The organism is Pedobacter metabolipauper (genome assembly GCF_004362715.1).
GTDB classification, from domain to species: domain Bacteria; phylum Bacteroidota; class Bacteroidia; order Sphingobacteriales; family Sphingobacteriaceae; genus Pedobacter; species Pedobacter metabolipauper.
The window spans coordinates 97,044-154,714 of record NZ_SNYC01000008.1; the positions used below are offsets into that span (position 1 = coordinate 97,044).

Sequence of the window (57,671 nt, forward strand, 5' to 3'; positions counted from 1 at the left end):
TCTTCCATCAGATGCAAGTGTTACTTATACCGGTAACGACCAAACAGACGCTGGCACTTATACGGTAACCGCTATAGTTACGCAGGCCAATTATGAAGACCTAGAGCTGACCGCCGAACTGAAAATTAACAAGGCGGCAAGCGTGATCACTTCCGATGCTACGCAAACATTTACGTATGATGGAACCGCCAAGTCAGTAAGTGGAACGTTAAATCACAGCGAAACCACCATCAGCTATGACCCTCAGCAAAGCTATATCGATGCAGGCAGTTACAGCATTACACTGAAGGCTGCAGAAACCATCAATTACCTGGAATCAAGTAAGACAGTTACACTAAAGATCAATCCGGCAACGATAATTGGTGTGACCCTTACAGCTCAGACCTATACTTATAATGGTGCAGCCAGGAGCCTTGCGGTAACAGGTCTGCCGGAAGATGCCACCATTACCTACCAGAATAATGATCAAACCAATGCCGGCACTTATACAATAACTGCCACTGTTAAACAACCGAATCATAGCGACCTGGTGTTGACGGCAGAATTGAAGATCAACAAGGCCCTAGGCTTAATCACGGCAGATGCTACACAAACATTTACGTATGATGGAACTGCTAAGTCAGTAAGTGGAACGTTAAACCACAGCGAAACCACCATCAGCTATGACCCTCAGCAAAGCTATACCGATGCAGGCAGTTACAGCATTACGCTCAATGCTGCAGAAACTGCAAACTATCTGGAATCAAGTAAGACCGTTACGCTAAAGATCAACCCGGCAACGATAACAGGTGTTACTTTAGCAGATCAAACCTTTACCTATGATGGCACGGCTAAAAGTCTTGAAGTAACCGGTCTTCCAGCAGATGCAACTGTTGCTTATACCGGTAACGACCAAACGGCTGCCGGCACTTATACGGTAACTGCTACAGTTACGCAGGACAATTATGCAGACCTGGAACTGACCGCAGAGCTGAAAATTAACAAGGCGGCAAGCGTGATTACCGCTGATGCCACGCAAACATTTACGTATGACGGAACCGCCAAATCGGTAACCGGAACGTTAAACCACAGCGAAACGACCCTCAGCTACGATCCTCAGCAAAGTTATACCGATGCAGGCAGTTACAGCATTACGCTGCAGGCTGCAGAAACCACCAACTACCTGGAATCGAGTAAAACCGTTACGCTAAAGATCAACCCGGCAACGATAACAGGTGTTACTTTAACAGATCAAACCTTTACCTATGACGGTACGGCTAAAAGTATCGAAGTAACCGGCCTTCCGGTAGATGCAACCATTGCCTACCTGGGCAATGAGCAAACCAATGCCGGTACTTACACGATAACCGCCACGATTAAACAAACGAACTACAATGATCTGGAACTGACTGCAGAATTGAAGATCAACAAGGCGGCAAGCGTGATCACCGCCAATGCCACGCAAACATTTACGTATGACGGAACAGGCAAATCGGTAACAGGAACCTTAAACCACAGCGAGGCAAACATTAGCTATGACCCTCAGCAAAGCTACACCAATGCAGGAAGTTACAGCATTACGCTGCAGGCTGCAGAAACCACCAACTACCTGGAATCGAGTAAAACCGTTACGCTAAAGATCAACAAGGCAACGATAACAGGTGTTACTTTAACAGATCAGACCTTTACCTATGACGGTACGGCTAAAGGTCTCGCGGTAACAGGCCTGCCAACTGATGCAACCGTTGCTTATAGTGGTAATGGCCAGGTAAATGTTGGAACTTATGTCATTACCGCTACGGTTAAGCAACCAAATTTCAATGATCTTATCCTGACGGGTAGACTGATCCTTACCCCGGCAACGATAACTGGTGTGACTTTAACAGATCAAACCTATATCTATGATGCAACAGCTAAAAGCCTTGCGGTATCAGGTCTGCCAGCTCGCGCAACCGTTACTTATACTGGCAATAGTCAGACTAATGTTGGGACTTATGTCATTACCGCTACGGTTAAACAACCGAATTTCAATGATCTTATCCTGACGGGTAGACTAACCCTTATCCCGGCGACAATTACCGGTGTAGCACTGACGAACCAGAGCTATGTATATGATGCAACGGCTAAAAATATAGAAGTAAGCGGATTGCCACCAGGCGCAAGTGTAATTTACACCGGTAATGCTCAAACAAATGCGGGCAACTATCCGGTAACTGCGGTTGTTAAACTAGCTAATCATAAGGACCTGACATTAAATGCAGAGTTAACTATTCTCCAGGCCGTTCTAACAATTACGGCCAACAACCAGACGAAAGTTTATGGGCAGCCTAATCCGCCGTTAACCCTGAAGTATGATGGCTTTGCTGCCAATGAAAATGAATCGGTATTGTTGGTGCAACCCTCAGTTTCAACTGTAGCGACCCCGGTAAGTCCGATTGGAACTTATCCAATTATTGCTGAAGGAGCATCTGCTGCCAACTACAGCATCAGCTATGTTCCGGGCATATTAAAAATTAACCCTGCCGCCCCCGCAACTATTGCCCTTGCTGCGGTTACTGTATTTGAAAACAGACCTGCCGGTACTTTGGTTGGAACATTAAGCAGTACCTCTGATGATCCTGCCGCTGAATTTAGCTATAGCCTGGTTAGCGGATCCGGCGATACGGACAATAGCCTGTTTGCAGTTTCAGGTACGCGTTTGATAACCAGTGCATCTCTTGACTTTGAAAACAAGGCAGTTTACAGTGTTCGGTTAAGAAGCACCACCCAGCATGGTTTTTACCTGGATCAGGTGTTTAACATTAATATCAGCAATGTAAATGAAATCCCGACAATGGCTGTGATTTCCGATCAGACTATTTGTTATACCCAGACTGCGCAATCGGTTGCCTTAACAGGTATTACTGCTGGTCCGGATGCCGGCCAAAATGTAACGTTAACCTTAAGCAGCACGAACGCAGGTTTATTTGAAAGCCTGACGGTGAACAAAGGCACCGGCAGTGCAGGTACGTTAAACTACCGCATTAAAGCGGGATCTTCAGGTACGGCTGTGGTTACCATCGTGGTAAAAGATGATGGCGGAACAGCGAACGACGGTGCCGACACCTATAGCAGAAGCTTTGTGATTACAGTAAATGCATTGTCTGTAGTTGCAGTAACCAGCAATGTTGGCTTGTCATTAAGCAAAGGAGAAACTGCAGTATTAACCGCAACCGGAGGCGTAAGTTACAGATGGAGTTCGGCAAGCGGCATCATCAGCGGTCAGAATACGGCTGTGCTGACGATCCGCCCGGATGAAACGGCGACCTACCAGGTTACTGCGACCAATGCCAGCGGATGTACCGATGTTCAGACGATCACCATTGAGGTACTTTCTGATTATATGGCGATTAGAACAACGAATATCCTTACACCAAATGGAGACGGGAAGAATGATTATTTCATTGTAGAGAACATTGATAAGTACCCGAACAATGAATTGAAGGTATTTGACAGAGCCGGAAGGGTTCTTTTCGAAAAGAGAAATTATGACAATAGTTTTGATGCAATCATCAGCGGAAGTCCACTAACTGAAGGAACATATTACTATATTCTTGATTTTGGCAATGCACAGCCTAAGAAAAAAGGTTTTATCACCGTTGTTAGAAATTAGCAGGTAGTTTTAGGTGTGCTTCGGCAACTCTTATAAGTTCCCCGGAACTTATAAGAGTTGAAAGCCCTGGGCCCTATAGTTATTTAGCTTTGGATCGCCGCTTGCAAGATCTGTTACAAGCACATCAATGCCGCTAAAATCGCAGACTTTGAAATATTCAATGCTGTCTAACTTTTCTCCATTACTTAATGCGACAGTTTTTAAGGACGATTTGATCATCGCCTGTTTTAACTCGCCTTCTGTTTGTAACGAAGCCGTAATTCCAAACGCATGGTGAATGGCACAGGTGCCCATGAAGTAAAGATCTGCCACATACTTGCCGGCCTCATAAATAGCCTGTGTTCCTGAGCTCGTTGCCGTATCACGGTCATAATTGCCACCCAGAATGATGATCTCAATTTCAGGGATCCTGGATAAGATCTGTACAACGGCCTGGTTATTTGTAATGACCTTTAAAACGGAGTTTAGAGGTAATCTTCCTGCTATCGCACATATGGTAGATCCGCCATCCATAAAGATGGTTTGTCCGTTCTTTATAAGTTGTTGCGCTTTAAGCGCAATCACATCCTTTCCCCCCTGCAAGTAGGTTGTTCGCTCCTGGAAGCTTAATGGGTTTTCAGATCGCAGCATGGCACCGCCCCGTATCTTTGACAAAAGACCGTTATTGTGAAGCGTTTCAATGTCCCTTCTAATGGTGTCTTCTGAAACGCTTAGCTCACCAGCTAACAAATCGTATGTCACCATTTCCCGATTTTGTAACAGCTTCAGGATGTGTTGTAATCGTTTCTCCTTAACCATGTTGCTGTGATTTTTCATTGTTTCTAAAAATATAGGCTGCGGCAACCGTCAGCAACAGAAATGCGATTACACCAAATGCCGTTGAAAGAGAAAAGTGATGGGCAATAAAGCCGAGCAATGCTGGTCCGGCAAGCTGACCGGCATAACCGATTGTTGTGATTGCAGGAATGGCAACCAGGGCAGAAACAGATTTCAGCCGCCCGCCTTCACCTATAAACACCGGGACGATATTTGCAGCACCTAAACCAAGTAAGATAAAACCAGCTAAAGCGCCAATTAAGAACGGAGAAATTATAACTAATATTACCCCAATAGCCGCAAGAATGCTGCCGCCTATAACCACCTTTTTACCGCTAAAACGGGAAACAAGTTTGTCCCCAAGCAGACGCATTGTGGCCATAGCAATCGAGAATGCAGCATAGCCAATCCCTGACAACTCGTTGTCAATGCCCCGGTTTTCCTTTAGGAAAACAGCACTCCAGTCCAGCATAGCACCTTCCGATAAAAAGACGATAAAACACATTGCACCCAGAAACAACACACTGGCATTTAACCAGGACGATGAGGCATGTTTACTGCTGCTGTCACTGTTCGATGAAAACTTTTGAATAGCCTCCATTTCAAGATCCCGGTCTAATAAAGAACGGGATTGGAAGATTACGATGATGATCAGTAAGATTGAAATAGACAAGGCTGCGATGATTGGTTCTAATCCAGCTTTCATCAGCCCACCAAGACCCAGTGATCCTAAAAGCCCGCCTACACTAAATAAACCATGAAAGGAAGACATGACCGACTTACCATACATATTTTGTACCTGGACACCGTGTGCATTCATGGCCACATCAACAGTTCCTACTGCTGCACCAAAGATGAAAATAGCAACACCCATCCATACCACCGATTGGATGATCAATAGTAGCGGCAGCATAACTGCCATCAGAAAAGAAGCATAAATAATTACTTTACGGCTGCCATATTTCTGACCAAATAACCCGCTCAATGGCATCAGGCAGATAGCGCCTGCTCCCAGGCATAATAAAAGGAGACCTAAGTTCGCATCATTTAAACCAAGCCGGTCTTTCGCAAAGGGCACCATGGGTGCCCAGCTGGATATAGCCAACCCACAGACCAGGAAAATAGCCTTAATGCCGAAAGAGGCCTTTTTTACACGATTTAAATCATTCACTTTGCAATATTAAGCAAATTTGCATTAAATTGCAACAAGTGTGATGGGTATATGATAATTAATCGGGAAGCAGGATAAATATGCTGGCTAAATTTCTGGTGTAAGCAGGTGTAAACTAAATGATCACAAAGCATCAGTTGGGTCATTACAACAATCCTGTCGTCTCGGCAACCTTGCAGGCTTCCATGGCATTGGTCACATTTAGCTTCTGGAATATATTCTGACGATGCCGGTTTACTGTATTGATGCTAAGGGACAGCTTGTCAGCAATTTCTTTGCTTCTGCGTCCATGTTTGATTAGTCGCAAAACCTCTTTCTCACGTGCAGATAGCATATCGGTGAAACTATTGTGGTTGTAGTCGATTGTTTTACCAGAGCTGGTATTGATGATTACACTTTGGGGAACTTCATATTCAGGATGGTCATATATCATATTATACAGGCAAAGGGCAAACCTTATGCTTCCATCATCGGAACTGCCAATATATAACAGCCGATGTTTGATCAGCATATACTTACCTTCAACATTCCGGATCCTGAGTTTGGTGATGGCTTGGTAATTGGTCCGCTCTGCCGGCCCGATCGAGTTCAGCAGCTGGAAGAACTGGAGTTCAAGCCTGTATTTCTTTTGCAGGTCCTCAGCATTTACCCGGTTTAGCAGTTCATCTTCCCAGATCGATCCTATCTCCGCCTGCTCAGTAGAAAGCCCAATCTGCTGTGCAATTGCTCCATAGTAGATATAGCTTCTTCTCGATCTCATATCACTCAGTACGCTAATACAGTTTTCCAGTCTGGAATACATTTCTGCAATGAGTTTACCGTTATCCAATTTTAAGTCCGCATCCGGACTTGCCTCGAATGACTGGGACAACAGTTTGATATCAAGTATATCTCGCATGTTTTTTGTGTATTGATATGGTTATTAATTACCATTGGATTTGGCCCCTGCCATCAATAGCTTTGCTAACTTACTAAAGTTGGAGTTGATTTGACTAAATGTTTAGAGAAATTACAAAGAAAATGACGGGAGGTTAAGTTTTCTCACATTGCCTGAATATTTTAAAGTACCATCCAACGATCAGATTGATAAAAAAACATGAAAAAAATCCTTTTCGCAATAGGCCTTATGTTTAGCCTGAACGATCTTAAGGCGCAGAGCCTTGACAAAATGCAGTGGTTCAATGAACCTGCTCAATGGCAGATTAAAAACAATAGCCTGGTGATGCAGGTAACCGGTGGTAGTGATTACTGGCGCATCTCGCATTACGGGTTTACCGTAGATGATGCCCCTTTTTATTATGGAAACTATGGTGGCGAGTTCGAGGCAAAAGTAAAGCTGACAGGTGCCTATAAAGCGCGTTTTGATCAGATGGGACTGATGATACGAACAGATCACAAAAACTATATCAAGACAGGTGTAGAATTTGTTGACGGGAAGTTCAATGTAAGCACGGTGGTTACCCATGGAAAAAGTGACTGGAGTGTATTGACGCTTGATAAGGTGCCACCCTTTATCTGGATTAAGGTAGTGCGCAGGCTTGATGCGATAGAGATTTTTTATTCTCTTGACGACAAAGAATACATCATGACCCGTAATGCTCCGCTGGAGGATAATGCACCCGTTATGGTTGGTCTGATGGCCGCAAGTCCGGATGGAAATGGGTTTGAAGCAAAGTTCGAAAACTTTAAGGTTACGCACTTACCAGATCAGCGCAGACTGGAATGGCTGAAGGCCCATCAGTAGTCTTTTAACGTTATTCGTAAATATTTGACACGACCTAAAAGGCTTCCAAATCATATTGGGAGCCTTTTTTCATACCATTGACTCCTTTCAGGGGATGCCGGATGTTTGTACATCTTTCGTATGTTTGAACAGATTCTAACGATCATATCAGAATGGCAATATATCAATTCATCGCCCCTTTAAATTTGAAGCCGGGTTTTGCAGAATAGTAATTCAAATACGTCATGTACTCAGTGGAGTTATAATGCCAGGTGTATTTTATGCTTTTTTGTTTCAAATCTTAAAATTATGAAACAGAAAAAACTCTTCCACCTGCTGGCGTTGCTGCTGCTCTGCTTCCCGCAGATGCTTTTTGCACAAAAAAGTGATGCCTTTTCAAAAATGAGACCCGGTGATTGGTTTGAAGTCCTGGTATCAGATGCCGATCGTGACCCTAATGATGAAAGCTATCGTTTCAATATCCGTTATACGTTGAAAGAAGTTGATGCAGCGGGTAATAAGACGTATATGCTCAGCTTTGAAAGGATCAGGATCATTATTTCAGCAACCTCAAAAAGTCCCTTGGGTTACGACTCTTATTACCCGCCTTACCAGCAGGGTATTCAGCAGAAGCCGCTTAGACCAGGATTTACTTTGGACGTCGATAAAACAGGCAAGGTGCTTTCTGCAATGCCTGAATATGATTTTCCGTTGGTAAATCTTTATCAGATTGGTCCCGTTAAAACGGACATGATCAGGTCCGTGCAATTGAAGCCTGTTTATGAGGAATCGGCTATTTTGATTTCTCAATTTATCCTGACTGCTATCGCCCATAATGAAAAAGATTGGTACAGCGGGCAGATCTATAAAGATACCGGGTTAAGATTTGTTTTGGCTGATGCTGCATTTCCCATGGCCTCCAATGTACTTATAGAAGGGAATATCAAGAACATCGACGTGCAAATGATGCAGCCACTCACGCTAAATCTACAAGGGGTGAAAAGGGAATTTCATATCGCCAAAGATGGAAGTTTTAGAATGACAGCTTTTGTAACTGAAGGAACAGATGCCAGCCTGAACTATAGCTCATTATCAAAAAGATTAAGTATTCCTTTGATTTTAAGTCCCGGAGATACACTTCGTATTCATGCCGATGCCGGTCGCCTTATTGAAAGTCTGCAGTTCTCAGGCAGACCAGCAAAAATGGCCGAATTTGGATTGGAACTGGCTAAATTTGCCCAGACAAAGAAAAGCGCTGAAATTCCCTATGGGGCGACATCCTTTTCGGCAAAAAATCTTATGGAAGATCAGATTGCCGATGAAAGCACTTTCAGAAGATTGGTTGAAAAATACAATCAACAACTATCTGATGATGTTTTGATATATCACCATCTAAAATTTGCCTTCGAAAGTGCCAAAGAAAGACTCGATTTTTTATCAAAAACCAACTACAAAAGTAGTCCCCAATCACAGAGATTTGGGAACTTTCCCAAGGATTTTTTCAAAGGGATTGATACACTGCCAGTGTTGATGAATAATTACAATACTGCGGCCTGGAATACATCATTCCTCTATAGTTTTCAATTTTATATGACCAGTAAGGATAACCAGTTCAATGGGGGCAGTCAGGGATTTTTTCTCGGCAGTTACGTTTCTTCCCTGAATCACTTGAGACGGTTTCCGCTATACTTTGCACTGACTGGTGCTTTTGAAAATGAATTTATGGTCAATAGCTGGAAGACCGCACAAACATTGAAGCCCTATTACGACGATTTCATCAACAACTGCGGAGATACGGCACTTACCAATCTTGTTCAGCAAAAATGGCAGGCCCTCGCCGCCTGGGCACCTGGAAATCCAATGCCGCTAAAGAACATTAAACTTTCCGACGGCAGCCTGCTGGACCTTAACCAATTTAAAGGCAAGGTGCTGAGCATTACATTCAACTTTCACAATCCGGAGCAAATGGGCAGGCTGTTAAACAGAATTAAAAATCAGGATCCCAAAAAAGTTCATTTTCTCATCGTTCAATTAAAATTAAAGGGGGCAGGGTATCCAGCATCCAGTATTACAGAAGAACTTAAGAAGCTTCCTCAGGTAAGCTATGTAGAAGTCACGAATCTGGATAAAGACCTGGAAAAAGTCATATTGGCTGATGCTTTTGATATTAAAACATTTGTTCTCGATGCTGATCAGCGGATCATTCAGGACAATATTAATGAAAGTCCGAATACATTTTCGCAGGACAAAGTATTCGAAGAAGTCATTCAAAAGGCATTGGCTCCCAAAACAATGAGTAAGGAAGACAAAGCTGAATTGATCAAAATAACAGGATGGAGCATTGGCTCCATCCTGTTTGCAAGCTTGATCTTTTTGTGGATCTATAAAGCAAGGATCTCTGCAATCAGAAGGAAAGAATCCTTAGTGAGGCAGATCAAAGAGCTGGAGATCAAAGCCATTCGTTCTCAGATGAATCCTCATTTTATGTTTAACGCATTGAATTCCATTCAGTCGTTAATCAATAACAAGCAATATAAGGAAGCCAATATTTACCTGGAGAAGTTTTCATTATTGATGCGGAGGGTACTCAACAATTCAGAGAAAACTTTTGTGAGCCTCTCCGATGAAATAGAGGCCGTGTCGCTTTATGCAGAATTGGAAAAGCTGCGGTTTGATTTCATTTTTAGTATTACGATAGACAAAGAAATCAATACTGACCTTACCGAAATCCCTGGCATGATCATTCAGCCACTGGTAGAAAATGCCATCATACATGGAATTGCACAGAAAGGAAGCAAAGGAATTCTCGAGATTCTAATCACTAAAGAGCCGGGTTATCTCAGTATACAAGTGATTGACAATGGTAAAGGTTTGATCGCAAAAGCCGCTGAAAAGCAGGATGGATTTGGTTTGAAGCTGGTTCGGGAACGCCTGAATTTATTAAATGCACAAGGCGCAGAAGGCGCATTGAAGATAAACAGTAATTCAGGTGATGCCGCTGCAGGCGTTACCGCGACCTTAACCATCCCGATCGATTAAGCAACTCAAACTCCTGTCTTTTATGACCAGGGTCCAGGCTTTGCCACAGAATTAGCTTATGTAATACAAAAAGTAAACACAAATATTCCAAATGGCACTGTAAACGGTGATCGTTTAGATGCTATTTTATAATTAAATCTCCCATTTTAAATATTTGTTCAGAATGTCGTTATAGTCTGAATAATAAGAAATGGTGAGATAAACCCCATTTGGGAGCAACAGGAGTTTCGTAGGATAGCCTCTGATCTTGAAATCATTTTCTACTTTTCCGTCAGACATCAGGACCTGATAAGTATATTTCGTTTTTTCCATGAAGTCATCTACATTTTTCTTCTTGTCGAAGCAGGCTATGGTTGTTACGATTAACTTCTCCGGATTTGGGTTTTTTAAATGTATCGCATCAATTTTATCAATCTCTGCAACACAGCTGCCGCACCACGTTCCCCAGAAATCTACAAATACAAATTTGTTCTGCTGATCTTTATTGGCAACAACCATTCCGGAGCGTTCGCTTAGTGAGAATTGGGGTACAAGTGGTAATTTAGCTTTCAATGCCGCACTAAAGAAAGCTTTGAAGTCCCCATCAGGATAAGTCTTAAAGTACTTTTCTTTTAGTATAGGATATCGTTCCGGTTCCATGATCACCATATCAACATATTTTTGCAATTTGGCATCGTCATTCAGACCGGAACTCCCGCCAGAAGCCAGATAAAGATCAGTATAAGCTATAAACGGTGTAAACTTGTACTCTGCTGTTAAACCAAATTGGTTATCGACAATGTCCTGCTGGGTGGGTAAATAATCAGCCGCCATTTGCAGGTAAGCTGCTTCCGTGTCCTTATTGAACTTGCTTTTGCGATAATAGGCATCAGCAAGATTTTTTTTGTAAACTATTTTGTTAGGGCTAATCGAATACTGGAAAGTGAAAGGACTTATGTTTTCAATAGATCCAGAGTTGATCATCTCTATTTTCTTCTTGCTCAAATCAATTGTATAATCAATATAGGCGAGTAAGATCGAATCGGGAACGTTCTTTTTCATCAGCTCATCGTAAATCAGGATCCGATAGCGGCCTGCTTTATCGAATACAGAATTGAAGTGTATATCAGCTATTTTGGTCAACTCATTTTGATCAGTTGCCAGTCTGGCCTGAACATAAGTTTTCATTCCCTTGAAAAGCGCTGTCGCTATAGGTACTTTAAGTTCCTCTATCTGTTCAATGATATTTAGTGCCATTTTAAGGGAATCACGATCTTTCATTCGATAAACCAAACCACCGAATTGGTCATGTATTGAAGTAGAGGCGTTCTCCATATTCATTGGGTAATAATCCTCTCCTTTAAATTTAGTGAAGCAAAGCTCAACTGCTTTTTTAACATTACTTAGGTCACCCCGTTCCAAATCATCAGCCATCTTATTTTCAACATCGTTCTCATCCGGTAAGAATTCATAGGGAACTTTGGCAAGAATCTCCTCATAACCATCACCCACATAAGTTAAAACGCCTAGTTTGGCACCCAGATATTGATAGTCGTCTTTTGCAAATCCTTTGTCCAGCGCACTAAGCCTTTTCATGATCTCTGCTTCTATGGTCTGGCTGCCTTTTTCTTTATTAAAAAGATCTGCGAGATCATGTATGGTACGGATTGCCTTGTTAATCGGTGTGTAATAATCTTTGTAATTTAAGGTGATTTTCGCTTCATACATTAGCGGTAATACCGCGAGTTTAGTTTTGCTGTCTGTTGATACCAGATTAAACCTATTCATGGTATATGAACTGTTGATGGCTGCACCCGTCGCAGATATTGTATTTGTGGCAGAGTCAAGAGTATAGGAGGAGATTAGTCTGCTGGAATTTCCTATCGTGGCTTCCTTTTTTAACTGATGGCTGGTAGTCTGATCTGTGAGGTTGGTACGGAAAGTCGTGTCTAAATTTTTACCCGGATATTTAAAGAATGCGGAAAGCATTTTAAAGCGCTCATCTGTGACTATCATGTCAGCAACTTTCTGGTGCTTTTGATTAGGCTCAGGAGTGCGTAATTCTTTTAATTTTGCCAGAATAGCTTCCTTGATCTTAGCCACTCCGTGTATCGCTGTGATATTTCCATTTTTATCAACCATTAGCTCATAGGAGCTGTTGCTGATCACTTTATTTGCGATGGCTGAAAACTCTTCAGGCTGTTCCGCAAAGGGAACTGTAGAGTCAAGAATTTTGTCGGACCACTGTGTAAGAAATAACTCGGGTGATGCTTTTATCGTATAAATGCCATTATTATGGGCAATTACCTCAAAATTTGTTTTCCAGTACTGGTAATTACTTGAACGATATTTCGGGTTCTTTAGGTTTGATTTATTCAGTCCTTCATAGCTGAACTTTTGTCCGGCTTTCAGTTCTAATGTTTGCGCGCCGGCAATTGAAGAAATAAAGAGAAAGGCGAGTAAGAGTTTGATTTTCATAGCGTTGATCATGAGTTACAAGATAGTGATTAATGGTTGTCTATTCTGATTAGTTTCTTGGCTTCTTCTAAAACCTCGTCTCTGCGTTCTTTAATGCCTTTAACCGTGGGCTTTACAATCCGGTCAATTTTTACCCCAACCCGTTGCGCATTGTAGCCATCCGGATAATATACACCTATTCCGGAAATCCATGTTGTGATTCCACCAGGTAAGTAAATGGGCGTGATGTTGCCATCTGCTCCCGCAGATGTACTGCCTATAACGGTCACATTCGGTGCACTCTGCATGGCCATGGTTACAAATTCTGAATTGCTCTGCGTATTTTCATTGACCAGAACAACTACTTTTCCTTTGTAATAATTGGTTGATATGGTTCCGTTCTTAACAGCAGGTTTAAAGATGAAGGTTCCAGGCTGGCTGATCGACCGTTCACTAAACTTCACAAAGTCACTGGGTCCTGATTTAAAGTAAGCAGCCAGGGTACTCTCGATCACATCAATCGGATAGCCACGCATATCCACTATAATGCCTTTGGTGTTTTTGAATCGTGTTTTTATGCTGTCCAGCTGCGTATTTTGATAGGTTTCGCAGTGGATATAACCGATATCATCGTCAATCAAATGGTAAACAGGCTTTGGAGGTATCAGATATAGGTCGCTCGATCTGGCCTGTGAGCCGGATTGAACAATGGCAAGCGGTAAATGATCCCTAATGATCTGTAAGGTAAATAAACTGTCATTGCCTCTAAGCAAATAAAGACCCCTCATATCCCGCAAGACAGTGCCCCGGTTGGAAGCAGGTGTGAGCGGTGTATATTTATTAACCAGCGATTGCACCTTTTCTCCATTGATTGCCGTAATGATGTCTCCAAGCCGCAGGTTCTTACGGTCGTCTGCTGTTTTTTTTAATGAACTCACTACCACAAACTGATTTTCAACAAAGGCGGCATCAAACGGTAGTTTATATTTTCCAAAGCTGCGCTCACGCACTTCACTTTCAATAAAGGCATGTGAATCGTGTATGGATGCAATTAGCCGGGTTATCGTGTTTACATACTCATATTCATCATGTGCCTTAATGACCTGTGGAATGAACGCGGGAAGGACACTATTCCAGTTTTCTGTAGTTAGATCCCTGTATGGCGAAAAATATTGAATGGTGTTCCAATAGCGGTATAAGGCTAGTAGCCGCTGTCCGGCATCGGGATACTTTTTATCTGCATAACTACTTTCATGCGGAAAGGAAGTGTGAGCGGCATCCTTAAGGCCATCCACGTAATAATGAGTGAGGTTATTGCTGTTCTTTAAAATATAGGCGAGTTTATTGGAGAGCGTGTTACTAAAGATCTTATTTTTAAAGAGGCTGCCATAATCGGGTTTTAACGCGATAAGACCCGGTGCTGTAGGTGTTTTGCAATTCGTGCAGGGTTTAACCTGTCCGAGTTTATCCACCCATCTTTCCATCAGCATGGATGCCTGCATATCATTTGTGCAACGGATGAGATCCGGTAATATTCTGAACAGTTCAGCATCCCAATTGAATTTTCCATTCGCAATTGCGGGATGGTGGTATTTTAAGAAACCCCAAAGTTCGCCGAGTACCGTTAAATATTTCTGGCCTGATGGTGTAAAAAGGATGGTATCAATGCCAGAGCTTTTGTCGAACTGGGTATCATTCAATGCCTCGTACAGGGGTAACTGTATTTCTAATACATCGTCTATTGGTTTTTCATCGATATATAATCGCAGGCTGTCCACCCACATGGTACCTTTGCCAGCCATTACGGCCCCAACATGAATGGTTGCTACTTCGCGACCGTCGTATGGCAGCTGGATCATAAATTCCTTCCAGTCATTTGTGCCGTTAAAAGCAGGCTTTTCTGTGTTGTCAAAAGAGATGCGTTTACCATTTGCCCCATCCGTACGCATCCAAAGTCCGGCGAAGCCGTCAGTCACATCTTTGGTCTTCAGATTGCCGCCCAATACCAAACGTGAACCCCGATATCGCTTATTGATCCTAAAAACGATTGATCCATAATCTGGTCCCGGCCTGTTGGTGATGGAGACTGAATATTTACCTTGCCGCTTTACAGTACTGTCGAGTTTTACCAGGTAGTTGGTCTGGTTTTTTAGCGTGAAATCCCAGCCAAGGGGATTGCCGGTGCGGTCTAATATCTCAAAATTGCCGTTAAATTTATGCTGTCCGTAGAGGACTGAACTAAAACATACGAGTAATGCTGCTAAAATTGGCCAGGTAATCAGTTTCATGCCGCAAAATACAGGATTTCGGTTTTGCATGTTTATAAACCGGGCTGGTTTAACTTTTTTTAACTACTGGTAACTCTTTGCAAACACATCTTTTGTCTAAAATTTAAGTTTTCTTTTAAAGTAATAATTTGCTGGAATCTAATCTTTGTTCAGCGGTCGATCTATGAATTTTCGGTTAATAGCTGTTTCAATAAACGCTGCTTAACGGCATTAAAAGTAATATAACAGCGCTTGAATTCAGGTAGAATTGATATAGCCTTCGGGAGCTATTATTTATTAACTTAAGACTGACTAGGTGCCTGCAATGTGTCCATACGCTTTTGACCCTGTTACCACCCTGTTAGCACCCTGTCACGACCCTGTTAGCACCCTGTAAAAGTACTACCCTTGTGCTGCTCTTTACTGCCGCTTTAACGCGGCAAATTTTAGGAGGTTTTACTGGATGTTAGTCTTCCGGATGCTAAAATAAGAATTATTTTTAGCATGATAAGGACGCTAACCCTCTAAGTTCTGCACCCTTGTGTTTTAAAGAATTAAGCGCCCTAAGCAATTTTATGAAATTATCGTATAACGATAATTTAACTAGATTAATGGTCTCTAAACAAATGCTGAAATGAGAATATAATCTGCTATGCAATAAACCAATCGTTTATGGTTTTTCCCTTTTTTCTTATATTTTTAATGCAAATTAGAGAATCTTCGATGTTGCCCGTCACCACAAATCGTGCTATTGAAGTTACACTTGCCTGAAAAACCCGGCATTTAAAATTAACGTATGAAAGGAATAATAAGATTTATACTGACTGCAGGCTTTGTCTTCTGTAGTGTACTCACTGCAAATTCGGCAGACATCACCATTAAAATTACCAAAAAGTATTTGAATCTGCCCATTTCCCAGCGCCAGGACAGAGGTACCATGCAATTCAGTATTGCCGGTAAACAGGAGCGCTCATTCCGCATCAGACTGGCAGCCAATGAACCTGAGTATTGGGTATTTTGTGATATGTCTGCCTTAAAAGGAAAAACCATCAACATTAGTTACGATGGACATGGGGCAGGACTGAGTAAGATCTATCAGGACGATCAAATCGCAGGGCAGGATTCTCTCTACAACGAAAAGAACCGTCCGCAGTTTCATTTTACCTCGAGAAGAGGTTGGATTAACGATCCGAACGGAATGATCTTTTACGAAGGAGAATACCATCTTTTTTATCAGCACAATCCCTACGAAAGAGAATGGGAAAATATGTCATGGGGACATGCCGTGAGTACGGATATGAACCATTGGAAAGAGCTTCCTGTTGCGTTATCGCCGGATAAGCTTGGAACGATGTTTTCCGGTTCAACCGTGATCGATTACAACAATACCGCGGGTTTTAATAAAGGAAATATACCGGCAATGGTTGCCCTTTACACGGCAGACAATCCAGACCGCGAAATTCAATGTGTTGCCTATAGCCTCGATAAAGGCCGTACCTGGACAAAATATGATAAGAATCCCGTAATAGACTCTAAAGATAAATGGAAAAGCAAGGATACGCGGGATCCGCGGGTGTTTTGGTATAAACCCGGCAATCATTGGGTCATGGTACTCAATGAACGTGATGGTCATTCCATCTATAATTCCAAAAATCTGAAAGACTGGACCTATGAAAGCCATGTTACCGGATTTTGGGAATGCCCCGATCTATTTGAACTGCCTGTTGATGGTGATAAAAATAAAACAAAATGGGTGATGTATGGGGCATCTAATACGTACATGATCGGCTCATTCGACGGAAAAACCTTTACACCTGAGTCTGGCAAACATTATAACGTAACGGGAACGATCTATGCTGCCCAAACCTTTACCAATATGCCTGAAAGTGATCCAAGGAGGATCCAGATTGGTTGGGGTAAGGTGCAACAGCCCGGAATGCCTTTTAACAATATGATGCTTATGCCGACAGAACTTACGCTTCATACTACGAAGAACGGAATCAGGATGTTTAGCATGCCGGTTAAAGAAACTACCCAATTGTTTGAACGTGTGCATCAATGGCCTTCCTTAACGCCTGCTGAAGCGAATCAAAAACTTAAGGAATTCTACAATTCAGACCGCTTCAGGGTTAAAGCTACCATTAAGTTGTCTTATGCAACCAGTGCAGGATTTAACCTGTTCGGCCAGCGTGTGGTAGATTATGACATGAACTTTAACCTGATCAATGGGGTGTTCTATTCGCCGGATGCCATCACCAGCATGGAGCTGGACGTTGACATTTATGTTGACCGCACGTCCATAGAGGTATTTGTAGACAATGGGGCCTATTCTTATTCGATGGAAAGAAGACCCCGTTCAGACAACAAAGAAGGATTGCATTTCTGGGGAAATGAGGTAGAAGTGAAGAACCTCGGGATTTATTCCGTTAAGTCGATCTGGAAGTAATCTCAGCGTTTAAATAACAATGGATTTTGAGATTCATTGATCAAAGGGTCGCCAATCGTTAGCGTATTCAAGTATTCGTCAGGAAGTACATTTGCGATGCCATTGTAGGTGCTTCCGTCTGGCATATACGCACAGGTCATTGCCCTTCGCATACCGGGTGTCATGTTTGCATGTGCACCATGAATGGTAAGGCCGTTGTGAAAAGAGCAGCTTCCTGCTTTCATGGGTGCAGCTACTGATTTGGAAGTTATAAAAGACGGATAATAGCGGAATATGGCATCCATGTTTTTGCCGATACCCGGATTGTCAAAACTGGTCTCCTTATGAGAACCAGGTATGAAGAACAAGCATCCGTTTTCCAGTGTTGCATCATCAAGGGCAACCCATATGGACAATGCATTCCGGTCTGAAAAAGACCAGAATGGGGTATCAAGATGCCATGATGTTGGATTGGCCCAGGGCTTTTTGATCAGGGCCTGATCATGCCAGATCCGGATGCCGTCTACACCTGCAAGTGTTGCTGCCATTTCACCAATCTTTGGATCCAGCATGAGCTCACTTACCTTTTCGCTGGTTTGCCAAAGGTTGATCAGTTGATCAAATACTTTATTGTGATATTCTGCATCATTGTTTATTCCGTCATCTTCACCCGCATGGACGGCTTTACCGGGTATTTTCTGGCCTTTCCGGTCTGCGACCGCTTCTGTAACCGCCAGTCGCCATTTTTCAAGATCATTCGCATTAAGGAAGTCCTCAATTACGACATAACCATTTTTTTGATAGGATTCAATTTGTGCTGGTGTGATCTGGGTATTCATGTTTTTCGTTTGATGTTGTTTGAGCTAAACAAAACTAAACAAAGCACTTGAGCCTCTATTTTACTAAAAACCATTGTATTTGTGTTTTTTGATATTCGTAACAAATACATTCCGGATGAGTATTACCGTTGTATTATCTTTAAATTCAAACCTTATATGAAACCTGGTCTATGGAAAATTACCATAAATATTTAAACATTAGTGATTTCGAAAAAAACTGGGGTTTTTATGTCAATACGGTTGGCTCTGCAAAGGTTGGTCCCAATAAGAATTACCCCAACAACAGGCATCATCCAAGCGATCATTCTTTTACCTGGGACAAGGGAAGGATCCTTGATAGCTATTACCTGGTTTTTGTAACTAAGGGAGAAGGTTTGCTGGAATCTGCCAAAGTAAAAACCCAAAAGATCAAAGCGGGATCCTGCTTTTTTATATATCCGGGTGTATGGCACAGGTATAAGCCTCAACCTTATTCCGGATGGGAAGAATACTGGGTGGGATTTAATGGAGCTTATCCAAATGAACTCATGCAAAAAGGAATATTTACACCGGAAAACCCATTCCTGGAAGTAGGCCTCAATGAAGAATTGCTATCGCTGTTTCATACCCTGATCCAAAAATCAGTTGTTGCAGAAATGGGATATCCCCAGGTTATTGCTGGAATTACGATGCAGATCCTTGGATTACTACATTCCATCTCTAAATACAGAACATCCGATTCCGATCGCAGGTCGAAGCTGATATCGAAAGCCAAATTTCTGCTGCAGGAATCTATTGATACACCTGTTAATCTCGAAGAGATGGTTAAGGAGCTGCCAATGGGTTATTCTAAATTTAGAAAAGCGTTTAAAGAGATAACGGGTGTTTCACCCAATCAATACCATCTTGATTTGAGGCTTGATAAAGCAAAAGAACTCCTGGCATCAACCAATTTGACCATTAATGAAGTGGCTTACAAGACGGGTTTCGGTTCTATATTTTATTTTTCAAGGCTATTCAAGAAAAAGAATGGAATGGCTCCTAAAGAATATAGAGGGGAAAAAGCATAACATCAATTGGGACTACGGTATTGCTGGTATCGCTGAGCCAATAAGTCTTTCATGAAACAGTTGATCTCAAACTGACTGGCAACCGGTAAATTGGTAAAGGGAATTACCGGCATATATGGCGGTGGCCCGAATTCTGTAGTAACGGGCAGCACATCACAATTTCTACTGGCATTGATGTGGATAATTTCATCCCACCAGCTCAGAAATTTATTTAGCGCATATTCCCATTCTGGAGCCCTTGGATCTGGTACCTGTGGTCCTTGCTCAAATCCAATCCGTGCATGGATGTGCCTGCTTCTGCTTAGTGTTTTATCCACAGCAGCCTTAAAATTTTCCAGCATACTTTCTGTTACACAAACCCAATGAGACAGATCTGCAGTGATGGGTATATCTTTACGCAATTGAAAAATGGTTTCCATCATTTGTGGTGAATATCCCAATCTGCCCCGGTGTGTTTCATGAGTGACCAGGATGCCGGTTTTCTCTGTAAATTCTTGTGCAGCATCCAGCAGTTCGATGTTTTGAGATAAAGAAAAATAATCTTTACCGGTATGGGAATTGATCAGTATAGGGCCAGGCTCGGCACAGGCATGAAGGTTTTTGATAAAGGATAACTTGAACGCTTTAAAAGTACTTCCGCAGGCACTGTGCTGGTGCGTAACGATATCGAGGTTATGCTGCTGCAGGTAGTTGAAAAGAATTCGCCGGTCGCTGATGAGTTCGGGTATCCAGGTATCTACCCCATCGTAACCAGCATCTTTGATCTGATCCAGAAACTCCTTCATTGGAAGGTGTTCATGCCCCCAGAGGGGACTAAGTATTTTAACTTTCATATCGGGTTAAATGATCATACTGCCTCCAAATCTATCTTAAGCTTTTTTTATACTGAATTTAGTTGCCGGTTTACAGACCTTTTCAATAGAATAGCTTCCATCAATTTTTGCACGTACACTTTGCACGGTATTGTTGATTTTCAGTAAATAAGCAGCACCAGGCTGTAACCCTTTTATGGAGAATCTGTAGCGGTCAGCAGAGTTGACTATCCAAGAGTATGCTGCTGCATTCCATGAACTGATTTCCATATTGATGCGGCGTTTTGAAGCCGCATTGACCTGGAGTAACATGGTGTCTTTATTCTGTGGATAATAAGTTAACAGATTTCCGGTCTTAACGGCCCCGAATCCTTCTTTACTTCGAATGGAAAAGCCATTGGTGCTCATGGTATACGCGTTGACACTTAATTTTAGGGCATACACCGTGTTGAGATGGGTATATGAAAATGCTGTTCCATCCAGTTCTTTGCTCATATTTGGTTCTATGCCCATTCTGTTCCACTTCGGCCGCAGGCCATAGATATCTCTGTATAATGCAGTTATAGTGGTGCTGATGCCCGCTAAAATATCATCTCCAAGACCCATTTGGGTAACTCTGCTGTATCTCTGTGAGGAGAGGCCATCCTTTTTATATTGTTCCAGTATGTTATTGATATATTTCAGGGCGATGGCTTTATCATATTTAGCATAAGCCCTAATGCCAAGGTATCCCCAGGTAGGGAAGATATCGCCATTTTCATATTTAGGGAACGGCCAGTTTCCACCGCTAACCTCTTCCCGTGTAAACGAATCAAAACACAATGGCCAGTGGAACAGATTCTCAGCTTCGGTACGCTGCTCTACCTGATCGAGGATCAGCGCAATCCGCTGCGGATCATCACATAGTCCGAATGCAATGGCTGCAAAGTTTACCGGAGTTACCAGGTTATTGCCATGAACAGACCCGTCGTTGTCCCGCCAGTATACATATTGTTTTTTGGCGGGCGACCAAAAGCCGCCTTCTTCGATGGGTTTGTTGAATGCTGTTTTAAGGCGTAACGCCACGGCTGAATAATAATCTGCCTTTTCCTTATTCCCGAGCGTCTTTTCGCAGTTAGCCCACAACGTTAGGGCTTCATACATTTGTGCATTGACAAAGGCGTTTTCAAAACTTGCCCAAACAATATCCAGCCAGTCGCTTGCCTTTTGCTCGGACACATTATTATTCATCATTTCAAAGATCCCATTCTTATTGGAATCCCTTCTGATCAGCCAGTCCAATGCCTTTTCACAACTTACCTGATGTGACCGCAGCCAATTGATGTCACCATTTACATCAAACTGCTCACTGGCATTGATGATATAGCCCGTTTGCGAGTCTATCGTATATCCCCACATCGCTTCGTAATATCCTGTTTTGGAATTATAGGTTCCTGGTATTTCATCTCCTGCGGCATTGTGCCAGCGCGATAGCACACGTCCATCATTAAGCATCGCCTGGTCACGTTCCTGATCCAGTGTGGATGACATGTTTTTGGTATAATTTGGGTCATTCAGAGCCATTCCAATCTGGGCGAAGAAAGGTTCATGCAAACATTTCCAATTGGTAAGCCAGCCGTTGGCACCTATAATGTTATTGTCTACCACACCATATCTGCCGGTGGTATTCAGGAGTTCACGAACGGCTGCCGCATCGATGCCTGGAAGAGTTCCCCTGGAATATGCTTTGAAATAATCGATATATTGCAGCTCGAAACTTACTTTGACTATTCCTTTTTTAATTTCGAAAGGTGCAAATACATTGGCCCTTCCGGATACAAACCGGCTTAAATTATAGCGCTGCTGCAATTGAGATTCAGTGACCTGGTGTGTAAGGGTAAATTCATTCTGCGCACTGTGGGAATAGGCGGATGCGATTTGATGATCTTTAACGGGTATAGCCGTAATGCGCAATGCATCACCGGATTCGGCATTCCAGAATGTGACCCCCCCGGTATGCACACCATAAGTGTCATTTACCTGTTTCAGGTATTTACACCAAACCATTCCACCATTATCCATAATTCCGCCTTTCCATACAGACAGGTCGGAGAAATTCCATTTAGGAAAGGCCATTTCTTCCAATGTAGCAGCATTTGAATACTCACGGGTAATGTCCCAGCGGATCTTATCCCTATTAATTTTGAAGTTCCAGGTTTCCCGGACGGCTATATCTTTGTCTCCGTACTTTATGCCGCTTAAGGTTACACCACCTGCATTTTCAACAACCTGGATCGTACCTGCATTATCCTGAGAAGTGTATGCCTGGCTTTTGGTCCGGATCCCTGAATAAATGCCCGACGCAGATAAGGTATTCTTACCTTTTAAGATCAATTGTTTGATGGTGCATCCGTTTGAATAATCAATGGTAATAGCCAGTTTCTTGTCGGGAACGGTGATGGTAATCGTCTTCGCATCTGCATCACGCTGTATCCTGGTATCTGCACTTCCCATTGAAAAGCACATCCCCTGAAAGAGGAAGAAAAAGGTCGAAAATAGTAGGCTGAATTTAATCATCAATAAGTCTATTGGTGTGTCTTTCAAAACTAAAGCAAAAAATACATAAGATCTTATTGCCAATGCTTAATTGTTTGTACTTTCTGATATATTAGAGCCGGTCGGTGTCTCGCAGAATTTGCTTTTGTATATGAACAAGCTATAAGGTCCTTTTACATAAATGTATGGAAATTAGCATTAAGATCGATTGATCCTGTGACCTGCACAAATTCAGATCAACCTGCTGGGTAAAGAATAATTCTGTTAATTTACTAGTATTAGAAGGTAATATCCGAGCCCTGTATTTACTGCCATTGTTTTAATTTTGAATTGGACTAAAGGATTTGAAAGCGGTTATTACATTATGAAACGGAAAACTAGATCATTACTCACTTTTTTAACTGCGTTAAGTTTCGTACTCTGCGCGCTGAATGTGCTCACTTTGCTCACAGCTGCTGCACAACAAAACAGGGATTACCCGATACAACCGGTAGTTTTTACACATGTGCATGTGAATGACAAGTTTTGGGCACCCAAGCTGGAGATTAATGCAAATATTACCATTCCTTATACGCTGCAAAAGTGCGAAGAGAATGGCCGCATGGATAACTTTCATAAAGCGGCACATGAAATGGAGACCGGCAAGCTTACACAGTTTCCATTTGACGATACCGATATCTACAAGGTTATTGAGGGCGCATCGTATGCGATGGAGGTTAAAAAGAATCCGCAGCTTGAGCGGTATATAGATTCATTGATTACCATGATCGGTGCAGCTCAGGAGAAAGATGGTTACCTGTTTACCTTTCGTACGGCGAATGCCAAAACACCACATGAATGGATCGGGACCAAGAGATGGGAAAAGGAAGAAGACCTCAGCCATGAGCTGTATAACTCGGGACATTTATTTGAATCTGCGGCAGCACATTTCCAGTCTACCGGTAAAAGATCCCTGCTGGACATTGCGATCAAAAATGCGGATCTGCTGGTGAAGGACTTCGGTCCCGGTAAGCTTCAGATCTACCCCGGACACCAGGTGGTAGAGATCGGCCTTGTTCGTTTGTACAGGATCACCGGGAATAAGAAATACCTGGACCTTGCTAAGTTCTTTCTGGATGTGAGAGGTCCTAAAGGCACGGCCTACAATCAGGCAAATGCAAAGGTGATCGATCAGAATACTGCCATAGGACATGCGGTACGTGCCACCTATATGTATACTGGAATGGCTGATGTTGCCGCACTGACGGGAGATGAAAAATACCTGGAAGCGATTGACCGGATCTGGGAAGATGTAGTTTACAAAAAGCTTTACCTTACCGGAGGAATTGGCGCAACTGGTGCGGGAGAGGCTTTTGGTGATGCTTATCAATTACCCAATATGTCGGCCTATGCTGAAACCTGTGCCGCCATTGCAAATATCTACTGGAACAGCCGTATGTTTCTGCTCCATGGTGATGCCAAATATATTGACGTGCTGGAAAGGACGCTGTACAATGGCTTATTGTCCGGCGTATCACTCAGCGGAGACCGGTTCTTTTATCCAAACCCGCTCGCCTCCATGCACCAGCATCAGCGCAGCGCATGGTTTAGCTGTGCATGCTGCATTTCTAATATGACCCGTTTCCTGCCCTCTGTGCCCGGATATGTGTATGCACAGAATAATAACGATCTGTATGTAAACCTGTTTATGGGTAATAGTGCCGGTGTGACCCTCAAATCGGGTAAGGTAGCATTGACCCAGGTTACGGAATATCCCTGGAGCGGAAAGGTTGAAATGGCCATTGATCCGGAAAAAACAATGCGCTTTGCATTAAATATCCGGGTACCGGGCTGGGCGGCACAATCTCCCATCCCCGGTGATCTGTATTCTTATATGGGCGGGGTTAAGACCCCCATAACCCTGTTGTTGAATGGAAAACCGGTTGCCTATCAAATGATCAAAGGATATGCTGTTGTAGATCAAACCTGGAAAAAAGGGGATAAACTAACTCTTGATCTTCCAATGGAGGTTCAAAAAGTAATTGCAAATGCCAAAGTAAAAGATGATGCCGGAAGGTTTGCCTTTCAGCGCGGGCCGATCGTTTACTGTTTGGAAGGTCCGGATAACAAAGATGGACTGGTTCAAAACATCATGATTGATCCCAATGCAAAAGCTACTGTTTCATTCAGGAAAGATAAACTCAACGAAATTGCTGAACTGGCGGTTCAGGGAAGCAGTACAAAAAGACAATTGAATACCGATGCGCTTTTAAAGCAGGACCAGACAGTTACGGCAATTCCATATTATACCTGGGCCAACCGGGGCCCAAGTGATATGACGGTTTGGATTCCTTATGAAGCATCTGCAGCCAGGCCACAGCCTGCTCCAACCATTGCTTCTACCAGTAAGGTTAGCTCCTCATTAAACAACCCACGATTGCTTGAGGCCATTAAGGACCAGTACGAGCCTGCTGATTCAAAAGATACCAACTACCCTTATTTACACTGGTGGCCAAAAAAGAATACGGTAGAGTTTGTACGCTATGATTTTGTTAAAGAACAAACGGTGTCAGAATCCAAGGTTTACTGGTATGATGACGGGCCATGGGGCGGATGCCGGATCCCGCTGTCTTACAAGGTGCTTTATTTAAAAGATGGAAACTGGTTTCCCGTATCCGTGTTGAACAATAGCGGAATTGCTAAGGATAAATTTAATGTAATTAAATTTAAGCCGGTGACTACAACAGCTTTGAAGCTTGAATTGCAGCAGCCTGTTGAGCAATCGTCTGGTATCCATGAATGGACCGTACAATAACTCATATCATGAAGCAACCAACCCCTTCTTTTAAGTCATCTCTTGGTCTGATGGATGCGACCATGCTTGTTGCCGGCAGCATGATTGGCTCCGGTATTTTTATTGTTAGTGCAGATATTGTCAGGAATGTGGGTAGCTCCGGCTGGCTCATCTTTGTTTGGCTGATCACCGGTTTTATGACACTTGCTGCAGCCTTGAGTTATGGAGAGTTAAGTGCGATGTTTCCGAAAGCCGGCGGACAGTATGTATATCTTAAAGAAGCTTATAACCCTTTAATGAGTTTTCTGTATGGCTGGAGCTTCTTTGCGGTGATCCAAACGGCAACCATTGCAGCGGTAGGCGTTGCATTTGCGAAGTTTACCGCCTACCTCTTTCCGGTATTTAGTGAAGATCGAATCGTTGCTGATCTTGGATTCATGACGATATCACCAGCACAGCTGTTGTCCATTTGTGTGATTATCCTCCTCACCTATATGAATACCCGTGGTATTCAAAGTGGGAAGCTGATCCAGACTTCATTTACTGTGGTCAAATTGCTGAGCCTTGGCGGCTTGATTATTTTTGGGTTCTGGGCAATAGACCGCGAAATATGGAAAGCCAACTGGAGCAATGTCTGGGATATGCACAAATTACTGCCTTCAGGAGAAAAGGTGTCCTATACATTTGTGCCTGCACTTGGTGCGGTAGCAGCAGCCATGGTTGGTTCTATCTTTAGTAGTGATTCCTGGCATAATGTGACCTTTATTGCCGGGGAGGTTAAAAATCCAAAACGCAATATTGGATTGAGCTTGTTCCTGGGCACATTTATAGTCACCATTATTTACATCGCGGCAAACCTTATGTACACCGGGGTGCTGACGTTACCTGAAATAGCTGGTGCAGAAAAAGACAGGGTGGCAGTAACGGCTTCCCAGGTTATCTTTGGCACTTCCGGAACGCTGATCATTGCGGTGATGATTATGATCTCTACATTTGGCTGTAACAATGGTCTGATCATGGCGGGAGCCCGTGTGTATTACTCCATGGCAAAGGATGGGATGTTCTTTAAAAAAGCAGGTACGCTAAACACCAATTCGGTACCAGGATACGCCCTTTGGATACAATGTATCTTTGCAAGTTTATGGTGCTTAACGGGCAGGTATGGCGATCTTTTAGATATGATCTCTTTTGTAGTGGTCGTGTTCTACATGCTGACCATTGCCGGGATCTTTATACTGAGGAAGAAAAGACCGGATGCAGAACGTCCTTACAGAGCAATTGGTTATCCTGTTTTACCGGTTTTATATATCCTGATGGGCTTAGCCTTTTGTATCCTTCTGATTATCTTTAAACCAAAGTTTACCTGGCCCGGACTTATTATTACGCTTATTGGCATTCCAATTTATTATTGGATCCGTTCAAAGAATTTAAACAAAGAGACAGTATAGTACCTCTTTATATTAACGGCTATTCAAGATTAAATTCTGTTTATTGAATTTGATCTTGAATAGCCGCTAATGATTTGTGATCTTGAATAGCCTCTTCAGGTTTAGTTATAAAATTTCCACTTCGCCTGGAAGTTCTTTTCTAAAGGTTGATTGGTCAGTATAGCCCGTGCCATTTCAACGGGCATACTATTTTCCCGGATAAAGGCATCATTAAATGCTTTGATGGTCATCTTTTTAGTGTCCACCAATTCCTTTTTTAATGACATGATCTGGAGGCCGCCTGTCAGGTATGCAATCTGGTAGAGCGGATCGGTCCATGAGGCTACAGACCGTCTTACTTCGCCTTCGGCATTCGCACGTTCATGACCAACGTGGTCAACCAGGTAATCCACGCACTCCTGGGCAGACCATTTGCCGATCTGGAAATTCAGTGAGAACAGGATTCTTGCACAACGGTGTTTTCTCCAGAACAACATGCCTATTTTCTCTTCTGGTGTTTTTGCAAATCCCATATCATAAAGCAGCAGCTCCCAATAAAGTGCCCATCCTTCCATCCAGAAAGGCGTGTTGTACCGTCGGTGGGTATTATACCGTCTGGCCATAAAATACTGCAGGTTGTGGCCTGGTATCAGTTCGTGCTGTACGGTAGCCCTTGAAAAATAAGGGTTATTTCCCCTCATGCTCATCATTTTATCATCATAGCTCATTTCGCTCGTTGGGTAGGAGATGCTGATCTCATCTCCGCCGGTAAAGAACGGATTTACCAGCTGTCTTTCAGGTGTCATCATGATCATTCCCCAGGTTTCCTCGGCTAAAGGAGGTATCGTCATCAAGTTGTTGGTTTTAATGAAGCCGATCGCATCCTGATAAAGCCTCACAATCAGTTCCGGTTGTTTTCCCGGTGCCACATACGTGTTCTTAACCCTTTCCAGTGCAGCCTTCCAGTCGTCCTTTAATCCCATCTCCCGGGTAGCCTGCAGCATTTCCTGATCGCACCAGGCCATTTCCTTATTGGCCATTTCAATCAATTCTTCCGGGGTATAGGCAATCATCTCATACTTTAGCTTTCTCAGGATTTCAGCTCTGCCTACTGGAATCCCTTCAATTTTTTGTGCATTTGTGCCCGATGCTTTACGGTGTTTTTCTAATGCTGCAGCATATGCCGGCAGCAAATTGTCGGTTTCTTTATATGTAGCAGATACCCACCAGCTAAACATAGGATCATAATTGTTGTAAAAATCGTATACTTTCCGGACTGCACTTCTAATGTCCCTGGCAATCTCCGCGGCAGACCTTGCGGTGCTTTCATCAAACGGAGGGACAGAAGCCAGGCTGCTGTTTAACTTTGCAATCGTTTTGTTAATTTCATTCAGCTGAGCTGCTATTTTCTGGCCTTCCATGGCAGTGCCGCGTCTGCTTTGTTTTTCCAGCTGATAAATTTCATCTGCGAATGGAAAATAAACCTTTAACCGCATAAATTCCTGATCTGATCTTTGCTGCAGCGCCAGACTTTCATTTAAGTCTCTTTTAAATAGAATATAATCGGCCTTACTTCCGTTATTCATCTGGTTGAAATCCAGTTCGTCTATTTTTTTAAGATATTCTTTAAAAAGCGACTGTAATCTTTCGCTGGTTTCAGGCGCGGTTTCTATGGTATAAAATTTTCTGAGCAGCATCCTGTCCGCCTGGTATTCAGACATGAACGGTGCAACGCTGTTGATTTGTGCAATGGATGGCCCGGTAGTAAATACAACTGACATCAGAATGAGTATGAGTTTATTTTGCATGCTTGTATAAATTGATTATGGATTTAGTTCACCAATATTGCGGTTAGGGGGATCAACACCAAGAAGCGTTTTCACAAAGAAATCCCGCTTCTTGTTCTTGCCAAAAGGTCCGCCATCACTATGGCCCATGCCGGGAACCACGATCAGCTCGAATGTTTTTCCGGCTTTGATCAGCGCATCTGCATACCTGTAGGTAGATTCTGGCGGAACGTTGGTGTCGGCCTCGCCAACCAGGAGCATCAGGTTTCCTTTTAGTTTGGCGGCATTGGTAATGTTTGACTGGGCTTCATAGTGCGGTCCTACGGGATAACCCATCCACTGTTCGTTCCACCACTGTTTGTCTACACGGTTATCGTGGCAGCCGCAGGCTGCAACTGCCGAGGTGTAAAATTCCGGATGGAACAATACTGCACCGCCTGCATTTTGTCCGCCTGCGGAGGTTCCGTAAATGCCCACTTTGCTAATGTCAAGATAGCTGTATTTGCCGGCCAGCGCTTTGATCCATAAGATACGGTCTTCAAATCCTGCATCGGCCAGGTTCTTCCAGCATACATCGTGAAAGGCCTTAGACCGGTTGGCTGTACCCATACCATCACATTGAACCACGATAAAGCCAAGTTCTGCAAGACTTTGCATTTCACTGTAAGGCATAAAGGTCTTTGGTACGAACGAGTCTTGCGGACCCGCATAAATGTACTCAATAACGGGATAGGTCCTGGTGCTGTCCAACTGAGAAGGCCGGCACATAATGCCCCAAATGTCTGTAGTTCCATCCCTGCCTTTTGCTACAAACACTTCTGGCAGCCTGATTCCTGAAGCTGAAAAAGCCGAAAGGTCTGCTTTTTCCACATCCATGATTTTTTTGCCGTCTGCAGTTCTGGTCAGCGTGGTTACCGGGGCAACATTGACCTGCGAATAGGTGTCCAGAAAATGTGTCTTGTCTGGCGAATAGCTCAGGTTGTGATTCCCGGTTGCAGGGGTAAGGTCAATCGTCTTTCTGCCATCAAAACCAATGCGGTAATAGTGAATGTTATAGGGGTCTTCTGCAGGATCCATTCCGCTTGCCCTGAACCAGATTTCTCTTTTTATCAGGTCTACACTGTCAATGTTCCTGACTACCCAATTTCCCTTTGTGATGCGCTTTTCTTTTCCAGTCCGTTCATCTACGAGGTATAAATGCCGGTACCCATCTTTCTCTGTGGTCCAGATCAGCTCATGGGTTTCGGGAAGGTATTGGGTAAAAATACGCTGCTCGTAGATAAAGGTATTGGTTTTTTCATCGATGATGTTCTTCGTTTGGGCGGTCTTTGTATTTACTTCGATAACGCGGAACCGCTGATGCCCGCGGTCTCTCCTTTCGAAGGTGAAATAGGTATTGTCATTCTTTCTCCAGTGCAGCTGGGGGGTGCCAAAGAAATCGATCTTATCCGTTTCTACCCTTTTTGAGGTTTTGTTCTCCATATTGAACAGGAACATTTCAAAACTCGTAAAATCCTCTCCGGGCTGCATGTAGGGATTTGATTTTAGTTCTGCCCTGGTGGTTCCTGGCACAGCACTGAGCAGGTAATATACCTTTTCTGTTTCTTTTGGATCTGTTTTATAGCCTACGAGTGTTTTACTGTCGGGCGACCAGCTCATTCGTCCATATGGCTTTGCTATAGTTCCGTCTTTGGTTAATGGTGTTTCTTCCTGACTGGCCTGTGACTGCACATAAATATTTCCTTCTTTTATGAGGGCCGTATATTTTTTATCCGGTGATTCGGCACGGCCCTGGTCGTAATTTCTTCGCGGATAACGATCGTTACTGCGTTGAGCGGGTACCGGAAGTTTGGGTTCTGCGATGATTGCTTTTGTGCGGGCCGCCACATCCACCTGGATATATTCTGCTTTATTGCCAGGTAAATTAACACGGTACCAGAATGTTTTGCCGTCTGCTGCCCAGTTTGCCCGTACAGCGGATCTTGTAATTAATTTAGTTACCGTTGTATCCATTGCTGCAGCACGTTTGTAGGAATTGAGCAATTCCTGGTGCGCTGGCTTATAGTTCTGTTGTGCATACAGTGATGCAGACCAGGTACAAAGAAGGATTAAAAAGAAATGTTTCATCGTTTTTAAAGAAATTTAGGATGTAATATAGAGAACAGATTTGAGGCAGGGATCTTATTTTCTGGTCACATCGGTAAGGTTCACTTCTACTACATAAGTTCCTTCCATTTTTACCCTGAATCCGAATGACGGGTTTACGCTATTGTTGGGTACGCCGTCAATGGTGACAAATGCTTTTGGAATTCTATAATACATTAAATAACCCCAGTCTGTAGTTGTTGTGATGTATTTTACGAGGGGAAAAGGTGCTACTTCAAAGTCACAAACCAAGGCAGTATCTGTAGCAATGACCTTATTAAATTTGGCATGGCTTTCAAATGTTGGCCTGTCACCGCGTTTGATCACTTCTCCATTTTGCGGATTAAATGCTTTCCCCGTTTTATCGGTAATCTTTAAGATGACGCGTGCGCCTTCATTAGAGATCTTTTTGCAGGAAAGTTTTGGAGCTTTGATGGCTGTAAATACTTCTGTGTCGCTTGAGGCATTGTTTGCCTGGTATGTAATTTCAAATACATCCTCTATATTGGGCTCTATGATATGGATCTGTGCAAACTCCGGATAAAATTTAGTTCCCCAGGTATTACTTACTTCCAGATCAAAAACATATTCTCCAATGGGAAGGTTACCCGAACTCCTGTTGAATGCAATTTGTCCGCTTACCGGGTTAAACTCCATGGGTACCTTGATCACAGATTCCCGTTTTGCATTCAGCAGTGCTACGGTTGTATCCGTTTCGGGATTAAAGGTCATGCCGGTCTTAAAGACAAGGATCTCATATTCGGTATTAAATTCTTTGGGTGCCGGGGCGCCGGTAAGCCTGTTCCTTAAGTTGAGCATTTTGAAATTGAATGGGGGCGTAGAACCATCTGCATTGATCCGGTCTGACAGGGAGAGGGCCATTCCCTTTACACAGTAAATGACGTTATTCTTATACCGTATGGTATCACTTAAAAAGCCGTTCTCGATCTTTTTACAGGCGATGGCCCCGATTGCAATAAGGGCAAGGATTATATAGGTGCTGTATTTAGTTTTCATATCATTTATTTTTAAAGTTAATTACCGAGGCTGCCTGCATTGAAAAATAACCGGTGATTGTCTGTCAGAACATGCAGGATCCCATTTGTTGTAATGATCCCCGACGTCTGGCAGTCCAGCGATATGTCCCTTCTGTCTTGCGGCACTGCACCTGGATTTGCCAGCAGATCATCCCGCGTACCGATTACTTTGGTAAAGTTTACGTAGTCTACATAATCTAAATAATCACTATAATCGTAAGTCCTTCTCAGCTTGATCAGCCAGGTAATCCCATTGATGGGTCCAAGCATGCTGTTGAATAACCTTCCTTCCGTGGTTAACTGGTTACGGGTGATCTTACCCTGGAACATGTAGTTTTTCAGGGAGTCTTTTAACTCGTCCGGATCGAGGTTGTCGATATTGAAGAAAATATTCTCGTCTCCAACTTCGGCTATCCGTTCTTGTTTTTTAGCACGTACATAATCTGCAATTCCGTAATTGGTGGTTGCAAAGAAGGTGATGTCACCATTTATTTCATCTTTCATTCCTGCCCTGTCGATGATGCGGATCAGGGAATCAAATTTTGGGTTGGTTTTCAGATAGTCGTAAGTGGTCATGTTTACACGGCCGGTTTTGATGATGCCGCCATCATTGATATAACCGTCTTTCTTGCATGCGCCCAGTGCGATTACTGCAAGCAGCAGAATGAATGCTGTTCTTATATTCTTTGTCATAGCTGTAGTGTTAAATTTTACCCCTCCAATACGTGGTTTGTGTCAATAAGTTGTTGTTGCTGAACAGTGCAGGATATACCGGCCAGTAATAGCCTTCCTGATTAAATCTGGAGCTTGTAAGCCAGGGTACAAAATCTTCATATTTTCGTGTTCTTAGCAGGTCGTAGAAGATATGGCCTTCCAGATAAAGTTCCTTTCCGCGCTCCAATACGTATTCATTCATCACGGCATCTTTGGTTAATCCGCTGGGCAGCTGGTTACTTACATCTGCGCCATTTCTGGTCCTGAACTCGTTGATGATGGTTGTTGCTGTATTGACCTGGTTTTTATACAGTGCAATCTCTGCCTGAAGAAGGCGCATGTCTGACAGGCGAAAAACAATGATGTTGTTGCTGACATAGGCATCCAGTTTTTGACCTGGATTTCTATAGATCACATTGCTGTATTTGATACAGGTTGGCCTGTCGGTATTGATATCCGTAAAATTCTTTCTAAAGCGGATATCCTTTGTGTCTGTTTCCTTAGTGACCACAGACTTCCACTCCCAGGCCCAGGCTACTTCATTCCATACCCATCCTTCGGTAACCTTATTGACAAAAAAGTGTGTGGTAAAATATCTGGGTGTTACGTAAGCTCTTGAATTGTTGTTGTTGTACGCGATATTGGCCGTTCTGAGGAACATGTTTGCTACGCTTGAGTTTGATCCTTCTCTTGAATCCTCACTGGCATTGATCTCAAATATTCCTTCCCGGGAGCGTCCTATAAACGTGCTGTAATAATTTGCGGTATCGGTTAAGGCATATCCGCCATCTTCCATAATTCTGGTTATGGTCGTATCTGCGCTGTTTACGTCTGTCATGTTCGGAGTGGCGGACCTGGCATCGGTCATGGTGGCCCGCCACAAGTATAAATGGGCTAAAAGCGCATATACGGATCCTTTATTTGCAGTAACATTGGCTTCGCCCGCTGTTGTATTTCCCCAGATCAAATTTTTTGCCGCTTCATGACAATCTGCTTCTATCTGCTTCATTACATCTGCTTTAGGGCTTCTTGCAAGGTGTTTTGCGGTGATCGGGTCTTCATCAATGGTGGTTACCAGCGGTACATCTCCCCATACGCGTGTCATCATGAAATACGACAATGCACGGATAAACAGTGCCTGACCAATGATCTTTTGTTTGAATTTAACGGGATTGGATATGTCTTTCAGGTTTTCATCAGGAACGGATGGAATCTTATTTAAAATGAGGTTAGACATCGCAATTGCCTTATAGTATTTGGTCCAGTTGGCCAGTGAATTCAGGTTGTAAGCACCGGTAATGTCTCCGTTCTGGATGTATTCAAGCCCGTCTCCCCAATACTGCAGGGTTAAATAAGAGGTGGATACGGCATCGCCATACATATAATACCGGGGACTGGTGTAAAATGTTCCGCTGGTCATTACATCTCTCAGGAGTGCATAATTTCCGGCAAGGGCACTTTCGCAGTCCTTTGAATTTTGCCAGAATACCTGGTCATATGTTGAATTTCGCGGTTCCTGATCCATTAATTTTTTGCAGGAACTGAAAAGGATTGTGCCCGTAACTAAAGTGCACATGAATATTTTTAGGATGTGTTTGCTTTTCATGATCTTAATTTTAGAATTGAACTTCAAGTCCCAGTGTGAATTTTTTTGGAATGGGATAGCCGGCACCACTGTATTCTCCATACGGGTTTACCGCTTCTGCATCGGGTAATTTTTTAGATTGCTGGAATACGGCTACATTATCTGCTGTAGCCCAGAACCTTAATCTTCCGAGTCCCAGCCGTTTGATTGCCGGTTGGTTGAGGTCATAAGAAAGCGTGATGCTTTTAACACGGAAGTACCCTCCTTTTTCAAGGAAGAAGGTCTGTGAACTGGCATAATAGTATCTATAGCTGCCGATCTCATATTTGGCATAGGTGGCATTATCGCCCGGGTTTCTCCAGATGTTGATCTTGTCCAGATCAGGCGTAGAGAAATTGGCGAAATTGGCTGCATTTCCTGATGCTGAATTGGAGAACTGATCTGATTCAAACAGGTTGAGTACATCGCGGTCAAATGCGAAGGTACAGAACACGTTGAGTCCGAAATTCTTATAAGAGATGTAATTGCTAAAACCGCCCGTCCATTTTGGATTTGGATCTCCAATTGGAACCTTATCGGGGTTTATACCATCATTAAAAGGATCTATATTATAATCGCCGTCTACATCTTCAAAATAGAAATCCCCGGCCCTGAATGCGTTTCCTGCAGCACCGTAACGGTCTCCGGTATAGGGGTTAACCGGAACATCTGCATCGGTAGCAAATACTCCCCTGGTACGGTACAGGTAAAAGGCATTGATCGGCTGTCCAACGCTTAGAATATGCGACTTGTCAAAACGGCCGCCGCTTAGTACCAGGTCACGTCCGCCATTTGGCAGGCTCATGATCTTGTTCTTCACGTAAGAAATGTTCAGTCTTGAATTCCATTTGATGGCACTTTGTCTGGAAAGCGGATTAACCGCTATTGTGGCATCGGCACCAGAGTTACGAACCCCAATGGCATTGGTTAATGCCATGTCATAGCCGGTGGTTACGGGAAGGGTTACACTAAATAGTTTAAATGTATTTTCTTTGTTAAAGACATCAAATGAGAACGAATATTTTCCATCGCTAATTTCGACATCTGTTCCGAAGTTCCATTGCATGGATTTTTCCCAGCTTAAGTTGTCCTGGGCAACCCCGTTGTAAAAGTTTGGGGTGATTGCGGTAACTCCATTGTAGGAAGTGGCATCACCATTACCCGTATATCCGCCTGCATTGACATTGTAAAGACTGTATTGAAGGTAATTCTGACCTGGAAGGGATCCGGTGGTTCCTATACTTCCCCGTATTTTGATCATGGAGATCTTCCCAAAGTTGTCTTTTATAAAGTTTTCTTCAGAAAGGAGCCATCCTGCAGATACTGCCGGGAAGAAACCCCATTTGTTATTTTTGCCAAACCGGGATGATCCGTCTGTACGTGCGCTCATAGACAACAGGTATTTGCTGTTGTAATCATAAGACAGCCTGCCGTAGTAGGACAGGAGCCCCTCTGCATTGTAATCTGAATAGGCACTGATATTGGCTTGCTGAAACCCTTGTATCACCTGGATATAATCTGATGCCCCATGAGCGCCGGAAGCGGTAGTATACCTGGATTGGTTGTATTGGATATCCTGACCTGCAACTATGCTGAGGCTGTGTTTATTGAACTCATCTGAAAAGGTCAGGAAATTTGAAGTGAGCAGACCGATTGAATTGTCTGCATAGGAGTAGGAATAATTACCCTGGTTATTTTCTAATATATTCGTACTGCTCTGGTCCCTTCTTGCCGAGTTACCGATATAGGATGACTGTGAGGTAAACTTAAATTTCTTGCTAAAATCATACCCCAGGTTGAAATTCACAGTAAGCTGGTTGCTGGTATTCTGATCGATGCTCTCATCATACTTGCCCAGGTAATAATCTCTTTTGCTGGAAGACAGGTTCAGTAATGACGACGGCATAGATCCTGCACTTAGTGAAATCGGACTCGCATTGTTTCCATTTCCCCTTGCCCGGTCAGACCTGGAGAAGGAGATGATGGGATTAATGGTCAGCTTTTGGTTCAGCGCTTTAGAGGCCAGGTTTAAGCGCATGCTATACCGTGTAAATCCTGTACCTTTTATAATTCCTTCTTCATCGTAAAAGCCGGAACTGAAGCGGTAGGTCATGCCGCCATTTCCGCCGCCCGACAAACTTACGTCTGCGTTCTTGATGATCCCTTCCCGGTAAAACATATCCTGCCAGTTGGTATTTGCATTAAATGCCGGGTTTAAACTATCTGTTAGTATATAAGGTAAGTTTTTTTGACCGGCATAGTCCAGCTGGTTTAATAATATGGCCATCTTTTGGCGTCTTTCTGTAGATCCGAGGGTTACATCTCTCAATTCTGGTCTTTGCGTTAAACCGCCGTAAAAGGAAACCATCACCTTGGGTTCAGAACTCGTTCCTTTTTTTGTGGTGATCAGGATTACCCCATTGGCAGCCCTTGATCCATAGATTGCTGCTGCCGACGCATCTTTTAGTACATCGATTGATTCAATGTCGTTAGGGTTGATCCCTGCCAGGTAATTGGTTCCTGTACCCGTATTTGGAGATACAAAGGTTTCTGCAGGTTGTGGAACGCCATCTACTACATACAGCGGCGAGCTCAATACATTGTATTCATCGTAGTCGAGGTTTACTGCGGATGTTCCGCGCACGGATACGGTTGGCGATGCTCCGGGCATTCCCGAGAAATTTTGAACATTTACGCCGGATAATCTGCCCTGCAGCAGCTGGTCGAAGCTGGATGATGGGAGATTGGCCAGTTCTTTGGATGAAATACTGGAGATTGCTGAGGTGCTTTTTCTCCGGATTATTTTTTGGTAACCCACAACGAGCACGTCATTAAGATCACTCATTGACTCTTCGAGTGTAATGGTTACTGCATTCCGGCCAGCTAGTTTATACTCCATTTTTGCATAACCGATAGAGCTTACCACCAATATCGCATCTGCCGGGGCAGAGATTGAAAATTTACCATTCTCATTGGTCATGACGGTATTTTTTGTTCCCTTTACCAGGACTGTGGCTGCTGGAACAGGGAGGTTCTTTTCATCCTTTACCGTGCCTGTCACCGTAGTTTGCGCGGACGCTTTTACGGACAACAGCAAGCATAGGAGCAGTGTAATTAAGTATTTTTCTTTCATCATCAAAAAGATTAGATTTAGTTTGTTTAGACCGGTTCAGGTTATTTTACCGATGGCGGAAGTGTGGCCCCGCCATAGATACTATGGATCAGCTCGTAGAATTCGGGATCGTACGTTTTAAAGACATCTCTTGTAGACACATGATTGTGTGTGCCATCTCCGGCTTCGGGGGCTCTTGCGTTGAGGTTGAAATAGCTTTGAATGCCCTCTGCCCAATATTCTTCAGGATTTGTGATGGCGTAGGTGTTTTTCCATAGCCCTTTAACCTTAGCCCTGTTCCAGATGTCTTCTACCTGCTTCTTAAAGGTTGGATATAGCTTTTCTAAGCCAAAGTTCTTTACAGCATGACCAAATTCATGGATCACGATATTCTCATTGGGATACCTGTCGGAAGAGTTATTCAGGATATCCCCTTCATGGAGCCCGCAGCTTGCTCCCGGCATGTTCGGGCCATAACCGCCAGCGTACCTGGTTGCATCCAGATTTGGATCCCATCCCGGAATGACATTTGGATATTCATTGTTTCCGAAGATCACAATAAAGATCCGCTGCTGCCTAAGCATGTTCAGTACGGGGGTGGGCAAGGTATTCGTGATCACCATACATTGAACCTTTGCCTGCTGCAGGGCGTTGTCACTTACACCGGCACCGCTCACAATGGGAATGCTGTTTTCAAGTGTAGTTCCGAGCATTACATATTTCTTGTAATAGCTGGTAGGAATTTTGAAGAGGGAGATTTCAGTTGCCGGTATGTCCAGTGGTTCTCTGGCTTGCGGCTCTTCTCCAAAATCTTCAATGATCACTTCTTCCTGAAATTCCGGACCTGGATCTTTCTTGGTACAAGCCAATGCGATGATCAAAAAAATAGCAGAAAATAGATAAAGATTTTTCATTGTTTTGAGTTTAGTTGCAACTCAAATTTAACCAGGAGTATTGATTAAAATGATCAGGAATTTAGCAGGTATTCGCTGTATTTTAACTGTTTAACAATGATTCTTTGTCTATTTTGGATTTACGGTTGTTAAGTTATGGTTATTTAAATTGAAATTATTTTTCTTTGACTATGCGGATGCCATAAACTGGTCCGGCACTGTTCTTTTCTTTGGGCACGAGCTTAACGGTTACCTGCTGTTTTCCTTTGGTTAAAGTTGCAGGGATTGTATAATTAATATCGTAAAACTTACTGTCCTTGTATTTATTCAGGTCTTCCGCAGCTATTTTTTCTCCGTCTATCCAAATCTCAAAGTTCCGTCCCCGGTTGTCCATTCCCCAATAGGTACCTATCAGTACGTTTTGCAGTTCAGGATCTGTTTTCATTGTAAACTGCATGTAGCCGCCATCATAGGCTGATCTCCATTTTTTAGTGTGATCTTCGCCCATTTGAATTTTTTCTCCGGTAAAGTTGTGATCGCGTTCCGGCTGCATTTCTCCCAGGCGGATAAAATCAACGGTTTTAAGTTCTGTTTCCTTTTCTTTAAGCTTTTTTTCAGCATATAGCTTCTCCTGGCTTACCCATTTCTCTGGTGTAAAAACATCCCAGTATACACTATAATATTGGTTCTTTGTTTCATAAAACGGAATGAAGGATACTTGAGCAGGTTTCCCTGCACTGTTGCTGGCAAATGTTAAGGATTGTGCATTTGTTTTGGTGATCCAGGTTTTAGGATCATTGTTGCTGGTTACAAAAACGGGTACGCCCTGTACCGGATCGGGTTCTGTATTGCCTAAAACACCGGCAAGCAATAAAGGTCCATAGAATACTGCCCTTCGTTCCGGATTATCGGGCATTGCTTCTGTATACAGGGCCTGTGGAAGTACATAGACGATCTTATCGTTATTTTTCCAATTCCTTTTAATGCTGAAATAGCCTTGTGCATTTGGGATAACCTTTTGTGTCTGCCCATTTACTGTGATTACTGCATTTTCTGCCCATTTTGGTTTACGGAGCAACAACGTAAAGCTGCTGGCTTTGGCCGTGTTTATCGTTAAAGTGGTCTGATCTGAATTTGGTATGGCAGAGTTCTGGGTTATCTTAACTCCTTTTTCCTTCCAGTTTAATACGGAGGATACAAAAAGATTTACATACAGACTTCCATCATCTGCTCTAAAATAAATGCTTTCGTTATATTTTACATGGTTTTCCATTCCTGTGCCTACACAGCAGGTGAAGTCATGGAACTCAGAACTGTAATGTTTTTTGCCGCCCATTCTTAGCGGAACAAAATAGCACATCATGCCTGTTTCATGATTCTGTGAGGCCAGGATGTGGTTGTATAGTCCGCGCTCATAATAATCAAACAGGGCAGATGAAGGTGCTAAAGCAAACAGGTGATTGGTGAGCTTAAGCATATTATAGGTGTTGCACGTTTCGGTTGTATTGTCGGTCAGCTTGTCACTCAGTTTATTGGGTTCACTTAAATATTCATAGTTGCTGTTGCCGCCGGTTGCATAGGAATGATCTTCCACTACGGTTTTCCAAAAGAAATTAGCAATGTCGAGGTCTTTTTTATCCCCGGTTAACTCATGACGGCGTGCACTGGCAATGATCTTCGGAATTTGTGTATTGGAATGCTTTCCGGGTAAAATATCTTTTTGCTCAGAAAGGGGATCGAGGATTCTTTTGTCATAAAATTTATAGGAAAGATCCAGGTACTTTTTATTCGCAGTAATGGCATATAGGTTGCTGAGTGTTTCGGCCATGCCGCCATATTCGCAAAACAGCATTTTCTGTAACAACTCATCATTCAAACCTCCAATGGTATTTCCGGTCCAGTCGGCCATGCCTATACAGGTTTCCAATGCTTTATTACTGCCGGTATATAGATAGGCATCCAGCAGGCCAGCCATAACCTTATGGACGGTATACCATGGCGCCCAGCCACCATTGAGGTCAAAGCCGCCCGTTTTAATATTGCCTTTTGCTACTTCCGCCCATATGGCATCTTCTTTTGGGATGGCCCCGATGTATCCGGATTTACGGGCTTGCTGACAAAGCATCAGCTCATTTACCATATAGTTTATTCTTTTTAGCAGCTCAGGGTCTTTTGTGGACGCATAATGAAAGGAAATTGCTGACAGGTAGTGACCGAGGCTGTGTCCGGCCAATCCATCTGATTCCCAGCCTCCATATTTTTTAGCTTTAGGGGTTAGTCCGGCATTTTCCCTAAAACCGGATAGCAACCGGTCTGGCTCAATTTTAAAAAGAAAGGCTTCATCTGCTTTCATTGCGGTCTTAAACGTGCTTTCCAGCAATTGTACCTCTTTAAGGTCAAATGAATATGCTTTTATCGGTACGGCCGATTTTACTTTTAGCCGTGCATCGTTATATTGAGGAACGTAAGATTGTGCATAAGCCGCGGAGTAAAGAAGTCCTGCAATGAGCAGATTTTTTAAATGTATTGCCTTCATTGGTAACTGGGATTAGAAAAATATAAACCTAGTCATGAAATCATATTAATGCTACTTTATAATTCACAGCAATTACCCGGATTTTACCTCTGTTATTTGGGTTTACCCATTATTTGTCCAATGCTCTTCGTATTTTAACCATTCGGGGTATTGTCCCGGTTTTTGGTTATATTTCTTTTAAAATTTGTGAATCAGTTAAGATCTATGTTTGATAAAAAAGAATACAGGAATAGAAGGGCCAGGCTTAGTGAAGCGGTTGGTTCTGGTATTTTACTTTTTTTAGGGAATGAAGAAAGCCCGATGAATTACCTGGATAACACCTATCATTTTAGGCAGGACAGCACCTTCTTATATTACTTTGGGATTCAATCTCCGGGGTTGTCAGCAATTATAGACATTGATATGGGGACATGCACTGTCTTTGGCGACGAGATGACTATGGATGATGTGGTATGGATGGGAAGGCAAAAAACATTGCGGGAGAAAGCAGATGATTCTGGTGTGGTGCATGTCGTTCCGCGCAGCGGCATTTATGATTACCTTCTGAAGGCAAGAACAAAGCAGCGTAACGTACATTTTCTGCCGCCGTACCGTTCGGAAAATAAGATCCTCCTTGCGCAGCTTTTTAGATTTAGTCCCGCTGATGCGCCGAACCATGCATCTGCCGCATTTATAAAAGCTGTAGTTAAACAGCGCTCGGTCAAATCTGACCTGGAACTTGTAGAGCTTAATGCGGCGGCAGCTATCTCTGCAGATATGCACCTGGTCGCGATGCAGATGGCCCGGCCTGGAATGAAAGAAAGTGAAATTGCTGCGGCAATCCATCAGAAAGCTTTGAGTACAGGTGGTAACCTTGCTTACCCGATCATATTAACTGTGAATGGGCAGATCCTGCACAATCATTATCACGGTAATGTATTAAAGGAAGGAGATCTTGTGCTGAATGATTCGGGTGCGGAAACGGCCATGGGGTATGCGGGCGACCTTACCCGTACGTTTCCGGCAGGGAAGCATTTCAGTTCGCAGCAAAAGGAACTCTATAACGTGGTACTGGATGCCTATCGCACAGCTGTAGCGGCTTTGAAGCCTGGAATTCGGTATCTGGATATTCATCTGACATCCTGCCTGCAATTGGCCAAAGGGCTTAAAGATCTGGGGTTCATGAAAGGTGATCCGGAGGCGGCTGTTGCTGCAGGTGCCCACGCCCTGTTTTTCCAGTGCGGCACCGGACACATGATGGGGCTTGACGTGCACGATATGGAAGACCTTGGAGAACAATATGTAGGATACTCGGATCAGCTGCAAAAAAACACCACCCAATTTGGGTTAAAATCCCTTCGGCTCGGTAAGGAACTGGAGGCCGGCTATGTGCTTACTGTAGAGCCTGGTGTTTACTTTATTCCTGAACTGATCGATCTGTGGCGGTCTGAAAACCGTTTCTCTGATTTTATCAATTATGAACAAGCGGACCGATATCGTTCGTTTGGAGGAGTTCGCGTAGAGGATGATTTTGTGATTACTAAAAATGGTTCAGACATGTTGGGTAAGCCACTTGCGCTTTCTGTTGATGAAGTAGAGCAGTTGAGGGCATCTGCGTATTAATTATTTGTTATTCATCCTTAAAAAACACAATCCCGCTATATGAGATTAAATTATAAACTTGTTGTTATTGCTTTGCTGGCCTGCTTTCTTTCCACGGTTTCAATAGCACAGATCAGCAAAATAAATGCGAAGTACAGCCATGCCGATACCCTAAGGGGAAGCCTGACCCCTGAACGTACCTGGTGGGATGTTCAGCGTTATGAACTGGCTGTTACTCCTGACTTTAATGCAAAAAGTATTTCCGGATCAAATGCGATTGTCTATAAAGTGGTTGCCCGCAATAATGGAAGTATCCGGATGCAGATCGATCTTAAAGATCCATTGATCATAGACAGTGTGCTGTATAATAAAAAGACGCCGTTAAAATTTACCAGGGAAGGAAGTGTATGGTATGTACAAGTGCCTCCGCAAAAAGCGGCGCAGACCAATCAGGTTATGATCTATTATCATGGGAAAGTGCACCAGGCGATACGGGCACCCTGGGACGGTGGATTTATATTTGGCCTTGATTCACTATCACGTCCATGGATGACTGTAGCTTGTCAGGGTCTGGGAGCCTCTGTCTGGTATCCGAATAAGGATCATCAAAGCGATGAGCCTGATCTGGGAGCTTCTTTAACCATGACCGTTCCTGATACCTTAACTGCTATTGCTAATGGAAGGCTCCAGTACAAAAAGAACAATAACGATGGTACAACCACGTACAAGTATAATGTGGTAAGCCCGATCAGTACCTATTGTCTCATTCCTTACATTGGGAAATATGTGAACTTTAATGAGGTTTATAACGGGGAGGGCGGCCCGCTGGATGTGAACTATTGGGTGCTTGACTATAACCTTGCAAAGGCCACGGCGTATATGCCAGATCAGGTCCGTAAAATGTTTAAGAGTATGGAATACTGGTTTGGTCCTTATCCCTTTTACAAGGATGGCTACCAGCTTATTGATGCACCTCATACCGGAATGGAACACCAGTCTGCCGTATCTTATGGTAACAAATATAAGTTCGGCTATCTTGGCCGTGATGCTTCCGGATATGGCTGGGGCATGAAATGGGATTTTATCATTATCCATGAAAGCGGACATGAATGGTTTGGCAATAACATCACCAGCAATGACCTTGCTGATATGTGGGTTCATGAAGGTTTTACGAATTATAGTGAAAGTCTGTTTGTGGATTATCACTTTGGAAAAACTGCCGGAGATGAGTACAATTACGGAATACGGAAAGGCATCAGGAACGATAAGCCGATCCTTGCGGATTACCAGGTGAATGCACAGGGAAGTGGTGATATGTATCCTAAAGGAGGGAACCTGCTGCACAGCATCAGACATGGTATGAATGACGATGAGTCGTTCCGGCAGATCTTACGGGGTCTTAACCAGGTGTTTTACCATCAAACGGTTAATTCTGCTGATGTAGAAGCGTACATTTCTAAGAAAGCCAAATTTGATTACAGTAAGGTATTTGATCAGTACCTGCGTACGGTACAGGTTCCGGTACTGGAGTATCAGATTGAAGGCAGCAAGCTCAGCTACCGGTACACCAACTGTATCAATGGTTTTAACCTGCCTTTGGCACTTCATGGTGACAATGGGGCGTTACGGATTGTGCCTGCACAAAACTGGCAGACTGCTGATCTAAAGCCCGGTCAGGATACGTTGTTTAGTCCGGGGGTTATTGAGAAAATGTATTATGTGAAACAGGTGCGGGTAGCTTATAGCAGTCCGCGCTGATTTATAAAAATAATTCTTCCTGAGAATGGGCAGATCTTATCTGCATTTTAACCGTCTTTACATTTGGTATATTTATGGTTTGAATGGGTTAATTTAAGAGTATTCTTTAGCAGTGATTAGGTCTATTTTTGTATTGTTTTAAGCTGTCATCACAATAAATAACTATTAACACTATAAAACTATGAGTATAAAATGGTCAGGCGTATTCCCCGCTGTAACAACTAAATTCACAGACGAAGATCAATTAGATTTTAATGCTTTTGATAAGAACATTGCCGCCCAGCTGGAGGCGGGTGCTGAAGGGTTGATCCTTGGCGGATCACTTGGAGAAGCAAGTGTGCTTACTAACGAGGAGAAATTTGAGTTATTGGCGCACACCGTTAAGCTGGTTGCCGGTAAAGTTCCGGTATTGCTGAACATTGCAGAGGCTACCACTAAAGCTGCTATAGAAACGGCAAAGAAGGCGAAGGAACTTGGTGCCGGCGGACTGATGCTTTTGCCCCCTATGCGATACTATGCAGATATTGAAGAAACGCTGACCTTTTTTATAGCGGTTGCAGAAAGCACCACATTACCGATCATGATTTACAATAACCCGGTGGATTATAAAATAGCTGTTACCCTTGATATGTTTGAGGAACTAGCTAAATACAGTAACATCCAGGCGGTAAAGGAATCTACGCGGGATGTTTCTAATGTTACGCGGATGATCAACCGCTTTGGTGACAGGTTTAAGATTTTTACCGGTGTAGATCCATTGGCGATGGAGAGCCTGGTGATGGGTGCTGATGGCTGGGTTGCGGGTTTGGTGGATGCATTTCCTAAAGAAACGGTGGCTATATACCGCCTGGTCAAAGAAAACCGGATTGCGGAAGCCTTAAAGATCTACCGTTGGTTTTTGCCTGTTCTTGAGCTTGATATTCATCCCAAACTTGTACAATATATCAAACTGGCAGAGACGGCTACCGGTATTGGTACTGAAAATGTACGGGCGCCGAGGTTGAAGCTCAAAGGCGAAGAGCGTGAACGCGTAATAAAGATCATCAGCGATGCGCTTGCCGATCGTCCGGTTTTACCGGAAAATAGCTGGGGCATATTAGAAACCCATACCGTATGAGTGAAACCAGCACGAGCTTTAAAGCAATAGACCCTGCAACAGGTGAAAGCCTTGCAGGCGATTTTTTGAATGCCACCTATCCCGATGTTGAAGCTGCTGTCGCTGCCGCGCTGGCAGCACATCAAAGTTATAAGCAGGTTTCTGCGGCTGCGAAAGCGGTCTTTTTAAGAAACATTGCAGAAGAAATAGAATGGATCAAAGATGATCTTGTTATCCGGGCAGCAGCAGAAAGTGGTTTGCCTGTTGGCCGTTTACAGGGGGAGGTAGGCCGTACTACCGGTCAGCTCAGGATGTTTGCCAGCCAGGCAGAAGAAGGATCATGGGTCCATGCCATCATTGATCGGGCACAGCCAGACCGGCAACCGTTACCCAGGTCTGATATCCGAAGGATGCTGGTTCCTGTTGGCCCGGTGGTTGTATTCGGTGCAAGTAATTTTCCTCTGGCATTTTCTGTTGCCGGTGGTGATACGGCGTCTGCATTGGCTGCGGGCTGCCCTGTTATTGTAAAAGCACATCCGGCACATCCCGGAACAAGTGCCTTAGTGGGTCAGGCTATCGGGCGTGCGGTTAAAAGAACGGGCCTGCATGAAGGTGTTTTCTCTATTCTTTTTGATTCCGGTTACCAGATTGGTGCTGCACTGGTGGCGCATCCAGCTATCAAAGCAGTGACTTTTACCGGTTCGTTTAAAGGAGGTATGGCGCTGGTACAGATTGCACAGCAGCGCAAAGAGCCAATTCCTGTATTTGCAGAAATGGGCAGCATTAACCCGGTATTCCTGCTGCCGGCAGCATTGGAAAGCAGGGCTGTTAAAATGGCTGATATGTATGCCGGTTCTATCACCCTTGGTGCGGGACAGTTTTGTACCAATCCCGGTCTGCTGCTGGCAATACAGTCTCCTGCACTGGATGTTTTTGTCAAACAATTGAAAACGGCTATTGCTGAGGTCCTATCAGCAACGATGCTTACGCCCGGTATTTGTGCGAATTTCAATACACGTTCTGATGAGGCCCTGGTTGAAAAAGGGGTGCTGCTGTTAGGCAGCTCTGTAAAATTAAGGCCTGATGTTTCAAACCAGGCACTAGCCAGGGTTGCTGTCGTACATGCCTTAGATTTTATAAACAATCCCAGGCTGCGGGAAGAGGTCTTCGGACCATACTCCTTATTGGTTGTGGCTGACGATACTAAGCAGCTTGATGCTGTGGCGGCCGTTTTAGATGGTCAGCTGACCATTACGGTGATGGCGGAAAAGACCGAGCTGAAAGACCATGCAGATCTGATCCGGACCCTGAGCGATAAAGCCGGACGCCTGATCTTAAACGGGGTACCTACAGGCGTAGAAGTTTGTGCTGCGATGCAGCATGGAGGGCCATTTCCGGCAACCAATGATTCCAGGTTTACTTCGGTGGGTGCTACAGCAGTGTTGCGTTTTGTACGGCCTATGGCCTGGCAGGACTGGGACAATGCGCTGCTTCCCGATGCATTAAAAGATGGAAATCCCCTCAATATATTCAGACTGGTAGATAACAACTGGACCAAAGACTAATGGATAGTAAATCTTTCTTTTGTGTAGATGCACATACTTGTGGAAATCCGGTACGTCTGGTAGCAGGAGGAGGTCCCATCCTTAAAGGGGAAAATATGAGTGAGAAACGTCAGCATTTTCTTCGGGAGTATGACTGGATCCGAACTGGTTTGATGTTTGAACCGAGGGGGCATGATATGATGTCGGGCAGCATTCTGTATCCGCCGCATGACCCTGAGAATGACATTGCCGTTTTGTTCATTGAAACCAGCGGATGCCTGCCGATGTGCGGGCATGGTACGATTGGCACCATTACGATAGCCATCGAAGAAGGTCTCATTCAGCCTAAAATACCCGGAGTAATCCGTATGGAAGCTCCTGCCGGGCTTGTACTGATCGATTACCAGGAAAAGGATAACCGGGTAACGTCCGTAAAACTGCGTAATGTGCCGGCTTATCTGGCCGCAGAAAATCTGCAGGTGGAGTGTCCGGATCTGGGCATGCTTACTTTTGATGTGGCTTATGGGGGTAATTTTTATGCGATTGTTGATCCGCAGGAAAACTTTAAAGGCATACAGGACTTTACGGCTTCGCAGCTGATCAGCTGGAGCCAGGTGATCCGTAAACGGATCAATGCGCAATATAACTTTGTGCATCCCCAGGATGCGACCATTAATGGCTGCAGTCACATTCTATGGGCGGGAGATACGATTGATCCTTCGTCTACAGCAAGAAATGCAGTTTTTTATGGGGATAAGGCCATCGACCGTTCTCCTTGCGGTACAGGTACCTCTGCCCGTATGGCACAGTGGTATGCTAAGGGGAAACTTAAAAAGGGCGACCTGTTTATTCATGAAAGCATTATAGGCAGCAAATTTACCGGCAAAGTGGAGGATGTGGTAAAGATGGACAAGTACGATGCCATCATTCCAAGTATAGAAGGATGGGCAAAGGTATACGGTTACAATACCATCAAAATAGACAACAATGATCCGTATGCGTACGGTTTTCAGGTGATTTAAAACATTAAATAATATGGCTGAGATACTAATTATTGGGGCTGGGATAATCGGGCTGAGTTCTGCTTATTATCTCAGCAAACAGGGACATCAGATTACAGTGATCGATAAAGGTGATATCTCTGACAACTGTTCTTTTGGCAATGCGGGTATGATCGTACCGAGTCACTTTGTGCCATTGGCTGCCCCAGGTATGATCAGACAGGGCATCCGGTGGATGTTTGACAGCAAAAGCCCGTTCTATGTAAAGCCGGCTTTAGGCGGTGGCCTTCCGGCATGGGGGATCAGGTTCCTGAAGAAATCAACCCAAAGGCATGTTGCGGAGTCGGCTGTTCCCTTAAGGGACCTTTCGCTGCTGAGCAGGAAGTTGTTTGAAGATCTGGCTAAGGAGCCTGGTTTTGATTTTGGGCTCACTAAAAATGGCATCCTCGCTTTTTATAAGACCGACAAGGCTGCGGAAGAAGAAGCCCATCTGGCTAAAAGGGCTGTTGAACTGGGACTGGATATGGCGGTATTGAGCGTTGCTGAATGTAAGGCCTTACAGCCTATGCTGAAGCTTGATGTATTGGGTGCGGTACATTACCGCTGCGATGCGCATTTATATCCGGTAAAACTGATGCAGACGCTGCTTCAATACCTCGAAAAACAAGGGGTAAAGATTGTGCGGGACCATGAAGTTACCCGGATTGATACTGCGGGTTATCAGATTAGTGCGGTACATACTGGTGAATTGGTATGGAAAGCTGATCAATATGTTCTTGCTGCCGGTTCATGGTCGCCGGCAGTAGCCAGGATGATGGGACTGAATGTTTTGCTGATGCCTGGCAAAGGGTACTCCTTCATGGAAGATGAGCCCGCCCGGCGTATGACCATCCCGGCGTTACTGTGTGAAGCACGTGTGGCCATTACCCCAATGAATGGTCAGATCCGTTATGGCGGAACGATGGAGATCGCAAAGATCAACAGTAAAGTGAATATGAACCGGGTTAAAGGGATCGTAGAATCGGTACCTGAATATTTCCCTGATCTAAAGCCTGAGCTGCCAGTATTGAAAGATGTTTGGTATGGTTTCAGGCCGTCATCGCCTGATGGTTTACCTTATATTGGACGAAGCGCTAAACTGCATAACCTGGTGGTGGCCGCAGGTCATGGTATGATGGGACTGAGCCTTGGTCCTGCAACCGGTTTATTGGTGAGTCAGATCATGACAGGCCAAAAAACGGAGATTGACATTCAGGCTTTTTTGCCGTCGAGGTAATTTATATTGATGTTAAAGGGCTGATCGGCCCAGGTATTGATAATTATTCTTGTTTTTGGTGTTGTAGCTTGTTGTGTTTTTGTGATTTCCCGGATGTGCCTCCTGAAATTGGCTGATTATAGCCAGATTTTAGCCGATGTGTCTGTGTTTATTGATTTTTCTGTTAATATTCGTATATTCAGATATCAAACCGAACCAAACCTAAATATTATGAAAGTATTGCCATTTACACTGCTAGTGCCGGATGATAAAAGTGTTATATCTGAGCAAGTTGAGAAGCCTCACTTTTATCCCCACCTTCACCGCCACGATGAATGTCAGATCACGTGGATCCAGGAAGGGGAGGGAACTTTAATTGCCGGGAACAATATGCATGCTTTTCAGCCGGGGGACATTTTTATGATCGGTGCCAACCTGCCGCATGTGTTTAAAAGCAATCCGGAATATTTTGTGTCTGATAGCGGTAAACTGATCAGGGCCTGTTCTTTGTATTTCAATCCGCAGGGTGTTATGGCTTCCTTATTTAATTTACCAGAGATGCGAAGTTCCAAAACCTTTCTTCAAAACAATAAGCATGGATTTAAGATACCTACTGCGTATTCCAAGCAAATAGCCGATAAATTGCTGTCAGTGCATCAATCGGTGGGTACAGATCTGCTGTTTAATTTTTTAGAGCTGTTTGATAATTTTATGGCTATTGAGGATGCTGAGCCGCTTTGTCCTGCCATCTATTCATCAGATATTTCTGACAATGAGGGAATCAGGCTAAGCAATATTCTGAATTTTATTATGCAGAACTACAATACCCCGATCACCCTTGAAAATGTGTCTGATGTTGCATACATGACCCCTCAGGCATTTTGCCGGTACTTTAAAAAACATACCGGGCGCAAGTTCATCTCTTTTCTGAATGAAGTAAGGATCAATGAGGCTTGTAAAAACCTGATCTCAGGTAAAAAAGCGGACTGCATATCCGGGGTAGCTTATCATGCTGGTTTTAATAGCATCACTAATTTTAACAGGGTATTTAAAAGTGTGATCGGAAGTTCTCCTAAGGATTATATTTTTAATTATAAAAAGCTGAATAATATTTATCACGCAAGTGCCTGATCCATTTTTCACCACATCTATAGGTTCATCGAATACGATACAGGGATCTTATTCCCGATAGCATACTTATTTATTGATTCTTTATCACATTTAAACATCAATAGCTTGTTTAACTAAATAACTAGGTGGTTTACTTTTTATTGACTAACTTTATAGTTCAATCGTTAATCATGAAAAAGTATTTCTTAATTATTCTATTCATTTTATCTTCCGGACAGCTTTTGCTGGCTCAATCTGGTTACGTTATCAATTTGAGTCTCGATCATCTGGCTGGACATTCTGTTGAATTGTCTTATACCGTAGGTGATCAAAAAGTAATTGACAGTGCCCGGGCAAATCAGTCAGGCATGATCACTTTTAAAGGCAAATTAACAGAACCTGTTGTCGCCTTTTTAAGGGTTAAAAATCCTAATCTTAGCTTTGCTGCTGCTCCAGGTTATAAAAGGATCATCACCTCACCTCCTGTAGAGATTATTTTAAATAATGCCCGCATTGACATTAAAGGGGATGCAGACAGCATTGTCTTAGCAGATGTAACCGGTGGATTAAATGGTGAATGGGGGGATCTGAGACTAAAATTCAGCAGGTTTGCACAAGAACAGTTATCGGCATCGCGTTATACAGCTACTGCTTATCTTAGTACTAAGGCAACAGAGGTACTGCTGCATCCCGGCAACGTAGCCATCCGGAATTACGGTCTTAGCGATTCTCTAAAGAATGACTATATCAAAGCACATCCTTCGAATTTTTTAAGTGTATATTTTCTAAAGGATATCGTGAGTAAATTTGACGATGCGGGTTTGAATAAGGCATATTCAGGGTTAAAAAATAATTATAAGCGCACTCAATATGGGAAATTTATCGAGGAACGCATCAGGATCAATGCGCTAAACCGGTTGAATAAACCGGCTACCGACTTTATAAAGTCAGATACCCTTGGTCGCCCGGTTTCATTAAGTAAGCTTAAAGGAAAGTATGTTCTACTTGATTTTTGGGGTTCATGGTGCGGGCCTTGTGTTAAAAGCTTCCCCAATTTAATCGCACAATATAACAGGTACCACCATAAAGGTTTTGAGATCATCGGCATCGCTTCTGAGGCGACCTATGATTTAAACAAAGCAAAGCAATCCTGGAAAGCCGGCATCAGGGACAATAAATTACCCTGGCTCCAGGTTTTAGATAATGAAAACACAGCGCAGGTTGATCTTGCAAAGCTGTATGCTGTTTCCGGGTATCCTACACAGATCTTAATTAACCGCGAAGGAAAGGTGATCGCCAGGTATGTAGGAGAGCGCACGGAATTAAACACTATTCTGGAAAAGCTTTTTAAAGAATAAGACTGGTATCTGGTTAATTCGTAGCGGATTGCTTATTGTTAAGCTGCCAATTAACGTAAGTATAGGTATGGAAAATACGTGTTTTATCAGGTAAAATACTTGTTTTGATCCCAATAGCATGCTATTTAACGGTTATGGGTTTTTTAAGGCATATCATTTGATTAAATTGCTTTAAAAAATAAATTTAGGTGTAATGAGAAGCCCCCGGATAGGGGCTTCTTCATTTCAACTATATTTTAACCGGCATGCGGATTCCTGCACAGATTTAATTAATTTTGGTGCAATGAATCTGAGCAGGATAATTTCAGTGGCCATTCTATTGATTACCATTAACTTTAGCACAATTAAGGCTCAGGGAACCCGTGTTTCTGCGGATACGCTTTCAAGGACTGATTATTATAAGCTTAAAGCATCCAGAGACGCTGCATTTACTGCCAGACAGAAGCAGGTTACAGATTCTATCATGACGCATACCTGGCTATTGCCAGACTCGCTGCTGAATTCGCATATGATCATGGACAGTATTCTTAAATCCGTTTATGGTCGATCTAATCTGGTTCTGCGTTATAAAGATTTTAGTGCAGTTAAGATTGGAAAATTCAGGAGCGGCAGGCCAACTCCAAAAGGGGAATTATGGATTCCGTCCGTTGTTGCCGGGTTGCTGGTGTTATTTGCCATTCTAAAAGTATCATTCGGGAAGCAGTTACAAACCATTGTGTATTCTTTTTTCAGCAACCGTGTCTTAAACAATCTGAATAAAGAGGATAATCTGTTTACATCCTGGCCTTTTTTACTGTTGTTTATTCAATTTGGATTTACTGTTGGGATGTTCTTTTACCTCGTATCTCAATTCTATCACATTACCTTTGCAGGAAGCGGCTTTAAATTTTATCTGAGCATATCCGGCCTGATCGTTACGCTTTACATTTTTAAGATCATCATTTTAAGGTTGCTGGGGTATCTTTTTAACGTTCAAAAACCAGTTAACGAATATGTTACTATATTATATTTAAGTTATTTTAACCTCTCTTTGGTGTTTATTCCATTGGTGATTGCGTTTGCATTATCACCCTTAAAATACGGCCCATATTATATTGCGATCTCTTTTATCCTTTTAGGTATCATTTTTGTATTCCAATTCATCCGGGCGGGAGTAAATATTTTGTCAAATTATCGATTTTCAAAAGTCTATTTGTTTTTGTACTTTTGTGCCCTCGAAATTTGCCCTATTTTGATTTTAATTAAGGCAATAGGAATGTAACGCTGTAATTTGTAAAATGCAAGAAATGCTAGAAGAAAGGTTGCGTAAGGTAAAAAGTATATTGATCACATTACCAAAACCAGAAACAGAGAAATCTCCATATTTTGACTTGGCAAAGAAGTATAATTTAAAAATTGACTTCCGGTCATTCATTCATGTTGAGGGGGTTCCTGCGAGAGATTTTAGGAAGGGTAAAATTACGTTAAGTGAATATACTGCTGTAGTTTTTACCAGTCGTAATGCGGTTGATCATTTTTTCAGGATTTGTGAAGAGATGAGGTATGAAGTTCCGGCAGATCTGAAATATTTTTGTATTTCAGAATCTACAGCGCTATATCTTCAGAAGTATATACAATACAGGAAGCGTAAGATCTTTTTTGGTAAACAAACTGCTGCTGATCTGGCAGAAGTACTTAAAAAACATGCGAATGAAAAATTCCTTTACCCATGTTCAGATGTGGCTACAGAGGACACGATGAATTTCCTGCAAAAGAACGGGTATGATTTTACGCCTGCTGTATTATTTAAAACGGTAGTTTCAGATCTTTCAGATCTGGCTGAAGTTTTCTATGATGTGATCGGCTTCTTTAGCCCGTCAAGCATTCAGTCCCTGTTCACTAATTTTCCAGACTTTAAACAAAACAATACAAGAATTGCAGCTTTTGGACTTAACACCCATAAGGCAGTGAAAGATGCGGGTTTAATTGTCGATATTGCTGCCCCTAGTCCTGAAGCTCCTTCGATGATTATGGCTATAGAAAACTACATTAAAAAATCGAACAAATAGTTGTTGTTTTGTGAGGGTTAAGTTCGTATCTTGTTAAGATATTGTGAATAAATGTATTTTTTTCATTCATTTCTGTTCATTTCTGTTCATTTATTCTGTTTTTTTAACTATTAATTGCTTTTGTCAATACTTTTTGATAAAATTGTTACTAAATTGCTCGACGAAACTATGAGGAACTTATACATATTTGGTTTTTTTATTGCTGCATTAATCTTTTCGAGTTGCAAAGGTGGTGGCCAGGGTGAACTTGTTGGTGTTTACAACAAAAAGTTCAGAAACAATAAAATCCCTTTGGGAATGGTATATATACCACCCGGCAGAACACTAATCGGTGTATCTGATGAAGACATTAGCAATTCACAAGGAGCACCAAGCAGAATGACTTCATTCAGTGCTTTTTTTATGGACCAGACCGAAATTACAAATGCAGAATACCGGCAGTTTGTAAATTGGGTTAGGGATTCCATAGCCGTGACTTCTTTAGGCCCAACCACTGCGGCTAATTTTTACAAGCCTGCTCCTGCAGGTGGTGCAGCCGGAACACCTGTTGGCGGTACCCGGAACATTGACTGGAGGAAAGTTGGTAACGGATCTTTATTGTGGAGTAAAAAGAACGGTGGCTTTGGTGCCAAGCTTAACGACATGTACTATAGTGGTGCTGATGCGATTCCGGGAAGAAATGAGATTGATATCCGTAAACTTAAATACGCATACAGTTATGTAAATTCTGATCTGGCTGCTGAATACAGACAAGATCCTACAAAAAGAAGACAGGATTACATCATGACCTATACCGATCTTCCTGATCCGAATAATCCAAATCACCATCCTTCTGTAGCGGTTTATCCTGATACGCTGGTTTGGAAAATCGATTATTCCTACTCTCAGAACGATCCAATGGTAAAAACTTATTTTAACCATCCATCCTATGATGACTATCCTGTTGTTGGCGTTTCCTGGGAACAGGCGTCGGCTTTTTGCGTTTGGCGTACCCGTTTTTATGAATCTGTTGCCGTTGCGAGAAAACAGCCTTTAAACTCGAGGCCTGAATACATGCTGCCAAGTGATGCTCAATTTGAATATGCGGCACGTGGCGGAAATGTAAAAACGAAATATCCATGGGGCGGACCATATGTAAGGAATACCAAAGGATGTATGCAGGCAAACTTTAAAGTTGGCCGTGGTAATTACTCGGATGACGGTGGTTTGTATACGGTAAACGTAAAATCATACTTCCCAAATGATTTTGGTTTGTACAACATGGCTGGTAACGTTTCTGAATGGACCATTACTGCTTACAATCAATCGGCAGCTCCAATGTTGCTTGACTTTAATCCTAACTTTACTTATGTGGCCAAGACCACAGATAATAAATACCTGAAACGTAAAGTGGTAAGGGGCGGATCCTGGAAAGACATTGGCTTTTTCCTTCAGAACTCTGTGGGTACTTATGAGTACCAGGACCAGTCAAGATCTTATATTGGATTCAGATGTGTGAGTTCATACCCTGGAACGGATATTACCTATAGAAACTAATCATTTAAAATTCAAATCATAATCCTTATCCTTATTTTTAACAAAAATGGCAGCAAAAAAAAAGTTTGATTGGTTACACGTAGCAATATCATGGGGTGCTAGTATCGTAATCTTAGGTGCTTTATTTAAAATTTTACACATTGGTGGTGCCTTTGGTAACCTTGCAATTGGTATCGGTCTTGGTGTAGAGGCATTTCTCTTTTTCCTAACCGGTTTCAGACAACCAGAACAGGAACTTCCCTGGGAGAATGTTTATCCAGAATTGAGTCCGGATTATACTGGTGGACCAAGTAAAACACCCAGCAGACCGGTTATTGAGAGTACCAGTGGTTTTTCATCTACCGCTGCTTTAGATAAAATGCTTGTTGATGCTAAGATCGGTCCTGAATTGATTGAAAGCCTTGGAACAGGTTTACGCACCTTTGGTGATAAGGTGGCAACGATCTCCACAGTTGCTGATGCTTCAGTTGCGACAAATGAATTTACAGGTAAAGTAAAAAGTGCTTCTGCGAGTTTCGATAATTTAAACGGTGCTTTTGCAAAAGCAACTGCTCAGCTTGTAGAAATGGGTAACAGCAATACTGCGACCACTTCTTACCATGATCAGGTAACTTCGCTGGCTAAAAACCTATCTGCATTAAATGCAGTGTATGAATTGGAATTACAAGACTCCAGTGCTCACCTGAAGTCAATGAATAAATTCTACCAAAACCTTGCCTTAACGATGAACAACTTTAATGAGTCTATGGAAGATTCTAAGCAGTTCAAAGATGAGGTCGGCAAACTTGCTAAAAATCTATCTTCATTGAATGCTATTTATGGCAATATGTTGTCGGCAATGAACCAGCCACGTGTATAATTGGGTTTTATTATTCATTAACTTAAACAGATCCAATTTATAATGGCCGGAGGAAAAGAGACAACAAGGCAGAAGATGATCAATATCATGTATTTGGTATTGCTTGCTATGCTTGCTTTAAACGTATCAGATACTATATTAAACGCCTTTAAAAACATTAACGATAGTTTGGTTAGCTCCAAAACGAATGTTAGTACCAGCATTGACCAGTTATTTACTTCATTCCAGAATACCAAATTAAAGGATGAGCCTGCACGGGCAAAACCAATCTGGGATAAAGCGAATCAGGCAAAAGCATATGCTGATGATTTAAATAACTATGTTCAAAAGCTAAAAGATCAGTTCAGCACTGCCGGTAAGGGCATTAGTGAAGAAACTGGAGACCTGGTTGAACGTTCCAATATGGACATCGCCCAGGGAATCATGATCAACCAAAAAGAAGGCGAGAAACTAAAAATTAAAATTAACGAAACACGGAAGAACCTGATTGGTCTGTTAGAGCCAAAAGATCAGGGATCTGTAACTTTCACACTGGAAGCTAAAGATGCCGAGAAAAGTGTCAATGGCAGAAAGCTTTGGGAAGATATCAACTTTGGTGAAGGCACACCGCTTACGGCAGCCAACACGATCCTGAGTAAGATCCAGTCGGATGTTAAAAATGCGGAAGCAGAAATTGTCAAGAAATTATTTGGTAACATGGATAAATCCCTGGTAAACCTTGATCAGTTTGCGGCTGTTGCTGTAGCACCCAGTTCATACGTTATTCAGGGCCAGCCCTATACTGCACAGGTATTTTTAACGGCAAGTGATTCCAGGTCTACTCCTGTGATCTCTGTAGGCGGCAATCGTCTGTCTGTTAAAGAAGGTAAAGGAAGCTATACCGGAAGTACCGGAAGTGTTGGTGTTTTCAAATGGAAAGGTTCGGTTCGTGTAATACAAACTGATGGTACGGTTAAGGAATATTTTACGCCTGAGCAAACTTACCAGGTTGCCAAACCATCGGCAACGGTTTCTCCGGATAAGATGAATGTAATCTATGCAGGTATTCCGAATCCATTCTCTGTTTCTGCTGCTGGCTTTCCGTTGGAAAGTGTAAGGGCTTCAATGGATGGGGGTTCTATTTCAGGAAGCAATGGAAAATATATCGTAAATGTTGGCGGTGGGCAGGTTGGAAAAACACTGACTATTGGTGTTTCAGCCACCAGTGGCGGTAAAACCTTAAATCTGGGTTCTCAGCAATTCAGGGTTAAAGCATTACCTACGCCGCGCGCCTTCATTAAAGGTAAATCTGGAGGTAATGTTCCTTTGGAATGGCTTGAAGGTGCCGGTCTGATCGATACTCAACTGGAAGACTTTGTATTTGATGTTAAATATAGAGTGCTGCGTTTTTCGGTTACCTTTATCAATCCTAAATCGGATGCGGTTACCTTGCAGAATAGTGGTGCTGGCTTTTCCGGACAGATCAAAGGTGCATTAAACTCATTAAAACCAAATGCCACCGTTATATTTAAAGATATTATTTGTGAAGGTCCTGATGGACGTCAGAAAAATTTAGATGGCATTACATTTATAGCAAAATAGTATATTATGAAAAATATCTTAAGCCTTGTCGTATTACTGTTGTTGGGAGCTTGTGCATTTGCACAAAATCCGGTTACTCCTGATACCACCAAAAAAGCGAAGATCAAAAAGACTCCGCCAAAAGATGGGTTTTCTGTTCGGGTAGACATTGAC

Annotated in this window: 37 protein-coding genes (1 of these 37 only partly in view); 21 read left to right on the forward strand and 16 right to left on the reverse strand. The window is 43.0% G+C overall.

What is annotated here, in order from left to right; genetic code table 11:
* Nucleotides 1–3,631 (forward strand): MBG domain-containing protein (locus ATK78_RS20830; RefSeq protein ID WP_166664935.1); only part of this gene is annotated, 3,631 nt, incomplete at its 5' end.
* A gap of 48 nt (nucleotides 3,632–3,679) precedes the next feature.
* On the opposite strand, the gene ATK78_RS20835 is transcribed toward ATK78_RS20830, so the two are convergent.
* The 3 genes from ATK78_RS20835 to ATK78_RS20845 all read right to left on the reverse strand — a co-directional run bounded on the left by ATK78_RS20835 (nucleotide 3,680) and on the right by ATK78_RS20845 (nucleotide 6,516).
* The gene (locus ATK78_RS20835; protein WP_243732597.1) at nucleotides 3,680–4,447 is read right to left on the reverse strand and encodes a DeoR/GlpR family DNA-binding transcription regulator; all 768 of its coding nucleotides are present in this window, start codon (nucleotides 4,445–4,447) and stop codon (nucleotides 3,680–3,682) included.
* Nucleotides 4,422–5,618, reverse strand: coding sequence for an MFS transporter (locus ATK78_RS20840; protein WP_243732598.1), 1,197 nt, complete (start codon nucleotides 5,616–5,618; stop codon nucleotides 4,422–4,424). The genes ATK78_RS20835 and ATK78_RS20840 overlap by 26 nt, the downstream gene beginning before the upstream one ends.
* A gap of 145 nt (nucleotides 5,619–5,763) precedes the next feature.
* Nucleotides 5,764–6,516: a response regulator transcription factor gene (locus ATK78_RS20845; protein ID WP_133578070.1), complete on the reverse strand. Its 753-nt coding sequence runs from the start codon at nucleotides 6,514–6,516 to the stop codon at nucleotides 5,764–5,766.
* Between the two features lie 198 nt (nucleotides 6,517–6,714).
* On the opposite strand from ATK78_RS20845, the gene ATK78_RS20850 reads away from it, so the two are divergent.
* Nucleotides 6,715–7,362, forward strand: a complete 648-nt coding sequence (locus ATK78_RS20850) for a DUF1349 domain-containing protein (RefSeq protein WP_133578071.1) — start codon at nucleotides 6,715–6,717, stop codon at nucleotides 7,360–7,362.
* A gap of 288 nt (nucleotides 7,363–7,650) precedes the next feature.
* A complete protein-coding gene (locus ATK78_RS20855; protein ID WP_133578072.1) occupies nucleotides 7,651–10,380 on the forward strand; it encodes a sensor histidine kinase in 2,730 nt (909 codons plus the stop codon).
* Between the two features lie 132 nt (nucleotides 10,381–10,512).
* Here ATK78_RS20855 and ATK78_RS20860 read toward each other — a convergent pair whose 3' ends face one another.
* Entirely contained in the window at nucleotides 10,513–12,837 is a 2,325-nt protein-coding gene (locus ATK78_RS20860) for a TlpA family protein disulfide reductase (protein WP_166664936.1), read from the reverse strand.
* A 29-nt stretch (nucleotides 12,838–12,866) separates the two neighbouring features.
* A complete protein-coding gene (locus ATK78_RS20865) occupies nucleotides 12,867–15,134 on the reverse strand; it encodes a S41 family peptidase (protein ID WP_133578074.1) in 2,268 nt (755 codons plus the stop codon).
* A 745-nt stretch (nucleotides 15,135–15,879) separates the two neighbouring features.
* Between ATK78_RS20865 and ATK78_RS20870 the strand changes: the two genes are divergently transcribed.
* A complete protein-coding gene (locus ATK78_RS20870) occupies nucleotides 15,880–17,529 on the forward strand; it encodes a glycoside hydrolase family 32 protein (RefSeq protein WP_133578075.1) in 1,650 nt (549 codons plus the stop codon).
* 2 nt (nucleotides 17,530–17,531) lie between these two features.
* Here the strand turns inward: ATK78_RS20870 and ATK78_RS20875 are convergent, their stop codons facing one another.
* Complete coding sequence (locus ATK78_RS20875; protein WP_133578076.1) at nucleotides 17,532–18,347, reverse strand: phytanoyl-CoA dioxygenase family protein; 816 nt, start codon at nucleotides 18,345–18,347, stop codon at nucleotides 17,532–17,534.
* Nucleotides 18,348–18,517: 170 nt separating this feature from the next.
* On the opposite strand from ATK78_RS20875, the gene ATK78_RS20880 reads away from it, so the two are divergent.
* Entirely contained in the window at nucleotides 18,518–19,396 is an 879-nt protein-coding gene (locus ATK78_RS20880) for an AraC family transcriptional regulator (RefSeq protein ID WP_133578077.1), read from the forward strand.
* A gap of 2 nt (nucleotides 19,397–19,398) precedes the next feature.
* Here ATK78_RS20880 and ATK78_RS20885 read toward each other — a convergent pair whose 3' ends face one another.
* On the reverse strand, nucleotides 19,399–20,229 hold the full coding sequence (locus ATK78_RS20885) for a sugar phosphate isomerase/epimerase (RefSeq protein WP_133578078.1): 831 nt from the start codon (nucleotides 20,227–20,229) through the stop codon (nucleotides 19,399–19,401).
* Between the two features lie 36 nt (nucleotides 20,230–20,265).
* Nucleotides 20,266–22,764: an alpha-L-rhamnosidase-related protein gene (locus tag ATK78_RS20890; protein WP_208112415.1), complete on the reverse strand. Its 2,499-nt coding sequence runs from the start codon at nucleotides 22,762–22,764 to the stop codon at nucleotides 20,266–20,268.
* 343 nt (nucleotides 22,765–23,107) lie between these two features.
* On the opposite strand from ATK78_RS20890, the gene ATK78_RS20895 reads away from it, so the two are divergent.
* Entirely contained in the window at nucleotides 23,108–25,537 is a 2,430-nt protein-coding gene (locus tag ATK78_RS20895; protein ID WP_133578079.1) for a glycoside hydrolase family 127 protein, read from the forward strand.
* Between the two features lie 8 nt (nucleotides 25,538–25,545).
* Nucleotides 25,546–26,964: an APC family permease gene (locus ATK78_RS20900; RefSeq protein ID WP_133578080.1), complete on the forward strand. Its 1,419-nt coding sequence runs from the start codon at nucleotides 25,546–25,548 to the stop codon at nucleotides 26,962–26,964.
* 101 nt (nucleotides 26,965–27,065) lie between these two features.
* Here the strand turns inward: ATK78_RS20900 and ATK78_RS20905 are convergent, their stop codons facing one another.
* From ATK78_RS20905 to ATK78_RS20940, 8 genes are all read right to left on the reverse strand, one after another.
* The gene (locus tag ATK78_RS20905; RefSeq protein ID WP_243732599.1) at nucleotides 27,066–28,724 is read right to left on the reverse strand and encodes a DUF885 family protein; all 1,659 of its coding nucleotides are present in this window, start codon (nucleotides 28,722–28,724) and stop codon (nucleotides 27,066–27,068) included.
* Nucleotides 28,725–28,766: 42 nt separating this feature from the next.
* Nucleotides 28,767–30,857, reverse strand: a complete 2,091-nt coding sequence (locus ATK78_RS20910; RefSeq protein ID WP_133578082.1) for a S9 family peptidase — start codon at nucleotides 30,855–30,857, stop codon at nucleotides 28,767–28,769.
* 54 nt (nucleotides 30,858–30,911) lie between these two features.
* Complete coding sequence (locus ATK78_RS20915) at nucleotides 30,912–31,892, reverse strand: DUF5007 domain-containing protein (protein WP_133578083.1); 981 nt, start codon at nucleotides 31,890–31,892, stop codon at nucleotides 30,912–30,914.
* 17 nt (nucleotides 31,893–31,909) lie between these two features.
* Entirely contained in the window at nucleotides 31,910–32,605 is a 696-nt protein-coding gene (locus ATK78_RS20920; RefSeq protein WP_133578084.1) for a hypothetical protein, read from the reverse strand.
* A 10-nt stretch (nucleotides 32,606–32,615) separates the two neighbouring features.
* Entirely contained in the window at nucleotides 32,616–34,232 is a 1,617-nt protein-coding gene (locus tag ATK78_RS20925; RefSeq protein WP_166664937.1) for a RagB/SusD family nutrient uptake outer membrane protein, read from the reverse strand.
* Nucleotides 34,233–34,242: 10 nt separating this feature from the next.
* A complete protein-coding gene (locus ATK78_RS20930) occupies nucleotides 34,243–37,386 on the reverse strand; it encodes a SusC/RagA family TonB-linked outer membrane protein (protein WP_133578086.1) in 3,144 nt (1,047 codons plus the stop codon).
* A 38-nt stretch (nucleotides 37,387–37,424) separates the two neighbouring features.
* Entirely contained in the window at nucleotides 37,425–38,276 is an 852-nt protein-coding gene (locus ATK78_RS20935; protein WP_133578087.1) for a hypothetical protein, read from the reverse strand.
* Between the two features lie 154 nt (nucleotides 38,277–38,430).
* Nucleotides 38,431–40,791, reverse strand: coding sequence for a glycoside hydrolase family 127 protein (locus ATK78_RS20940; protein ID WP_133578088.1), 2,361 nt, complete (start codon nucleotides 40,789–40,791; stop codon nucleotides 38,431–38,433).
* A 204-nt stretch (nucleotides 40,792–40,995) separates the two neighbouring features.
* Between ATK78_RS20940 and ATK78_RS20945 the strand changes: the two genes are divergently transcribed.
* The 14 genes from ATK78_RS20945 to porN form a co-directional block, all read left to right on the forward strand.
* Nucleotides 40,996–42,393 (forward strand): aminopeptidase P family protein, encoded by a 1,398-nt coding sequence (locus tag ATK78_RS20945; RefSeq protein WP_133578089.1) that lies wholly within the window; start codon nucleotides 40,996–40,998, stop codon nucleotides 42,391–42,393.
* A gap of 39 nt (nucleotides 42,394–42,432) precedes the next feature.
* Nucleotides 42,433–44,130 (forward strand): M1 family metallopeptidase, encoded by a 1,698-nt coding sequence (locus ATK78_RS20950; protein WP_133578090.1) that lies wholly within the window; start codon nucleotides 42,433–42,435, stop codon nucleotides 44,128–44,130.
* A 181-nt stretch (nucleotides 44,131–44,311) separates the two neighbouring features.
* Nucleotides 44,312–45,247 carry a dihydrodipicolinate synthase family protein gene (locus tag ATK78_RS20955; protein ID WP_133578091.1) on the forward strand — a complete coding sequence of 312 codons (936 nt, stop codon included), beginning with the start codon at nucleotides 44,312–44,314 and terminating at the stop codon, nucleotides 45,245–45,247.
* Nucleotides 45,244–46,791 carry an aldehyde dehydrogenase (NADP(+)) gene (locus ATK78_RS20960; RefSeq protein ID WP_133578092.1) on the forward strand — a complete coding sequence of 516 codons (1,548 nt, stop codon included), beginning with the start codon at nucleotides 45,244–45,246 and terminating at the stop codon, nucleotides 46,789–46,791. The genes ATK78_RS20955 and ATK78_RS20960 overlap by 4 nt, the downstream gene beginning before the upstream one ends.
* The gene (locus tag ATK78_RS20965; protein WP_133578093.1) at nucleotides 46,791–47,792 is read left to right on the forward strand and encodes a 4-hydroxyproline epimerase; all 1,002 of its coding nucleotides are present in this window, start codon (nucleotides 46,791–46,793) and stop codon (nucleotides 47,790–47,792) included. The genes ATK78_RS20960 and ATK78_RS20965 overlap by 1 nt, the downstream gene beginning before the upstream one ends.
* 13 nt (nucleotides 47,793–47,805) lie before the next feature.
* Nucleotides 47,806–49,047: an NAD(P)/FAD-dependent oxidoreductase gene (locus tag ATK78_RS20970; RefSeq protein WP_133578094.1), complete on the forward strand. Its 1,242-nt coding sequence runs from the start codon at nucleotides 47,806–47,808 to the stop codon at nucleotides 49,045–49,047.
* Nucleotides 49,048–49,257: 210 nt separating this feature from the next.
* Nucleotides 49,258–50,157, forward strand: a complete 900-nt coding sequence (locus ATK78_RS20975) for an AraC family transcriptional regulator (protein WP_133578095.1) — start codon at nucleotides 49,258–49,260, stop codon at nucleotides 50,155–50,157.
* A 170-nt stretch (nucleotides 50,158–50,327) separates the two neighbouring features.
* Nucleotides 50,328–51,494 (forward strand): TlpA family protein disulfide reductase, encoded by a 1,167-nt coding sequence (locus tag ATK78_RS20980; RefSeq protein ID WP_133578096.1) that lies wholly within the window; start codon nucleotides 50,328–50,330, stop codon nucleotides 51,492–51,494.
* Between the two features lie 283 nt (nucleotides 51,495–51,777).
* On the forward strand, nucleotides 51,778–52,755 hold the full coding sequence (locus ATK78_RS20985) for a DUF4271 domain-containing protein (protein WP_133578097.1): 978 nt from the start codon (nucleotides 51,778–51,780) through the stop codon (nucleotides 52,753–52,755).
* 16 nt (nucleotides 52,756–52,771) lie between these two features.
* Nucleotides 52,772–53,542 carry a uroporphyrinogen-III synthase gene (locus ATK78_RS20990; RefSeq protein WP_133578098.1) on the forward strand — a complete coding sequence of 257 codons (771 nt, stop codon included), beginning with the start codon at nucleotides 52,772–52,774 and terminating at the stop codon, nucleotides 53,540–53,542.
* Nucleotides 53,543–53,710: 168 nt separating this feature from the next.
* Entirely contained in the window at nucleotides 53,711–55,078 is a 1,368-nt protein-coding gene (gene porK / locus ATK78_RS20995) for a T9SS ring complex lipoprotein PorK/GldK (RefSeq protein ID WP_133578099.1), read from the forward strand.
* 46 nt (nucleotides 55,079–55,124) lie between these two features.
* Nucleotides 55,125–55,937, forward strand: a complete 813-nt coding sequence (porL, locus tag ATK78_RS21000) for a type IX secretion system motor protein PorL/GldL (RefSeq protein WP_133578100.1) — start codon at nucleotides 55,125–55,127, stop codon at nucleotides 55,935–55,937.
* Between the two features lie 42 nt (nucleotides 55,938–55,979).
* Nucleotides 55,980–57,518: a type IX secretion system motor protein PorM/GldM gene (gene porM / locus ATK78_RS21005; protein WP_133578101.1), complete on the forward strand. Its 1,539-nt coding sequence runs from the start codon at nucleotides 55,980–55,982 to the stop codon at nucleotides 57,516–57,518.
* A 6-nt stretch (nucleotides 57,519–57,524) separates the two neighbouring features.
* Nucleotides 57,525–57,671, forward strand: partial view of a type IX secretion system ring subunit PorN/GldN gene (gene porN / locus ATK78_RS21010; protein WP_133578102.1) — the 5' portion only. The gene runs 726 nt beyond the window's last position; only the first 147 of its 873 coding nucleotides appear in the window; its start codon is at nucleotides 57,525–57,527; its stop codon lies off the right edge, out of view.

What these genes read in the sequence shown, in the direction of transcription:
- ATK78_RS20835 (WP_243732597.1), bottom strand. Translation starts at nt 4,447, where the DNA reads ATGAAAAATCACAGCAACATGGTTAAGGAGAAACGATTACAACACATC.
- ATK78_RS20845 (WP_133578070.1), bottom strand. Translation starts at nt 6,516, where the DNA reads ATGCGAGATATACTTGATATCAAACTGTTGTCCCAGTCATTCGAGGCA.
- ATK78_RS20850 (WP_133578071.1), top strand. Translation starts at nt 6,715, where the DNA reads ATGAAAAAAATCCTTTTCGCAATAGGCCTTATGTTTAGCCTGAACGAT.
- ATK78_RS20855 (WP_133578072.1), top strand. Translation starts at nt 7,651, where the DNA reads ATGAAACAGAAAAAACTCTTCCACCTGCTGGCGTTGCTGCTGCTCTGC.
- ATK78_RS20860 (WP_166664936.1), bottom strand. Translation starts at nt 12,837, where the DNA reads ATGAAAATCAAACTCTTACTCGCCTTTCTCTTTATTTCTTCAATTGCC.
- ATK78_RS20865 (WP_133578074.1), bottom strand. Translation starts at nt 15,134, where the DNA reads ATGCAAAACCGAAATCCTGTATTTTGCGGCATGAAACTGATTACCTGG.
- ATK78_RS20870 (WP_133578075.1), top strand. Translation starts at nt 15,880, where the DNA reads ATGAAAGGAATAATAAGATTTATACTGACTGCAGGCTTTGTCTTCTGT.
- ATK78_RS20875 (WP_133578076.1), bottom strand. Translation starts at nt 18,347, where the DNA reads ATGAATACCCAGATCACACCAGCACAAATTGAATCCTATCAAAAAAAT.
- ATK78_RS20880 (WP_133578077.1), top strand. Translation starts at nt 18,518, where the DNA reads ATGGAAAATTACCATAAATATTTAAACATTAGTGATTTCGAAAAAAAC.
- ATK78_RS20885 (WP_133578078.1), bottom strand. Translation starts at nt 20,229, where the DNA reads ATGAAAGTTAAAATACTTAGTCCCCTCTGGGGGCATGAACACCTTCCA.
- ATK78_RS20890 (WP_208112415.1), bottom strand. Translation starts at nt 22,764, where the DNA reads ATGATTAAATTCAGCCTACTATTTTCGACCTTTTTCTTCCTCTTTCAG.
- ATK78_RS20895 (WP_133578079.1), top strand. Translation starts at nt 23,108, where the DNA reads ATGAAACGGAAAACTAGATCATTACTCACTTTTTTAACTGCGTTAAGT.
- ATK78_RS20900 (WP_133578080.1), top strand. Translation starts at nt 25,546, where the DNA reads ATGAAGCAACCAACCCCTTCTTTTAAGTCATCTCTTGGTCTGATGGAT.
- ATK78_RS20905 (WP_243732599.1), bottom strand. Translation starts at nt 28,724, where the DNA reads ATGTCAGTTGTATTTACTACCGGGCCATCCATTGCACAAATCAACAGC.
- ATK78_RS20910 (WP_133578082.1), bottom strand. Translation starts at nt 30,857, where the DNA reads ATGAAACATTTCTTTTTAATCCTTCTTTGTACCTGGTCTGCATCACTG.
- ATK78_RS20915 (WP_133578083.1), bottom strand. Translation starts at nt 31,892, where the DNA reads ATGAAAACTAAATACAGCACCTATATAATCCTTGCCCTTATTGCAATC.
- ATK78_RS20920 (WP_133578084.1), bottom strand. Translation starts at nt 32,605, where the DNA reads ATGACAAAGAATATAAGAACAGCATTCATTCTGCTGCTTGCAGTAATC.
- ATK78_RS20925 (WP_166664937.1), bottom strand. Translation starts at nt 34,232, where the DNA reads ATGAAAAGCAAACACATCCTAAAAATATTCATGTGCACTTTAGTTACG.
- ATK78_RS20930 (WP_133578086.1), bottom strand. Translation starts at nt 37,386, where the DNA reads ATGATGAAAGAAAAATACTTAATTACACTGCTCCTATGCTTGCTGTTG.
- ATK78_RS20935 (WP_133578087.1), bottom strand. Translation starts at nt 38,276, where the DNA reads ATGAAAAATCTTTATCTATTTTCTGCTATTTTTTTGATCATCGCATTG.
- ATK78_RS20940 (WP_133578088.1), bottom strand. Translation starts at nt 40,791, where the DNA reads ATGAAGGCAATACATTTAAAAAATCTGCTCATTGCAGGACTTCTTTAC.
- ATK78_RS20945 (WP_133578089.1), top strand. Translation starts at nt 40,996, where the DNA reads ATGTTTGATAAAAAAGAATACAGGAATAGAAGGGCCAGGCTTAGTGAA.
- ATK78_RS20950 (WP_133578090.1), top strand. Translation starts at nt 42,433, where the DNA reads ATGAGATTAAATTATAAACTTGTTGTTATTGCTTTGCTGGCCTGCTTT.
- ATK78_RS20955 (WP_133578091.1), top strand. Translation starts at nt 44,312, where the DNA reads ATGAGTATAAAATGGTCAGGCGTATTCCCCGCTGTAACAACTAAATTC.
- ATK78_RS20960 (WP_133578092.1), top strand. Translation starts at nt 45,244, where the DNA reads ATGAGTGAAACCAGCACGAGCTTTAAAGCAATAGACCCTGCAACAGGT.
- ATK78_RS20965 (WP_133578093.1), top strand. Translation starts at nt 46,791, where the DNA reads ATGGATAGTAAATCTTTCTTTTGTGTAGATGCACATACTTGTGGAAAT.
- ATK78_RS20970 (WP_133578094.1), top strand. Translation starts at nt 47,806, where the DNA reads ATGGCTGAGATACTAATTATTGGGGCTGGGATAATCGGGCTGAGTTCT.
- ATK78_RS20975 (WP_133578095.1), top strand. Translation starts at nt 49,258, where the DNA reads ATGAAAGTATTGCCATTTACACTGCTAGTGCCGGATGATAAAAGTGTT.
- ATK78_RS20980 (WP_133578096.1), top strand. Translation starts at nt 50,328, where the DNA reads ATGAAAAAGTATTTCTTAATTATTCTATTCATTTTATCTTCCGGACAG.
- ATK78_RS20985 (WP_133578097.1), top strand. Translation starts at nt 51,778, where the DNA reads ATGAATCTGAGCAGGATAATTTCAGTGGCCATTCTATTGATTACCATT.
- ATK78_RS20990 (WP_133578098.1), top strand. Translation starts at nt 52,772, where the DNA reads ATGCAAGAAATGCTAGAAGAAAGGTTGCGTAAGGTAAAAAGTATATTG.
- porK (WP_133578099.1), top strand. Translation starts at nt 53,711, where the DNA reads ATGAGGAACTTATACATATTTGGTTTTTTTATTGCTGCATTAATCTTT.
- porL (WP_133578100.1), top strand. Translation starts at nt 55,125, where the DNA reads ATGGCAGCAAAAAAAAAGTTTGATTGGTTACACGTAGCAATATCATGG.
- porM (WP_133578101.1), top strand. Translation starts at nt 55,980, where the DNA reads ATGGCCGGAGGAAAAGAGACAACAAGGCAGAAGATGATCAATATCATG.